The sequence below is a fragment of the Halomonas sp. ANAO-440 genome, assembly GCF_019915905.1.
GTDB lineage: Bacteria > Pseudomonadota > Gammaproteobacteria > Pseudomonadales > Halomonadaceae > Halomonas > Halomonas chromatireducens.
The window spans coordinates 112717-169819 of the sequence record NZ_JAHXBV010000002.1 but is presented as its reverse complement, the minus strand read 5'-3'; the positions used below and the strand labels follow the sequence as shown (position 1 = coordinate 169819).

Sequence of the window (57103 nt, the reverse complement as noted above, 5' to 3'; positions counted from 1 at the left end):
GGCGACTTCTTCACCATGGACCTGGAGAGCCGCGATCAGGTCTTCTATTCGACCGCCGAGCTTGCCGATGTGGGCACCGGCGAGGTCATCTACAAGCTGGTCGGCGCCAACCGCGCCAGCCGCGCATTGGCCTTCATGATCGAGACCTATCCCCCCGGCGCCGATACCGGCCGCGAGATGATCGCCCACCAGGGTGAAGAAGCGGGCGTCGTGCTGGAAGGCGAGATCGAGATCACCATTGGTGCGGAATCCCGTACCCTTGGCCCGGGTGAAGCCTATTACTTCGATACCAACGTGCCCCACCGCTTTCGCAACCCCGGCAAGGAATCCTGCCGCCTGGTGAGCTGCTGCACCCCCGCTCGAACCTTCTGATCCGCCTCACACTTCTTCTGCGCCGATTGCCCGCCACCGGCACCAGGCGGTCTGTCACTGTGCCTGCCTGATAATATCTATACATAAGATCGATAGTTGTACAATTATAGTATAGCTAATAGACTGCACTCCTACGCAGGGTGCTGATCAAGCACCGCTGGCCCGGGCGCCGCAGAGCGCCTCATAAAAAGAAGGAAAGACAATGAGCTCCCTGACGGCACGTTTCTCCCGGCTTGGCATTCGATCCCGACTGGTCAGCGGCTTTTCAGCCGTGCTGGTGCTGATCGTGGCCCTGACCCTCATCGGCATCAGCCAGGTAAACAGCATCGACCGCGGCCTCACCACCATCAACGACATCAATGGCGCCAAGCTGCGCCACGCCATCGACTGGCGAGGCAGCGTTCATGACCGCGCCATCCTGCTGCGCGACATGACCCTGGTTACCAGCGACGCAGACCTGGACGCCCTGCAGGCCGATTACCAGGTCCTGGCCGAAAACTACGAGCGCGCCACCGGGGGACTCAGCGATGTCATGAGCGCCGCGCCGGACAGCGTTACCGACAGGGAGCGCACATTGCTTGCCGCCATCGAAAGCCAGGCCGCCGCCACCCAGGCGCTTGCCGCCGACGTCATGGCGCAACGCCAGGACGGGAATCTGCCGGCGGCCCGCCAGCAGTTGCTCGCCGCAGCCGGCCCCGCCTTCTTCGCCTGGCTTGACGAGATCAACGGCTTCATCGACTACCAGGAAAGCAACAGCGCCGCTGACACCGCCGTGGCCCGTGACACGGCAGAAGGCTTCCAGATACTGATGCTGGGGCTCTGCCTGGCCGCGCTGCTAATCGGCGGCATCATCGCCTACCTGCTCTCCCGCCAGCTGCTCAGGGAGCTGGGCGCCGAGCCCCACGAAGTGAAGGCATTCGCCGAGGCAATCGGTCGCGGCGAGCTGACGACCGCCGGGCGACTGCGGAAGAACGACGACCACAGCATCATGGCCTCCCAGATGAACATGGCACGACAGCTTCAGGGCATCGTCGCCCAGGTACGTGCCGCAGCGGACGCCGTGGCGAGCAACAGCGAGCAGATCGCCGAAGGTAACAACGACCTTGCATCACGCACGCAGCAGCAGGCCAGCGCCCTGACCCAGACTGCCTCCGCCATGGAGGAGCTCAACGGTACCGTGTCCCAGAACTCCGCCAATGCCGAACAGGCGAGCAGCGAGGCCGAGGGCGCGTCCGTCACGGCCAGGCGCGGTGGCGCCGCCGTGCAGCAGGTCGCGGAAACCATGAACGACCTCGACCGCAGCTCCAGCGAGATCGCCAGCATCATCTCCACCATCGATAACATCGCCTTCCAGACCAACATCCTGGCCCTCAATGCCTCGGTAGAAGCCGCCCGGGCCGGCGAGCACGGTCGCGGCTTCGCCGTGGTCGCCGCCGAGGTGCGCAAGCTGGCCCAGAATAGTGCCAATGCGGCCCGCGAGATCAATGAGCTGATCACCAGCAACGTGGAACGTGTCAAGCACGGCAACGCCCGTGCCGCCGATGCCAGCCAGGCAACCGAAGAGATCATCGAAGCCATCGGCCGGGTCAGCCAGATCATGCAGGAGATCAGCCAGGCCAGCGCCGAACAGCGCACCGGCGTCCAGGAAGCCGGCAAGGCGGTCTATGAAATGGACCAGGTGACCCAGCAGAATGCCATCCTGGTAAACCAGAGCGCCTCGTCCGCCGCCAACCTGAGCCAGCATGCCCAGCAGCTGATCAACGCCATGTCGGCCTTCCACCTGCCCCAAGGCAGCGCGGCAGCAAACCGGGCGCCTTTCTCCCTGGGCGCTACCAACGCTGACTGGCGGACACTCAGTGACCCGCAGCCCTCACGGAGCCGCTCGACCAAGAGTATCGTTGGACAGCGACTGCAGCCCGAATGGGAAAATTTCTGAGAACGAGGGAGCACAGGCTCGTGCCCCCTCAAGACCCTAATGGAGAGACACCATGTTCGGATGGTTGAAACCTGACCCGAAGAAGAAACTGCAGAAAGCGTATGAGCACAAGCTGCAGCAGGCGATGGAGGCAGCCCGCAACGGCGACATGCGTGCCAATGCGACCCTGACCGAGGAAGCCGAAAGCCTGCTAGCCGAGCTCAAGCAGCATTCGTCATAGCAGCACGGCCCCCCTGCGGGAGAGCTATCGCAGCAGGGGATTCGGAGAGATAGGCTCCACATCACGCTTCCCCCGAGTCACCATGGTGGCCGGGGGACAGTTCGAGGCGGGCTCGCTCGACCAGCTCGGCGGGCAGCTCCTTCTTCACCGCCACCCCCAGCTCCTGGAACTCGGCGGTCTGCTTGATCAGGTTGGCACGGCCGTTGACCAGCTGGCCCATGGCCCTGTCGTAGCTGTCACGGGCCCCGTCCAACTTCCTCCCCACGTCCTCCATGCTCTCCAGGAACAGACGCAGCTTGTTGTAGAACTTCTCGGCACGGCTGGCCAGCTCGACGCTGTGCCGGCTCTGATCCTCGAAGCGCCACAGCTGGCGCACGATATTCAGACTGGTGAGCAGCGTGGTGGGCGTCGCCACCAGGACGTTGTTCTCGATGGCTCGCTGGAAGAGCGTTTCGTCGAACTTCAGCGCCTCCACATAGGCGGATTCCATCGGAATGAACATCACCACCACTTCCGGGGAGTTGAGCCCCGGCAGGTCGTAGTAGTGCTTGTCGGCCAGCTCGGTGATGCGATCGCCCACTGCCCGGGCATGTTCGGCCAGCGCCTGCCCCCTCGCCACTTCCCCGTCCGCGTTCACGTACCGCACATAAGCGGATAGCGACGTCTTGGCATCGATGACCAGATGCTTGCCCTGGGGCAGGTAGACGATGGCATCGGGCCGCCGCCGCCCCTCCTCGGTAGCGAAGCTGACCTCGCGCTGGTAGTCCTTGCCGGCGCGCAGGCCGGAGCCCTCCAGCACGTTCTCGAGCATCAGCTCACCCCAGTTGCCCTGCACCTTCTTCTGCCCCTGAAGCGCCCGGGTCAGGCGATCGGCCTGGTCGGTAATCTCGCGGTTGAGGCCCTGCAGATGCTTGAGTTCGGTGCGCAGGCTAGCGCGCTGCTCGGTGTCGAAGCGGTGGATGGATTCCACTTTCTCGCGAAAGCCCTTCATCTCACTCTGGATGGGTTGCAGCAAGCCGCTGATATGCTTCTGGGACAGCTCCGAGAAGGCCTTGCCCTTGCGTTCGAGTATCTCGTTGGCAAGGTTCTCGAACTCCTGCTTGAGCTGGTCGCGGCTGTCGCGCAGCAGCGTGAGCTGCTCGGCGAAGTGCTGCTGCTTCTGCTCCAGCGTGGTAGCCAGGCGCGCCTCGCTTATCTGCACCTCACCCAGCATGCGCTGCGATTCATCGAGGCGTCGCTCGCGCTCGGCAAGCCGCTCGCGCAGCTCGGCCAGGGCGGCGGCGTGCCGTTGCGCCTCGCCGCGCTGACGCCGGGCAGCGAGCAGGCCGGCCAGGCCGAAGGCGAGCAGGAATGCCAGCAGCGCCGAGAGCGCCATGGCATAGCCGACGGGAAGGGAGTCCAGCAGTGTCGTCAGATCGGTCAAGGGGGGTCTCCTGCGGGCGGTCGTCGCGCCAGTATACCCGCCGCAGCCGCCCGCTCCCTCCCCTCAGTCCCGGTGCAGCGCCATCCAGACGCTCTTGAGGCTGGAGTACTCCTCCAGGCTATGATGCGACTTGTCGCGCCCGTTGCCCGACTGCTTGACCCCGCCGAAGGGCATGGTCTGGTCGCCCCCGGCCCAGTTGTTGACGAACACCTGGCCCGACTGCAGTCGCCGGGTCACGCGCATGATGCGATCGATGTCCTGGCTCCATAGCCCCGCGGCAAGCCCGTAGGGCGTGTCGTTGGCCATGGCCACCGCCTCTTCTTCGCTGTCGAAGCCGAACACCGCCAGCACCGGGCCGAATATCTCCTCGCGGCCGATGGTCATCTGTGGCGTCACGCCATCGAAGACCGTGGGTGGAATGAAGTAGCCCGGGCCGTCGATGGCCTGGCCACCGGTACGCAGCCGCGCCCCCTCCTCCACACCCTGGCGGATATAGTCGAGGATGCGCCGGTGCTGGGTCTCGTCGACGATGGCACCCATGAAGCTCTCGGGGTCGAGCGGGTCGCCGGGCTGCATGGTCTCGGCTGCTTTCAATACACGCTCGACGAATTCCTCGCGGATCACGTTCTCCACCAGCAGCCGGGAGCCGGCGATGCACACCTCGCCCTGGTTGTGGAAGATGGCTGCGGCGGCGTGCTTAGCCACCTTGTCCAGCTCCTTGCAGTCGGCGAAGACGATATTGGGCGACTTGCCGCCGCACTCCAGGTAGACCCGCTTGAGGTTCGACTGGCCGGCATACTGCATCAGCTGCTTGCCCACCGCCGTGGAGCCGGTGAAGGCCAGGCAGTCAACTTCCATGGAGAGCGCCAGCGCCTTGCCCGCGGTATGGCCGAAGCCGGGCAGCACCTGGAACACCCCACGCGGTATCCCCGCTTCCTTGGCCAGTTGGGCCAGGCGCAGCGCCGAGAGCGGCGACTTCTCCGAAGGCTTCAGGATCACGCTATTGCCGGCGGCCAGCGCCGGGGCGATCTTCCAGGCGGTCATCATCAGCGGGAAGTTCCACGGCACGATGGCCGCCACCACGCCGATGGGCTCGCGCAGCACCAGCGCCAGGGCATCCTCGCCAGTGGGCGCCACCTCGCCGTAGAGCTTGTCGATGCACTCGGCCTGGTAGCGGATACAGGCGATGGCACCATTCATGTCGCCAAGCGAGCTCGAAACCGGCTTGCCCATGTCGAGGGTATCTATCAACGCCAGCTCATGCTTGTTGGCTTCCATCAGATCGGCCAGACGCAGCAGCACCTTCTTGCGCTTGCCCGGCGCCAGGCGGGACCACTCGCCGCCAGTGAAGGCCGCCCGGGCCGCGGTCACGGCCAGCTCGGCATCGACGGCGTCGCAGCTTGCCACCTGGGCCAGGATCTCGTTCGTCGCCGGGTTGCGCGACTCGAAGGTGTCTCCGCTCGCGGCGGCGACGAAGGCGTCGTCGATATAGGCTCGCGACTCGAAGGCGAGCCCGGCGGCCAGAGCCTGCCAGTCGGCTTGGGTACGGGGGGATTGCGAACGGCTCACGGTCGGGACTCCTCTATGAAGGGTTGTTGTTGGGCCTGTTCGTCCAGCGCCTGGCGAGCCACATCTGCCAGTGCGACGATCTCGGCGTTGATGATCACTAGTGACGGCCAGATCATCATCGTATCACCCACCGAGCACACCACCAGCAGGCCCCCGCCCCTGTCGATGATCGCGACAGGCGCTGGCGAAGCCTTCGAATAGCGCGTGGTATAGCGGATGTTCCGCTGGTCGCCATTCCGGATGCCACTGTACCGCGAGGGCAAAGGCCGGCGCTGCGGTGACCGAGACCGCTTCGACCAGGCCATCCGGTGCCCATGCCTCCGCGCGGAGTCCCTCCCCAAGACGGTCGATGCCCTGCTGATGCAGCGAGTTGACCTTCGAGCACGACTCGGGATACAGCGCTGCGAGATGGCCGCTGGAATGCAGCTCGATGCCATGTGCCGGAGCGTAGCGAGCGGCGTAGTCAGCATCAGGCTCGCGGTGATCGAGCAGGCCGGGTACATTCTGCACTGCCTGGTGCAGCGTGCCACCATACGCCACGTTGAGTTCCTGAAAGCCACGACAGATGCCCAGCAGCGGCAGGCCGCGACAAATGGCAGCAGGTATCCATGACAGCGCAGCGGCGTCGCGATGCAGATCATCCCGGGTATTTTCCGGCGCCCGCTCGGCACCGTAGCGGGAAGGTTCCACGTTGGAATAACTGCCGGTGAGCAAAAGTCCATCCAGGTGTGTGAGCAAGGCGCCATCGACGGCATCCTGCCATACCGGCAGTACTACTGGTGCCAAACCATAGTCGCGTAACGCACTCAGGTACTTGTCGGTCACCACGTGAGCGGAGTGCCCCTCCACGTCACGGCGACAGGCAATGACACCCACCAGGGGTCGGCTCTGCATCGGAAGCCTCCTTCGAATGCTCATAGGCAGGTTGGTCCACTACGGCCACCCTATCTTCGTTGAGTAATCTTGCCAAGGAGACCAGTTGAAAATCCAGATATTTCTCGGATAAAAGTAAAAATATATTTTATATACATGGAGTTATAAGGAAACAAACAAAGCGCCTCGCACGACTATATCGTAAATAATTTGACAACACTCTACAGTGACTGAAAGATTAGTCACAATGACAGCCAAACCGAACAATACAGGTGACTTAATGGCGTCGCTTACCGTCGCTCAAGCTCGTGCCTTCCTCAAGTGTCATCCTGATGTCGACAGCATCGATCTGCTGATCAGCGATCTCAACGGTGTGCTGCGAGGCAAGCGCATCCCCAGCGCCAACCTGGAAAAGGTGTGTCTCGTTGGCGTCAACCTGCCGGCTTCGGTCTTCGCCCTCGACATTAACGGCAACACCATCGAGGCCACCGGCCTGGGGCTGGCTATTGGCGACAGCGACCGCGTCTGCGTCCCTCTAGAAGGCTCGCTGATGCCGAGCCCCTGGCTGCGCAAGGGCCGACAGGCCCAACTGCTGATGACCATGATCGAAGCCGATGAAACGCCCTTCTTTGCCGATCCCCGACAGGTGCTGTCACGGGTCCTGACTCGCTTCGAGGAAGCCGGCCTGACTCCGGTGGTGGCCGTCGAGCTGGAGTTCTACCTGGTGGACCGGGCGCGCACGTCCGCTGGCGCGATACAGCCGCCCTGCTCGCCCTGCAGCGGTGAGCGCGCCACCCAGAGCCAGCTCTATTCCATCCAGGAACTCGACGAGTACGCCGACTTTCTCGAGGACATCCAGACCGCTGCCCGAACCCAGGACCTACCGCTGGATACTGCTCTCAAGGAGTGCGCACCGGGTCAGTTCGAGATCAACCTGATCCACTGTGACGATGCCCTGCGGGCCTGCGACAGCGCCGTGCTGCTCAAGCGCTTGATCAAGGGCGTGGCACTGACCCACGGGTTCGAGGCCACCTTCATGGCCAAGCCCTATGGGCTGGAAGCCGGAAACGGGACCCATGTGCATATCAGCCTGCTGGACGAGGCCGGTAACAATGTCTTCAGCGACGCCGAGGGCTCTGCACTGGGCACGTCGACGCTGCGCCACGCCACTGCCGGCCTGCTGGAGCTGATGCCGGCCTCGATGGCATTCTGCGCGCCCAACCTCAACTCCTTTCGTCGCTTTCAGCCGGGGCTCTACGTGCCCATGGCCCCCACCTGGGGATATGACAACCGATCGGTGGCGCTTCGGATTCCCTCCGGACCCAACGGCGCCCGTCGCATCGAGCACCGGGTTGCCGGTGCGGACGCCAACCCCTACCTGCTACTCGCCACCCTGCTGGCCGGCATCGAGCACGGGATCCAGCAGCGCCTGGAACCACCCGCACCGGTGACGGGAAATGCCTACGACCAGTTCCCCCCCAGCCTCACCAACAGCTGGCAACAGGCCCTCGACCTGCTGGAAACCAACGCCCCCCTGGGCGAGGCCCTCGGCCACGATTTCATCAAGGTATTCATTGCCAACCGTCGCGCCGAGCGTGCCCAGGCCATGCAGGCGGTGAGCCAGCTCGAGTACGAATGGTACCTGCGTAACGTCTAGCGAAAACAACGACGCCCCGGCATGGGGCCAGGGCGTTGTGGAACGGACGTGGTGCTGGCGGAATCAACCTTCGTTGGTGATCTGGCTCTCCCAGCGGGGCCGGCCATCCTCGATGAGGACACGGTCGCCCTGGGGCGGAGTGTCCACACGGCTGGTCTGTACCACGTCGCCATAGCGCCAGGTAACGTCATAGCCGAGGGTTTCCTGGTGCGAATCCATCACCGTATGGCACTGACGCTGCGTGGTGGTATAGGTCTGGGGCGCCTGATTGGCCTCGATGCGGCCCTGCACCTCGCGTCCCGCCAGGCCGCCGCCCACCACACCGGCAACGGTAGCCAGTGTCTTGCCGCTGCCGCCCCCGACCTGGTTGCCCAGCAGGCCACCGACGACGGCACCGGCAGCCGTACCGGCGATACGATTCGGATCGCGGCTGGGCTGCTGCGGCGCAGACTGGCTGACCACGACGTCCTCGCATACCTCGCGGGGCGTCTCGACGCTGCGCGTCACGCTCTCCGTGCCGAGTATATCGGCATACTGGGGTCCGCTCTCCTCCGGAGGCTGCTGGACCTGCCAGGCGCCGAACGCCAGACCACCCAGACCGAAAACAGCCAATGTCACGCCTACGACGGTTGATTTGTTCATCTGTCACCTCCTCTGTGGCGCACAGGCGCCTTGCCGACAAAATACAGGGGTCGGCTCCGGTCGATGTGCGGCGAATGCGATGAGGGACGGCGCATCCTGCGCCGCCAGGGGAATGAAACCCAGTATACGCTGTCGCGAAGTGTAAAGATGTGCTCACGCACCGCTTCCACAATTTCTGACCAGGCGTCAGCAAAAGGCGACAGCCATAGTGCCTAGTACCCCAACCGATCTCGCAGCGAGTAGTACCAGGCGCCAAGGGCGGAGAGGGGTACGCGCATCAGTCGCCCCCCGGGGAAAGGCAGGTGCGGCAGGCCGGCAAAGGCATCGAAGCGCTCGCTCTCCCCCCTCATGACTTCGGCAATCAAGCGTCCGGCCAGGTGCGAACAGGTCACCCCGTGGCCGGAGTAGCCCTGAGCATAGTAGACATTGCCGTTCAGCCGCCCGAACTGCGGCAGGCGACTCAGGGTCATCAGGAAATTGCCGCTCCAGGCATAATCGATATTGGCTTCGGCCAATGAGGGAAAGGTCTTCAGCAGTTTGGGGCGGATCACCGCCGCGATATCCGCCGGATCCTGGCCGCCGTAGTTGACGCCGCCACCGTAGAGCAGCCGGCCATCGGCGGTGAAGCGATAGTAGTCGAGCAGGTAATTACAGTCCTCCACCGCCATGTCGTTGGGCATCAACTCACGCCGCAACGTCTCCGGCAACGGCTCGGTGGTGATGATCTGAGTGCCACAGGGCATCGACCTGTTCTCCAGCTCCGGCAGCACCCCCTGCAGATAGGCGTTGCCGGCCATGACCACCCGCTGGGCCGTGACCGTGCCTTGAGGAGTGCGCAGCACGACCGGTTCGCCGTGCCTCACTTCCAGCACAGGGGTCTGCTCGTGGATCACCCCGCCCAGCGCTTCAAAGGCCGTCGCCTCGCCGAGCACCAGGTTGAGCGGGTGCAGGTGGCCACCGGAGTGATCCACCAGCGCTCCCACGTAGCGGTCGCTGTTCACCTCCCGCTTCAATGCCGGGCCTTCCAGCAGCTCCAGCTCATGGTGGCCGTAGCGCTCCCAGAGCGCCTTGTGCTCGACCAGCCCCTGCATCTGTTTGTCATTGCAGGCAGCGAACAGGTTGCCGTCCTTCAGGTCGCATTGAATCGCATATTGCGCTATGCGTTTGCGGATGATGCGGTTGCCCTCGAAGGCCATGTCGCCCAGCGCCCTGGCGGTCTCGCTGCCGTACTTTGCCTCGATCACGTCCATGTCACGGCTGTAGCTGTTGACGATCTGCCCGCCGTTGCGACCCGACGCGCCAAAGCCGACCCGGGCCGCCTCCAGCACCACCACCTGCACCCCCTGCTCGGCGAGGTGAAGCGCTGCGGAAATACCGGTAAACCCAGCCCCGACCACGCAGACGTCACACTCGATGTCGCCCGCAAGGGTGGGACGCGCCGGCGATGGATTGGCCGTCGCCGCATAGTAGGACGCCACATGTTCGCTGCAGGCACTGCTCGTCATCTCGATACCTCACATAAAAAAATTTATCGGCCTGCCGTCATATCCTGCAGCATCGCCTGTCGCCGCTTGGCCTCGCTGCGGCGCATGAAGTACCAGGCGAGAAAGGTGGCCAGCGATACAGCGAGTATGATCAAGGTGGCCAATGCATTGATCTTGGGCGACACCCCCATTCGCACCGAGGAGAACACCACCATGGGCAGGGTCGTGGCGCCGGGGCCGGAAACGAAGCTGGCGATCACCAGGTCGTCCAGCGACAGGGTGAAGGCCAGCAACCAGCCGGCTGCCAGCGCCGGCGAGATCACCGGCAGCGTGATGTGAAAGAAGGTTTTCACCGGCCCCGCGCCAAGATCCATGGCCGCCTCCTCGATGGAAAGGTCCACCTCGCGCAGCCTGGACGCCACCACCACCGCCACGTAGGCGCTGCAGAAGGTGGTGTGGGCGATCCAGATGGTGACCATGCCACGGTCTGCCGGCCAGCCGATCATCTGCGCCATGTGAACGAAGAGCAGCAACAGCGACAGCCCGGTGATCACCTCGGGCATGACCAGCGGCGCGGTCACCATGCTGGAGAGCACCGTCTTGCCCCGAAAGCGCGAGAAGCGCGTCATCACGAAGGCCGCCAGGGTACCCAGGCACACCGCCATGGAAGCCGAGAAGAAGGCGATGCGCAGGCTGGTCCATACGGCCGCCAGGATCTGCCGGTCGCGAAACAGTTCGATGTACCAGCGCCCGGAGAATCCGGCCCATACCGTCACCAGCCGCGACGAGTTGAAGGAGTAGATCACCAGGATGACCATCGGCAGGTAGAGGAACAGCAGGCCGACAATCAGCATCACCGTGGTGAAGGATGGCTTACGCATGGCTCACTCCTCCAGCTCTCGGGATTGATACCGGTGAAAGAGCGCGATGGGTATGATCAGGATCGCCAGCATCACCATGGCCAGCGCCGAGGCCACCGGCCAGTCGCGATTGTGGAAGAACTCCTCCCATAGCACCTTGCCGATCATCACGGTGTTGGGGCCGCCCAGCAGCTCGGGTATCACGTACTCCCCCACCGCCGGGATGAAGACCAGCATCGAGCCGGCGATGATACCGCCCTTGGAAAGCGGCAGGGTCACCTTGAAGAAGGTGTTCAATTTGCGCGAACCGAGATCCGATGCCGCTTCGAGCAGGGAGCCATCGAGACGGGTGAGGTTGGCGTATAGCGGCAGCACCATGAACGGAAGGTAGGCATAGACGATGCCCAGGATCACCGCGAAATTGGTGTTCAGCATGCGAATCGGTGAGTCGATCCAGCCTAGCCAGATCAACAGATTGTTGATCAAGCCGTTATTGCTGAGGATACCCATCCAGGCGTAGACCCGAATCAGGAAAGAGGTCCAGGAGGGCAGCATCACCAGCAGCAGCAGTATCAGCTGCCAGCGCATGGGGGCCCGCGCCATGGCATAGGCCATGGGGTAACCCAGCAGCAGGCAAAGCACCGTGGCCAGCAGGGCGATCTTCACCGATCCCCAATAGGCCGCGATATAGAGCGTATCCGTGGTGAGGAAAAGGTAGTTGCTGAAGGTGAGAACGATGTTCAGCGTCTCATGACCGTAGTCGAGTATCGCGCTGTACGGAGGCACCGAAATCGCCGCCTCCGAGAGGCTGATCTTCAACACGATGCCAAAGGGCAGCAGGAAGAACAGCGTCAACCATAGCAACGGCACGGCGATGACCCAGCCACGACGGGGCTTGAACAGCCGTCGCAGGCGAATCAGGTTGTCTGACATGGAAATCTCCCCATGGCATGGCCTTGTCGCAACAAGGCCCGTCAATAAGACGCCGACTCAGTCGTGGAGGATCACGGCACTCAGCTCATCCCAATGGATATAGACCGGCTCGTCCCACTTCGGCCGGTCGCCGCGGCGCTCGGTATTGGTCATGCTGGCCTTGACCAGGTGCCCCCCTTCGGTACGCACGAAGTACACCGAAAACCCACCCAGGTAGGCGATGTCCTCCACGGTACCGGCGGCCCAGTTGTAGTCGCCGGCGGGACGCTCACGGGTCAACCAGGTCTTCTCAGGGCGAATCGCCACCCAGACACCACGCTCGTCGGCCTGGGTGCTCACGCCATGGCCGATGCGGATCTGTCGACCCAGTTCCGGGCTGTCGATGATGCAATGATCGGCCTCGTCGGCAACGATTTCGCCGGCGAAGAGGTTCACCGTACCCACGAATTCCGCCACCATGCGGCTCGCCGGGCTCTCGTAGACGTCCATGGGGGTGCCCACCTGGGCGATCCAGCCGTCTGACATGATCGCCACCCGGTCGGCCATGGTCATGGCCTCTTCCTGGTCGTGGGTCACCATGATGCAGGTGACGCCAACGCGCTCCAGTATCTGGACCACTTCCAGCTGCATCTCGGTGCGCAGTTTCTTGTCCAGCGCTCCCATGGGCTCGTCGAGCAGCAACAGCTTGGGTCGCTTGGCCAGCGAGCGAGCCAGTGCCACACGCTGACGCTGGCCACCCGAGAGCTGATGCGGCTTGCGCCGGGCGAACGCCTCCATGTGTACCAGCTTGAGCATTTCCGCCACGCGCTGGGCGATGTCGTCCTTCTTGAGCCGATCCTGCTTCAGGCCGAAAGCGATATTCTGCTCCACGCTCATATGCGGGAACAGGGCATAGGATTGGAACATCATGTTGATCGGCCGCTCATAGGGCGGCATGGTCGAGATGTCTTCGCCATCCAGGATGATCGCGCCTTCACTGGGCTTCTCGAAGCCGGCCAGCATGCGCAGCAGGGTCGACTTGCCCGAGCCCGAGCCACCCAGCAGGGCGAATATCTCCCCCCGTCGAATGGAGAGGGAGACGTCGTCCACCGCCAGGGCGCCATCGAAGCGCTTGCTGACCCGGCGGATCTCCATCAGCGCCTCCCCATGCGCCGACCGCGGCTTGCCAGAGACGGAAGGAGCCGGTGGCGGCTGTTCGGCGGGTCGTGCTTCAGCAGTGCCGGAAGGCATCGAATCGGAAGACACAGGCTCGACACGTCGAGCCCGGCCCGTGGCGCGCGGCTGGGGTTGCGACATTGCAGCGTCTCCTGGCAGCCAATCGGAGGTAGCCGGCCCGGGCGGGCCGGCGTATCGGCATCAGATACCCGACTTCACTCTGTTCCAGGTACGGGTACGGACACGCTGAACGGCCAGGGGCTTCTCTTCCGCCACATAAAGGTTATCCATCACCTCCTGGTCGGGATAGATGGAGGTATCGTTGAGAATATCCGGATCGAGGAATTCGTTGGCGGCCACGTTGGGGTTGGCATAGACGACGTACTCGGTGATCGCCGCCGCCACCTCGGGCTCGAGGATGAAATTGATGAAGGCGTGGGCGTTGTCGGGGTTCGGTGCGTCGGCGGGAATCGCCATCATGTCGAACCACAGCGCCGCGCCCTCCTTGGGGATCGAGTAGGCGATGGTGAAGTCCCGGCCGGCTTCCTCGGCGCGATCGGCGGCCTGGAAGATGTCGCCGGAGTAGCCGGCCGCCACGCAGATATCGCCGTTGGCCAGGTCCGAGATATAGCGCGAGGAGTGGAAGTAGGTGATGTTGTCACGCACGGCGGCGATAAGATCGCCCGCCGCCTCGAGGTCCGCGGTCTCCTCGGAGAGCGGGGAGAGCCCCAGGTAGGCCATGGCCGGTGAGAGCATCTCGTCCCCCGAGTCGAGCATGGAAATGCCGCAGCCCCCCTCCTTCAGCGCGGTGGTGACCTCCGGATCGAAGATCAGCGCCCAGGAATCCACCGGGGCGTCCTCGCCGAGAATCTCGGTAACACGTTCAACGTTGTAGCCGATGCCGTTGGTACCCCACATATAGGGTATGGAGTGTCGGCTGCCCGGGTCGATGAACTCCAGGTCGTCCATCAGCTCGGGGTTGAGGTTGGCCATGTTGGGCAGCTTGTCATGATCCAGCTCCTGGTAGACCCCGGCACTGACCTGGCGCGTCAGATAATGATTGGACGGCACCACCACGTCATAGCCGGAGCGACCCGAGAGCATGGCGGCATCGAGCACCTCGTTGCTGTCGTAGACATCGTAGATCACCCGAATGCCGGTCTGCTCGGTGAACTTCTCGAGGGTATCGGGGGCGATATAGTCCGACCAGTTGTAGACCCGCACCTCGTTGGCCAGGGCAGCACCGCTCAGCAGCGCCAGGGAGGCCGCCGCCACGGCCAGGGAAAGCTTGCTTTGTCGGGACATCATGACACCTCTTTGCTGTTGTTATTCACATGGTTTCGTTGATAACCGGCATCCTTTCGCCGGGACCGTCCAGCACGCCACTGCGCTTCCCTTGCGAGCCTGGCAACAGGCTGAGGGCAACCAGCCGGCGCGGTGACGTGCTCTTCCCCTCTCTCTTGCTGGTGGCCCTTGCGGCTCGGCAGCTTCAGACGCTGAGCAGCAGGAACTCTCTTTCCCAGGAACTGATTACCTGCTTGAAATTCTCGTTCTCGACTCGCTTTACCGCCACATAGCCGGTCACGAAGCGGTGGCCCATGTAGCGCTCCAGTTCTGCACAGTGCTCCATCCGCTCCAGCGCCTGCTCCAGGGTGAAAGGCAAGCGCATGTTGCGACGCTCGAATGCCCGCCCCTGCACCGGCGCCGACGGGTTCAGCCCCTGCTCCATGCCGAGATAACCGCACAGCAGGCTGGCGGCAATGGCAAGGTAGGCATTGGCGTCGGCCCCGGGAAGCCGGTTCTCGATGCGCCGGTTCTGTGGCGTGGAGTCGGGGACGCGCAGCCCGCAGGTGCGGTTCTCTTCCCCCCACTCGACGTTGACCGGTGCCGAGGTGTCCGGCAGAAAGCGGCGAAAGGAGTTGACGTTGGGCGCCATCAGCGGCAACGCCTCGGGGATGAAGCGCTGAAGCCCGCCGATATGATGCAAGAAGAGCTGGCTCATGGAGCCGTCGTCGTTGGCAAAGATGCTACGACCCGTGGTGGCATCGAGCACGCTCTGGTGGATATGCATGGCGCTGCCCGGCTCATTGGTGATCGGCTTGGCCATGAAAGTGGCAGCCACGTCATGCTTGAGGGCCGCTTCTCGCAGCGTGCGCTTGAAGAGGAATATCTGGTCCGCCAGCATCAACGGATCGCCGTGGCGGAAGTTGATCTCCATCTGAGCGGTACCCTCTTCATGAATCAGGGTATCGATATCCAGGCCCTGGGCCTCGCACCAGTCGTACATATCCTCGAACAGCGGATCGAACTCGTTGGCCGCATCGATGGAAAAGGATTGCCGGCCGGTCTCCTGCCGCCCGCTGCGACCGATCGGCGGCTGAAGAGGAAGATCCGGGTCCTCGCATCGCTTGGTGAGATAGAACTCCATTTCCGGCGCCACCACCGGCTTCCAACCCCTCTCGGCATAGAGGGCAAGCACTCGTTTCAGCTGGTTGCGACAGGAGAGTTCGATGGGGTTGCCCATCTTGTCATAGCAGTCGTGTATCACCTGGGCCGTGGGCTCCAGCGCCCAGGGAACAGGATAGACGGCCGAGATGTCCGGCTTGCACACCATGTCGATATCGGCAGGATCAAGCAGTGAATAGTAGAGGTCATCCTCCACATAGTCGCCGGTCACGGTCTGAAGCAGAACGCTTTCGGGCAAACGCATGCCTTTCTCGGCCATGAACTTCGAAACGGGGGTGATCTTGCCTCGGGCAATCCCGGTGATATCGCTGACCAGGCACTCCACCTCGGTGATGCGCCGTTCCTTGAGCCAGCTCTCTAGATCTTTCATGAAAACCTCATTGTCGCCCCGTTTCGGGCTGATGGTTATAGACGATCGCGCAGTTTGTAGAAGGTAGTCGCCAGCACCAGCAGCGGCGTGCGGAGCCTGTTGCCACCAGGAAAGCGCCGGTGGGGCATGGCAGCGAAAAGATCGAACCGCTCGCTCTGATCGGCAATGGCATCGCTCATCAATTGGCCGGCGAGCCCCGCCAGGGCCATGCCGTGGCCGGAATAGCCCTGGGCGTAGTAGAGGTTATGGCCGATGCGGCCAAAATCCGGCGCCCGATTCAGGGTTATGGCCACGTCGCCCCCCCAACGATAGTCAATCGGTACACCCTCCAGTACGGGAAACAGGCGGGCAATCTTGGTGTCCATTCGCTGGCGCAAGCCACGCGGCTCACGGCCATCGTAGCTCACCTCGCCGCCATAGATCAGCCGCCGATCGGCAGAGAGCCGATAGTAATCGAGCACGAAGTTGGCATCGGCCAAGGCATCGTTGCGTGGCAGTACCGAAGCGACCTGCGCTTCGCTCAAGGGGGAGGTCGCCACCATGTAGTTGGCGGCGCGCATCATTCGCCCCTCCAGTTCCGGCACCAGCCCGCCCAGATACGCATTGCCGGCCACCACCACGAAGTCAGCGGTGACGCTGCCACCATCAGTTTCTATCTTAGCCTTCTGGCCACGTTGGATGCTCAGCACCCTACTGTTTTCGTGAATCGTTACCCCGGCACGCTGTGCAGCACGTGCCAGCCCCAGCGTGTAGTTCAACGGATGCAAATGCCCGCCCTCGCCCTCGTACAGAGCGCCGGGGTAGGCATCGGTCACCACCCGCTCAAGCAATGCCGGACCCTCGAGCCAGGCCATGTCGGTGTAGTCGTAATCCCGAGCCATGCGCTCCTGAAACGCCTGTAGCTCGCGCACGTGGCGCGGCTTGACAGCGGCGTGCAGAAAGCCCCAGGCCAGGTCGCAGGGAATGGCATGACGCTCAACCAGCCCGGCCGTGAGTCGAACCGCTTCACGGCTCATATCCCAGATGGCACGGGCCCTTTCACGGCCCAGCGCATGCTCCACAGTGGCAATGTCGGTCCCCAGGCCAGGCAGGATCTGGCCACCACTGCGCCCGGAGGCGCCAAAGCCGACCTCCCGAGCTTCCAGAAGATGCACCGAATAGCCCCGCTCAGCCAGGTGCAAGGCCGCCGAGCAGCCGGTTACCCCACCGCCGATCACACAGACATCGGCCCGCTGGTCGCCTTCCAGCGGCGGACAGGCCTCCAGGACTACCGCCACCGTATCGCGGTAATAGGATGCCGGGATGTCGAGCGTTGTGGCAGCAGCCATGAAACCTGTCCTTGCACTGATGTGGCCGGGAACAGCCGGCATGATGAGCGATGATTGGCTTATGGTTGAGCCGCCTTGGCGTCCAGACCATGCGTCTAGTCTGGCACCAAACCCGCAGACCCTGTCAAGTATTCAATAACGAACAACGTCAACACACAATCACCATCACTTGCTTGTACGGCATAATAATCGCCTTTTATAGAGCATATAGAGCATGAAGCGCCGTGACCTCAGGAGAAACCGGAGGAGGATGCCTGTCAAGAAATCACCATCAATCGGACACCCCGGCCCTAGCAGCCAGGCGTGGGTCCGGTGTGGCGAAGGCTCGCTAGCCATGACGAGCCACGGAGGCGAGAAAGACATCAAGAACGCGATGAGGACGGCGGTCCCGGCGGGTAATCGTGACCAGAGGTATGGAATAGGTGCAGGTCTCGGGAAAGAGTACACGCAAGCGCCCCGCCGCAATCCAGGGTGCAGCCAGGTGATCAGGCAGGTAGCCGATATAGCAACCGGTCAGGATGAGGAAGACCGCGCCCTCGCGATCGGAGGCCATGGCGGTACCATTAAGTCTGGCATGGGCCTGGCGGGCCGCTTCGGGCAGCGGATAAGCGGGAAGCACCGCCTCATGGCGTTCCAGCACCGCTTCATCCGTCGATTCTTCCGACAGGCCGAAGAGTGGATGACGGTCGGCGCAGTACAGCCGCAACGTTTCCTCATAAAGCGGGCGCGCATCGACGCTGGTCGGCAGGTTGACCTCGGGAACGACACCTACATGCAGGCGGGCATCCAGCACGCCTTGGGCGATACGATCCGGCGCTTCCATGTGGATGTTGATACGCACATTCGGCCCCTGTGCCTTGAGATCGGCCAGGGCATCGGTCACATGCATCCGGGGCATGCTGACCAGGTTGTCGGTCAGGCCGATGTTGAGCTCGCCCCGCAGGTTGCGATGCAGGCCGTTTACCTCAGTACGGAAGGTTTCCAGTGCCGACAGCAGCGTCAGGGTCGCCTCGAAGACCTGTCGCCCCTCCTCGGTCAACGCGAAGCCGCCGCGCCCCCGCTGGCACAGCTTCAGCCCCAGGCGTTTCTCGAGATCGCTCATGTGCTGGCTGATGGCCGGCCGGCTGATGCCGAGGGCGGTCTCTGCTGCGGAAAAGCCGCCACACTCCACCACGGACTTGAAGACACGAATCAGGCGGATATCGAAATCACTGACCTGCCCCAGCTTCAGCCCCGATCGGTCGACCATGTTCGAGTCCTCAGCGCGGGGCGCATACCGGACAGGCGGGGTCCCGCGGCACCTGGAAATGGCGCCACTGGCCGCTCATGCCGTCGAAAGTGGAGAGCCCGCGATGTGGCGTGCCCGCACCACTGAGCAGCTTGACCGCCTCCAGCGCCTGAAAGCAGCCGATCAGCCCCACCAGCGGCGCCACGACGCCATTCTCGGCGCAGCGCAGCGCCTCGTCGTCGCCCTCTTCAGGGGGATAGAGGCAGGCATAGCAGGGGCTTTCCGGGTCACGGGGGTCGAACACGGCCAGTTGGCCGGAGAAGCGGATCGCTGCACCGGATACCAGTGGCTTGCCCGCCTTGCGACTGGCGGCGTTGATGGCATAGCGGCTGGAAAAGCGGTCGGTACAGTCGAGCACCAGATCCACCGCGGCCACGGCATCATCCATGGCCGCCCCCACCAGATGCTGCGTCACCACCGAGATATTGCAGCCGGGATTGAGCGCCAACGCCGACTCGCGTGCCGACTCGGCCTTGTTGCGCTCGAGGTCGGTCATGCCATGAGCGATCTGGCGCTGCAGGTTGGAGAGTTCAACGCTGTCGGCATCGGCCAGGGTGAGATGCCCCACCCCGGCAGCGGCAAGATAGAGTGCCACCGGCGAACCCAGGCCACCGGCACCCACCACCAGCACCCGGGACGACAACAGCCGCTCCTGGCCATCGATATCGATCGACTCCAGCATGATCTGGCGGCTGTATCGCAGCAGTTGGCCATCATCCATTGCCATCACTTGCCTTCCAGCTCCTCGATGTCGGGCACATAGAGGGAGAACTCCTCCTTGACCTCTTCCATCACCACATAACTCTTGGACTCCTTGACCCCCGGCAGGGTCAACACCACATCGCCCAACAACTGGCGATAGGCTGCCATTTCCGGAATCCGGCACTTGAGGATATAGTCGAACTGCCCCGATACCAGATGGCACTCCTGGATCTGGGGCAACCTCGACACCGCCCGACGGAACTCGTCGAATACCGCTGGAGACTGGGTCTCAAGGCTGATCTCGACGAACACCAGCAGATTGGCCTTGAGGGCCCTGGGATCAAGCACGGCCTTGTAGCCGCGGATAACCCCGGACTTCTCCAGCCGTTTGACGCGCTCCAGGCACGGCGTGGTGGACAGCCCCACCTGGGCGGCAAGGTCAACATAGGAAATGCGGGCATTTTCCTGCAGGCAGCGCAGGATGTTGAGGTCGATACGGTCGAGCGAGCGGGTTTTGGCTTTCATTATCGTATTTGGCAAACCGGATCAGGATGAATGGAGATTGTCGTCATGCCGGTGGATCCACCCACGAATCAACGGTTATGAAGTGCGCTGGGGGTGTAGAGGCATGGAATCATGACCACAATCGGAAAGATTTCCTGAACAGGTGTACCACAGCACGCCCCCCCCCTCCAGTAGCGCGCCCTCAACGCTAGCCAGCCAAGCGACCCAAGGTCACTCGCTGCTGGCCCGACAAGTCATGACGGCTGGCAACTTCCCGATATCCAGCCGCCTGCAGTAGCTGGCGCACTCGCTCAGCCTGGTCATGGCCGTGCTCCATGGCCAGCCAGCCTCCCGGAAGCAGGTAGCGCGGCGCCAATTCGATCAAGCGCCGGAGATCGGCCAGCCCATCCTCTCCTGCCACCAGTGCGCTGACAGGCTCGAAGCGGACGTCGCCGAGCATAAGGTGAGGATCACTGTCGGCGATGTAGGGCGGGTTGGCGACGATCAGGTCGAAGCCATCGGCGGGCAGGGCCGAGAACCAGTCACTGACCAGGAAGCTTGCGTTTGCGATACCCAGCCTTTCAGCATTGGCCACTGCAAGCCCCACCGCTTCCTCTATCCGGTCAATGCCGGTTATCTGCCAGCCGGGCCGCTCACTGGCAAAGGCCAGCGCAATGGCACCGGTGCCGGTACCCATGTCCAGCAACCGCCCCCGGGCTGAGGGAGCCAGTTCCAGCGCGGCCTCCACCAGGGTCTCGGTATCGGGGCGGGGGATAAGAGTATGCGGCGAGGTGGAAAGGGCCAACCCCCAGAACTCGCGCTCACCGATCAAGTAGGCGACGGGATGCCCCTCGGCCCGAACCGCTACCAAAGCTTCGAATCGTGCGCGTTCATACACCGGCGCGGCCCTGTCACCCCAGGTGTAGAGCCAGGTACGGTCGACACCCAGCACGTGGCCCAGCAGCACCTCGGCATCCAGCCGCGGGCTCGCCGAGCCTGCCTGGGCAAGCCGCTCCGTTGCACGGCCCAGCAAGCTGTCGATATCCATCAGGCTTCCTGCTGCAGCGCCGCAAGCTGCTCGGCCTGATGTTCATGAATCAACGGCTCGATGACTTCGTCGAGTTCGCCAGCCATGACTTCGCCAAGCTTGTAGAGGGTGAGGTTGATACGGTGATCGGTCAGCCGCCCCTGGGGAAAGTTGTAGGTGCGGATCCGTTCGCTGCGATCCCCTGAACCCACCAGCGAACGGCGCGTATCGGCCTGTTCGCGGCGTTGGCTGTCCTGGGCGCTCTGCTTGAGCCTGGCAGCCAGCAATGACATCGCCTTGGCGCGGTTCTTGTGCTGGCTGCGCTCCTCCTGGCACTCGACCACCACGCCGGTGGGCAGGTGGGTCAGCCGAATGGCCGAATCGGTGGTATTGACGTGCTGCCCCCCGGCTCCGCTGGAGCGAAAGGTGTCCACACGAAGGTCGGCCGGGTTGATATCCACATCACCCACCGTGTCGGCCTCGGGCATCACCGCCACCGTACAGGCCGAGGTGTGGATACGACCCTGGGACTCCGTGGCCGGCACGCGCTGCACGCGATGGGCCCCGGACTCGAACTTGAGGCGGGCATAGACCCCCTCGCCCTTGACCCGCGAGATGACCTCCTTGTAGCCACCCTGCTCGCCGTGGCTGGCACTGACCACTTCGACTTTCCAGCCGCGCTTCTCGGCATAGCGTGAGTACATGCGGAACAGGTCCCCGGCGAACAGCGCCGCCTCGTCGCCCCCCGTACCGGCACGGACCTCGAGGAAAACATTGCGACTGTCGTCCGGGTCCCGGGGTACCAGCAGTTGCTTGAGCCGAACCTCCAGCGCTGCTAGCCGCTCACGCCCCTCCACCAGCTCCATCTCGGCGAGCTCACGCATCTCGGCGTCACTGTCACTGGCGAGGTGAACGGCATCTTCGAGCTCGCCTTCGACGTGGCGATAGTCACGCCAGGCATCGACGAGAGCTTCGAGTTCGGCGTATTCCCGGGAGTAGTCGCGAAACCGAGGCTGGTCGGTAATCACCTCGGGCTCCGCCAGCAGGGCGGCGAGCTCCTCGAAGCGCTCGACGAAGGCGTCGAGTCGCTGGCGCAGGGTCGCTTTCATGGCGTTTCCTGTCAGGGTTTTATTGAAGAGGAATCAAGCAGCAGTGCTTCGGCCGCGGCCAGCAGGTCGCGGCGCTCACTGCCCGACGCTTCGCGCAGTGAAACCGTTGGCCGATGCAGCATACGGTTAGTGAGCTGATGGGCGAGAATGCGAACCACCTCTTCTGGATCTTCTCCACGAGCCAACCGTGCCATTGCCTGCTGCTCCGAATGCCGGCGCAGCTCGTCGGCCTGGTCTCGATAGCGCCGGATCAACTCCCCACCACTGCGGATACGCCGCTCATGAAGCCATACACTGACGCCATGTTCGATCAACGACTCGGCCTGGTCGGCCGCAGCCTGCCGGTGGCGCCGATTTTCCTGGATCACCTCGTTGAGGTCATCCACGGTATAGAGAAAGACGTCATCCAGGTCACCGACTTCTGGCTCGATATCCCGCGGCACGGCGATATCGACCATGAAAATCGGTCGATGGCGACGCTTCTTGAGCGCCCGTTCGGCCATGCCCTTGCCGAGAATCGGTAACGGAGCCGCAGTGGACGAGATCACGATATCCGAACGCACCAGCGCATCAGGAATTTCGCTCAATGAGATCGCCTCGGCATTGAACTCCCGGGCCAGCACCTCGGCCCGCTCACGAGTACGATTGGCCACGATCATGTTGCGCACACCCGCCTCACGCAGATGACGTGCCACCAGCTCGATGGTTTCGCCCGCACCGATCAAGAGCGCACGGGAGCGGCCGAAGTCGTCGAATATCCGGCTGGCCAGGCTGACCGCCGCGTAGGCTACCGAGACCGGGTTCTGGCCAATACCGGTCCGCGTGCGCACCTGCTTGGCCACCGAAAAGGTATGCTGGAACAGCAGTTCCAGCTCGCCGCCCAGCCCGCTGGCCAGACGCGCCGACTGGTAGGCTTCCTTGAGCTGGCCGAGAATCTGCGGTTCGCCCAGCACCATCGAATCCAGTCCCACGGCCACCCGCATCAAATGGCGAGCGGCGTCGTTGTCATGGTAGTGATAGGCACAGGAAGTCAGGTCATCAACCGGAAGCCCGTGAAAATGACTCAGCCAATCGAGAATCAGCCGCTCTCCGCTGGACTCGGTGACGCAATAGAGCTCGGTTCGGTTACAGGTCGACAGCACGGCAGCTTCGCGTACCTGCGGGACACCGCGCAGCTCACCGAGCGCCGACTCCAGTTGAGTCGGCGTAAAGGCTACCCGCTCGCGTACCGCGACGGTGGCTGTCTTGTGGTTGATGCCAAGGGCAAGAAGCGTCATGCGTTAAGCGTCTTCGCGTAATGTCGTCAGGCGGTACGGAACAAGAAAACCCACCTCTGGTGGCGCTGGATTCTACCACAGCCTTCCATGCTCGGCGCCATGTACGCAAAGGTGACAATTGACGCATGACAAGGGTGGGGTGTTTCCTTCGCCTGTACCGACAATGGCGTCGATCCCTTTGCCCACCGGCCCCGAGTCGGTATGCTGGCAGCTGGCATCCTGGACGAGATACGCATGCCCCCGACTTTGACACGCAACATTCGCCAGGGACTGGCGAGCCTTGGCCTTGCCACACTGCTGACCGGCTGCCAAGGCATGCCGTTGACCCACTTGATGCCGGGCCATGAGGACCCGCTCGACTCGGCGCCCCCCATTGAGCGGGGCCTGGATGCCGAGGGTCTCTCGACTCTGCTGGTGGCAGAACTCTCCGGCCAGCGCGGCGACTATCGGCGCGCCACCCAGGGCTATATGGCAATGGCCGAGCGTTACCAGGTGGCGGAACTGGCCGAGCGTGCCACCCTGGCGGCACGCTTCAGCAATGACCCTCTGTTATTGGAGGAAGCGGTAGAGCAGTGGCACCTGCTCTCACCGATGGCAGAGGCTCCGCTTCGCCTCCTGGCGGGCCTGGCCCTGCAGCGTGGCGACTGGGTGGGCGCACTCGAAAAGCGACTGTTGCTGGTCGAGCAGGGCGCCCATGGGGAGCTCACCCTGTTCATGGAGCTGGCGCTGGATGCCGGGGTCCCTCCCCTCCCCCTGCGAGAGCGATTGAGCGAGCACCTCAGCCGACCCGGTGCCAGCGACCACCCGCATCATCACGATGCGATGCTTGCCATGGCCATACTCGAGGCTGCCACAGGGCAGTCACACCTCGCTCAAACCCGACTGGATGATCTGGCACGAGACCATTCGGAACTGCCGGCCCTGTGGATGACCCGTGCTCGCCTCGCGCTGGATGACGGCAATACCAGCCAGGCTCGGGACGCCGCTCGCCGTGGCCTGGAAGTCTCGCCAGACGATCCCCGGTTCCTGCTGCTGCTGGCCCAGACCGAGCTGCAGCTTGGCAATGTGGCCGCCGCCGAGGCGCACACCGACACGCTGCTCGACGAGCATGAAGGCAACCAGGAACTCCGGACGAGCCTGGCCGCCCTGTTCCTCGAGGACGGTCACTTGGAGGCCGCCCGCCGCCTGCTGCTACCTCTAGTAAGTAGTGACCAGCCGCCGCCCACTGCCTACTATCTCCTCGGAGCCATTGCCGAGCAGGAGGGCGAGGTCGATAACGCGCTTCTCTATTATCGCCAGGTCGCGACGGGGGGCGACTTTATCAGGGCCAGGCTGCGTGCCGCCCGCATGCTGATCGAAGATGACCGCCTGCTGGATGCCCGCGCCTTCCTGCGCATCGAACGATTGCGCCATGAGGACCACTTCAACGAGCTGGTCATGCTTGAAGTCGAGCTGCTGGACGAAGCCGGCATGACGGGAGAAGCCGATGCTCTGCTCGACCGTGAGCTTGCCCGCACCCCCAACGACGAGCAGCTGCTGTACCTTCGTGCCATGCGGGCCTGGTCCGATGGAGATATCGAGGCCATGGAACGCGACCTGACTCGCATCATCGAGCGCAACCCCGACAGCGCCACGGCCCTCAATGCACTGGGATATACCTTGGCAGACCTGAATATCGAGGGCCGACTGGAGGAAGCCCGGGAGCTGATCGAACGGGCTCATGAGATCGAGCCGGGAAGTGGCGCAATCATGGATAGTCTGGGGTGGGTCTACTTCCGTCTAGGCGACCCGGAGCGGGCCCTACCCTGGCTGGAGCGCGCCTATGCAGCCATGCCCGACCAGGAGATTGCCGCCCATCTCGCCGAGGTGCTGTGGACGCTCGAGCGCCACGACGACGCCCGCTCCCTCGTCGAAGAGGCACTGCAGCGCTTCGACGAGCATCCTGTCATCGACGAACTCCTCGAGCGCATTCCCGAATTGAGACCCTGACCGTAACCCCCCCTGATTTCATTCACCAGACATGCACCCGCTGACGAGATACTGCCATGACGCTCCACGCCAACGCACTGCGACTACTGCTCTCGAGCCTGGCCTTGATGGTGCTGGCCGGCTGTGCCGCCCCGATGCCCGCTCCCGATTCCGATCGTGCAGCAGGCCAGTGGGAAGCCCAGCAGGAACGCCTCGAGGACCTGGACACCTGGATGCTGGCCGGCAAGGCCGGGCTGCGCACCCCCCAGGAGAACACCAGCGCCAACCTCGACTGGAGCCAGCACCCCCACTACTATCGCATCCTGATCAGCGGCCCCTTCGGCAGCGGCCGCAACACGCTGGAGGGTCGCGAAGGCCGCTTCTCGCTGACTACCTCCGAGGGACGTTTCGAAGCCGAGACCCCCGAGGCGCTACTGCAACAGCAGTTGGGCTGGACCCTGCCGGTCAGTTCGCTCTCCGACTGGATTCGCGGCCTGCCAGCGGAGCACAGCCAATACCACATCGACCACGATGAGCTCGGCTTCCCCCGCCGCCTCGAGCAGGATGGCTGGGAAATCGACTACCGCGATTGGACCCTGGTCGAATCGCTGTGGCTGCCTCGCCGCATGATCATGGAGTACGGCGAGCTGCGCGTGACCCTGGTGGTCACCGATTGGCGCCCCGTCCTCGACGACTGATCCATGACGGCGACGCTGAACCTGCCGGCACCGGCCAAGCTAAACCGGATGCTTCACATTGTCGGTCGACGAGCCGATGGCTACCATGAGCTGCAGACGCTGTTCCAGTTTCTCGACTACGGCGACACGCTGCAGTTGACCCGGCGCGACGATGGCGACATCACCCTGTCACCGGCCATGGACGGCATACGTAGCGAAGAGAACCTCATCGTACGGGCGGCCAGGCTGCTGCAGGCCGAGACCGGCTGCCGCCTTGGCGCCGACATCCACCTGACCAAGCGCCTGCCCATGGGGGGTGGCCTGGGCGGCGGCAGCTCCGACGCCGCCACGACGCTGCTGGGGCTCGACCGGCTATGGGGTCTGGGTCTCGGTGAGGAGCGACTGGCCGCCATGGGCCTGGCCCTGGGGGCCGATGTACCGGTCTTCGTCCGCGGCCGCTCCGCCTGGGCTGAAGGCGTCGGCGAACGGCTGACCCCGGTGACCCTGGATACCCCCTGTTTCGTGGTAGTTCATCCCGGGGTCGCTGTCGCCACCGCCGCGGTGTTCGGCGCCGCGCAATTGACACGTGATACCCCCCCGATTACCATGGCGCGCGCACTGCAGGGGGGAGCGCCCAGTTGGCACAATGACTGCGAGCCGACGGTCCGGTCACTCTGTCCGCCAGTGGCGGAAGCCCTTGACTGGCTGGGCAGGCGCGCACCGACCATGCTGACGGGCACCGGTGCCTGCGTCTTCGCCCGGGTAGAGACCGACGCGGAGGCAAAGCGCATCGTGGCCGACCTGCCCAGCCGCTTCATGGCATTCACGGCGCGCGGCCTCAACCTCTCCCCGCTACATGCTGCTCTGGGCCGCTGATCGTGCCAGGGTCACGAACTGTCGGCCGTTGCGGACGAGGTGCCGAACCGATGAGTCCCGAGAGCCCCCCAACACTGCATAGGTGGATGCGCGTGTCAAAATTGATGGTTTTTGCCGGGAATGCCAATCCCGAACTCGCCCAGAAGATCGCCGAGAGTCTGGACACCCGCATGGGTAACGCTACGGTCGGGCAGTTCAGCGACGGCGAAATCGCGGTCGAGATCAACGAAAACGTTCGCGGCAAGGACGTCTTCATCCTGCAGTCCACCTGCGCGCCGACCAACGACAACCTGCTCGAGCTGATTCTCATGGTGGATGCCCTGCGCCGGGCTTCCGCCACGCGAATCACCGCCGTGGTGCCCTACTTCGGCTACGCCCGCCAGGATCGCCGTGTCCGCTCCGCCCGCGTGCCGATCTCGGCCAAGGTGGTCGCCGACATGATGGTCAAGGCCGGCGTCGACCGGGTGATGACCATGGACCTGCATGCCGACCAGATCCAGGGTTTCTTCGACGTGCCGGTGGACAACGTCTACGGCTCGCCGATCCTGCTCGACGACATCGAGCGCCAGAACTACGATGACCTGGTGGTTGTCTCACCCGACGTAGGCGGCGTGGTCCGTGCCCGCGCCATCGCCAAGCAGCTCAATGCCGATCTCGCCATCATCGACAAGCGCCGCCCCCAGGCCAACCAGGCCCAGGTGATGCACATCATCGGCGAGATCGAGAACCGTACCTGCGTGGTGGTCGACGACATGATCGATACCGCCGGCACCCTGTGCAAGGCCGGCGACGCACTCAAGGCCCATGGCGCTCGCCGTGTGGTGGCCTATGCCACCCACCCGATCCTCTCCGGCCCTGCAGTGGACAACATCACCGGGTCGGTGCTCGACGAAGTGGTCGTCACCGATACCATTCCGCTGTCCGACGTGGCTCGCCGCAGTGGCAAGATCCGCCAGCTCAGCGTAGCCGGTCTGATCGCCGAGGCGATTCGTCGTGTCAGCAATGAAGAATCCGTCAGCGCCATGTTCCACTGAGTCTCAGCGACTTTCAGCAAGAACAGGGCGTCGGAAAAGTGCCCCACGGGGCTTTCGGAAACACGGTGGTCAGGTCGCGGGCCGCCGTGATTTCCTTATCTCAAGCAAGAGGCAACATCATGTCCGATTTCACTCTCAATGCCAGCGTTCGCAACGACCTGGGGAAAGGTGCGAGCCGCCGCCTGCGTCGTGAGAACCTTCAGGTGCCGGCCATCATCTATGGTGGCGAGCAGGCGCCGCAGCCGATCTCCGTCGAGAAGGCCGCCTTCTACAAGGCCATCGAAGACGAAACCTTCTTCTCCTCGGTACTCAACCTGGTCGTCGACGGCAAGAAGCAGCAGGTCGTCGTGCGCGATCTCCAGCGTCACCCGTACAAGCCGCTGGTCACCCACGCCGACTTCCTGCGCGTGGATGCCACCCACGAGATCACCATTCGCGTGCCGCTGCATGTCGTGGGCGAAGAGAAGTCCAAGGGCATCAAGGACGAGGGCGGCGAGCTGCACATCCTCTCCAACGAGATCGAGATCAGCTGCCTGCCCAAGGACCTGCCCGACTTCCTGGAAGTCGACATCGCCGAGGTCACGCTGGGCACTACCCTGCACCTCTCCGACCTCAAGGTCCCGGCCGGTGTGACGCTGGTCGAGCTCTCCCACGGCGCCGACCACGACAACGCCGTGCTGACCATCAGCAAGCCCAAGGTGCGCGGTGAAGATGCCGAAGGCGAGGAAGGTGAAGGCGAGGAAGGCGAAGGCGCGGCCGAATAACCGGCCCTGTCGGGGCCGCCCTGCGGCGGCCCCTTCCCGACCCGACCAAGCGCTACGGCGCTTGTTTTTTTTGGAGACCCCGCATGCCCCAGGTGAAAGCGATCATCGGGCTGGGCAATCCCGGTGACGACTATGCAGAGACCCGTCACAATGCCGGCGCCTGGCTGGTGGAAATCCTGGCACGCCAGGCCGGTACCGAGCTGCGCCCGGAGAAGAAGTTCCTGGGCCTCTATGCCAAGGTAATGCTCGATGGGCACGACCTGCATCTGCTCGAGCCTACGACCTTCATGAACCGCAGCGGTGCCGCCGTGGCGGCCCTGTGTCAGTTCTACAAGATCGCCCCCGACGAACTGCTGGTGGCCCATGACGAGCTGGACATTCCACCCGGCGCAGCCCGCTACAAGCAGGGCGGCGGTCACGGCGGACACAACGGCCTGCGCGATATCATCAGCGCCCTGGGTAACGACAAGAATTTCCATCGCCTGCGTATCGGCATCGGCCATCCCGGCGACTCACGTCAGGTCACCAATTACGTTCTGGGCCGTCCCGGCAAGGCCGAGCTCGGTGCCATCGGCGGCGCCATCGGCGAATGCCTGGCCACCCTGCCGCTGGCCATCAGCGGGGAGTGGGCCCGCGCCATGAGCCGGCTGCACAGCTTCAAGGGCTGACCCCGACGCCATTTTCGCCATCACTTTCAGGACATCATCATGGGTTTCAACTGCGGTATCGTCGGCCTGCCCAACGTCGGCAAGTCCACCCTCTTCAACGCCCTGACCAAGTCCGGCATCGATGCCGAGAACTTTCCCTTCTGCACCATCGAGCCCAATGTGGGCATCGTGCCGATGCCGGACCCACGCCTCGATGCGCTGGCCGCCATCGTCAAGCCACAGAAGGTGTTGCCCACTACCATGGAATTCGTGGATATCGCCGGCCTGGTGGCGGGTGCATCCAAGGGCGAGGGCCTGGGAAACAAGTTCCTGGCCAATATCCGCGAGACCCAGGCCATCGCCCATGTGGTACGTTGCTTCGACAACGACAACGTCATCCACGTGGCCAACCAGGTCGACCCACGGGCCGATATCGAGATCATCAACATGGAGCTGGCCCTGGCCGACCTCGATACCGTCGAGCGGGCCATCCAGCGTCTGGTACGTGTCGCCAAGGGCGGTGACAAGGAGGCCATCGCCACCAAGGCCATCCTGGAGCGCATCCAGCCCCACCTGGCGGAAGGCCAGCCGCTGCGCAGCTTCGGCCTCGACGATGACGAGCAGCGCCAGCTCAAGAGCTTTGGCTTCCTGACGCTCAAGCCGACCATGTACATCGCCAACGTCAACGAAGACGGCTTCGAGGCCAATCCCTACCTCGACGTGGTGCGTGAGATCGCCGCCGAGGAAGACGCCGTGGTGGTGCCGGTGTGCAACCAGCTGGAGGCGGAGATCGCCGAGCTGGACGACGATGAACGCGCCATGTTCCTCGACGAGATGGGCATGGAGGAGCCGGGGCTCGACCGGGTGATCCGCGCCGGCTACGGCCTGCTCGGCCTGCAGACCTATTTCACCGCCGGGGTGAAGGAAGTCCGCGCCTGGACGGTCAAGGTAGGCGCCACTGCCCCGGAAGCCGCCGGGGTGATCCATACCGACTTCCAGAAGGGTTTCATCCGCGCCGAGGTCATCGCCTATGACGACTTCGTCACCCTCGGCGGCGAGCAGGGCGCCAAGGATGCCGGCAAATGGCGCCTGGAAGGCAAGGAGTATGTGGTCAAGGATGGCGACGTGATTCACTTCCGCTTCAATGTGTAACCACAAACCTTGACCTGCCGGAGGCGAATCCGTAAACTTCGCCTCCGTTGAATGGCTACGTAGCTCAGCTGGTTAGAGCACATCACTCATAATGATGGGGTCCCCTGTTCGAATCAGGGCGTAGCCACCAGATACCGAAAACCCGGCGCCATTGGCGCCGGGTTTTTGTATGGCAAGTATCCTCGCCATTTGAGATCCGGGAGCAGGACCGGCGCCTCCCGTACGTCGCTCAGGCCAGCTCTGCGCGATTGCAGAAGGCAACGAGCGCCCGCGTCAGGTATTCCACGTCCTGGGCGCCGGCGGTCTCGCGAATCGAGTGCATGGCCCACTGGGGGACGCCCACGTCCAGCGTCGGCACACCCAGTTCGGTGGCGGTAATCGGCCCGATGGTGCTGCCACAGCCCATGTCGGCGCGGGTAGCAAATACCTGGACCGGAACCCCGGCCTCGCGGCACAGGTCGCGGAACAGCGCCGAGGTGGCACTGTTCGTGGCATAGCGCTGGTTGGCATTGACCTTGATCACCGGACCGCCGTTCAGGGCCGGCCCATGGGCTGCATCGTGCTTCTCGGTGAAGTTGGGGTGCAGGGCATGGGCGTTGTCGCAGGAGATCATGCGCGAGGCCTGGATCAGCCGGATGAAGCTCTCGTCTTTCCCCTCCCCCGCCCCGCCCACATCGCCGAGCTGGGCATTGACGCGGCGCAGGACATCACCCAGGAAGGGGCCCTGGGCGCCGCAGGCGCTGGCACTGCCAACCTCCTCGTGGTCGTTGGAGACCAGCACGACACCCTGGGCTCCATCCGACTCGAGCAACGCCTCCAGGCCGATGAAGCAGGAGAGCAGGTTGTCCAGCCGGGCACTGGCGATCAGTTCGCCCCTCACCCCCACCCGCGCCGGAGGCTGGGTATCGAAGAGCGCCAGCTCGAAATCAAGAATCTCCGCGTCCCCGATGTCATGCTGGGCATCGAGCCACTCCAGCAGCAGCCGCGTGAGATCGGCCTTCTCGCCCCCCTGGAGGAAGACCGGCGCCATCTGGGTCTGGGCGTTCAGCGCTCGTCCGTTATTGGCTTCTCGATCCAGATGGATCGCCAGGCTGGGGATCGTCGCCACAGGACGGTCGACATGCAGCAGCAACCCTTCCAGCCGGCCATCGGCCCGGCGCAGGTGTACGCGCCCCGCCAGGCCAAGGTCACGGTCGAACCAGGGGGCCAGCAACGCCCCGCCGTAGAGCTCGACACCCAGCTGCAGCCAGCCAGCCATCGATGTCTGGGCAGCGTTGGGCTTTAGCCTCAGACCAGGGCTGTCGGTATGGGCACCGATCATGCGCAGGGCGTCGAGCCCCTCCCGGGGTAGCTGTATGGCAACGATGGAGGAGTCGTTGCGGGTAACATAGAATCGCTCCCCGGCCGCCAGCTGCCAGGGGTGTGACTCGTCCAGTCGACGGAAGCCAGCGGCCTCTAGCCGCTCGGCCATGACCGATACGGCGTGCCAAGGGGTCGGCGAGCGCTGCAGAAAGTCGAGCAGACGCTCAATGCGGGCTTCCTGTGACATGAGAATCCTCTTCAGGGGGTCTGTGGTTGACGAGACAACTGCTACAATACCGTGTCGTCCTTTGCAACTCGCAAGCCTTGCGCGTGTCTAGGGAAGGAAGTTTACACGAAACCAGGAGTGCTTCATTGATGAGCCTGCTAGCCGTTATTCGGCACTCAGCCATACTGCTGGCCCTTGTATTGCTTACCAGCAATGTGGCGCTGGCGAAGATTCAGCCCAGCGAAGCCCAGCGTCAAGCAGCGGTAGAGGTGGCCGACTCGCTGCGCTATGGGCACTATGCTGATGCCACCCTTGACGATGAGTGGTCGCGAGTGGCCTTCGAGCGCTATCTCGATGTACTCGATGGACAGCGTGCCTTCCTGCTCGGCAGTGACGTCGAGGATTTTCGTCACCTCGAGGAGCGCATCGACGACATGCTCTTCGAGGGGGAGCTGGCCCCCGCCTATGAGCTCTATCAACGCTATCACGATCGCGCCGAGTCGCGCTTCGAGTGGCTGCTGGACAAGATCGACGAGGGCCTCGGCTACACGTATGAGACCGATATGCGACTCGAGCTCGACCGCAGCGAGGCCCCTTGGGCCGAGAATCAGGAGGAACTGGATGAGCTGTGGCGCAAGCGGCTCAAGAACGCTGCCCTGACCCTCGATATCACCGGCCAGGACGAAGAACAGGTCGAGACCAACCTGCGCCAGCGCTATGAAGGGCAGCTCTCCCGGCTTCGCCAGACCAACGGTGAAGACGTCTTTGGCCTGTTCATGGCCGCAGTGACCAGCAGCATAGATCCCCACACCGAGTACCTATCCCCCCGCCAGGGTGAATCCTTCGACATCCAGATGCGCCTGTCGCTGGAGGGCATCGGCGCCATGCTGCAGTCCGACGGCGAATACGTGAAGGTCTCGAGCCTGGTTCCCGGAGGCCCGGCGGACCGCGCCGGGGTGCTGGAGCCGGCCGACCGCATCATTGGCGTCGGCCAGGAGGATGGCGAAGAGATCGTCAACGTGGTCGGCATGCGCCTGGACGAGGTCGTCGATCTCATCCGTGGACCCAAGGGCAGCGTGGTGCGCCTGGAGGTGGTGCCGGCGGAAGCGATGGACATGACCCGCTCCCACGAAGTCGAGATCACCCGCGATACGGTCGATCTCGAGGATCAGGCGGCCCAGGGAGAAATCATCGAAGTCGAGCGTGACGACGGCATGAAGCGTATCGGCGTGATCAAGATCCCCACCTTCTATGTCGACTTCGATGCCTGGCAGGCCGGCGAGGAGGAATTCCGCAGCACCACCCGTGACGTCGCCCGTGAAGTCGAGCGACTCAAGGAGGAAGGTATCGATGGCATCATGCTCGATCTGCGCAACAACGGCGGTGGCGCCCTGCAGGAAGCCAACTCGCTGATCGGCCTGTTCATCGACCGCGGCCCCACCGTTCAGGTGCGCGATGCGCGTGGGCGTATCAGCCTCTATGGCGACACCGAGGCCGGCACGCTCTACGACGGCCCGTTGGCGGTACTGGTGAACCGGCTGTCGGCATCGGCATCGGAAATCTTTGCCGGGGCCATTCAGGACTATGGCCGCGGCCTGGTGCTGGGGAATGCCACCTTCGGCAAGGGTACTGTGCAGACTCTGAGTGACCTCAGCCATGGCCAGATCAAGCTCACCCGAGCCAAGTTCTACCGCATCTCCGGCGAGAGCACCCAGCATCGCGGCGTCGAGCCGGACATACTGTTCCCCAACCTGGTGGATCCCGAGCGGATCGGCGAAAGCAGTCTGGACAACGCGCTGGAGTGGGATACCGTTCAAGAAGTGCAATATCGCCACTACGGCGAACCCTGGGAGTATCTGGAGACCTTGCGCTCACGCCACCGGGAGCGTGCCGACACCCATCCCAACTTCGTATTCCTGGAGCAGCGCGCCGACATGGCTCGGCGCCTGCGCGAGGAGCACACCAGCGTGAGCCTCGATCGTGAACAGCGCCAGCGTGAAGTCGAGGCGCGGGACGCCGAGCAACTGTCGCTGGAAAACCAGCGCCGTGACGCCCTGGGCCTCGACCTCCTCGAAGAGCTTATCGATGCCCGCGACGAAGACGACGAGGAAGAGCCCGTAGAGCGTGTTCAGGTGACCGAGGCCGCCGCTATTCTCGCCGACTATGCCGAGCTCACTCAGCGCCGCATGGCCTCACGCTTCTGATGCCCTCCCCCCTCCGGCAATGCCGGGGGGGCCTACCCTTGAAGCACCTGGCAGACTCAAGCTGACATTTGTGCTGCCGTTCAGTCGCCCGCAGCCTGGTCGGAGCTCCACGCCCGGGCCATCATGCTGGCCATGCGGCGACAGGGCGAGAGATGTCTCGCTGCCAATGCCTCAACGTAGAGGGGTGAACGCCGAACGCCTCGGGCAAGGTGATGCCGAGCTGATCGGCAAGCAGGCCCACTATCGCCATGTGATGAATGGTGTGGCTGGTCAGGAAAGCGAGTTCGCGCGCCAGGCTGGTATCCAGCACCTGCACGCCACTGCCTAGGGGATAATTCAGGCTCAAGCAGCCAGTTGGACAGTGCCCAACCAGGGCGATCAGCTCAGCCTTGATGTCAGTCAGGCGATCAACGGCCTGTTGCGGCCACTGCTCCAGACGCTCATCCCGAGGACGATCTTCGTAGTCGATCACAGCATCGTCCAGGCTGCTCAGCAAGGCATTATAGTGATCGATGATGTGTCGTATGTGCTTGCCCAGCGTATGGCGACCATCGTGACCAAAGTTGTGCCGGTACTGCTCCGGCGTGAGGGCATCAAGAAATTCCTCCAACTGTGACAATGCCAGGAGGTTCTCTTCAATGAGACCCGCCTGGGGAGGATATGCCTGATTTATTATAGATGACATGGCGGTTTACCTGTTGATCGCAAGTGAGAAAGCCGGGGCCGGCGCCAGGTTTGCCGGCCCGACCACCCACTCAGGGATTTAACGTTCCATTAGCCCTCGGCTTCTGCTTCGGCCTCAGCTTCACCTTCCGCTTCTCCCTCAGCTTCGCCTTCTGCCTCCCCCTCGGCTTCCGCTTCGCCTTCGGCATGGGCTTCTGCCAGCATCAGAGGCGCTTCCACGCCACTGGTGTAGGTAGGCTCCGTTGATGATTCGCTGGCCACGGCCTGAAAGGCGGCACCACTGGCTACCAGCACCAGTGCCGGGGCTGCATAACCCAGCTGCTTGCTGAGCCTTCCCAGCAGGCTTCGGCGCTTCTCGTCTTGCAATGTCATGATGATGACCTCCGTAGTGTCATGAAGAGACATGCGATGGCATGTCATCGTGCAGAGAAGTCAGCCCTTACGGCTGGCTTCTTATCGGCGCCACCCTCTGCCGATGGCGCCTCGACTGCTCCGTCACTCCGCGCTTGTTCCGCTCTTTCGGCGCTTCCGCAGGCTGCTCCCTTATTGGTGTGCCGTGATGACTCTGTCGGCGCTTGCCTCCAGTCCTTACAGCGTTCTGCGTCGAAAGATGAACTTCACCAGGCTTGATTTATGTACCGATTGGTTCTAAATTCAAGGCATGACACGTGGACGCCCCATCGCATTCAGCCCCGACGAGGCCGCGAGCGCCGCCATGCAGGTCTTCTGGGCCAGAGGCTACGACAGTGCTTCGACCCGCGACCTGCTGGAGGCGATGAAAATATCGCGCAGCAGCCTGTACCAGGCCTTCGGCAACAAGGAACAGCTGTTTCTCGAGGCGCTGCGCCGCTATCGCGGCAATCTGATCGATCGACTCAACTACCGGCTGGAAGCGTCGCCCTCGGCCTTGGGTTTTCTTCGGGAGCTGTTCGTGGAGACAGCCCAGGAGTCCGGCAGCGAGCGAGCTGCCCTGGGATGCCTGATCTTCAATTCCGCCAGTGAGCTTGGCCAACGTGGCGACATCGCGGCCATCGAGGCCAGGCGCAGCGTCCAAGCCATCACTGCCCTGTTCCACGAGGCCGTCGTTCGGTCACAGGCCGAAGGCGATATCGCCTCAGATCGTGACGCACTGGCGCTCGCAACCTATCTCACGCTGGGCATGGCCGGCCTGCGCACCTTGCTCAAGTCCGGCGCCGCACCCGCACAGACTGAAGCCGCGGCCGAGTTGCTGCTCGGCACATTGCGCTGAACGATCGAGGTGATTTTTTACGACATATATGGACCGATCAGTACATATATAAACCGACACCCCACGGTGTCCCCTTACGCTATTGAAAGGAATACAGGAGAGTCATCATGACTGCCGACTATCGACTCCAACTCCCCCCGCAGACACTCGAAAATGCCGATGCCAAGGCACGGCCACTGCTCGAGAAGGCCAACGCCAAGCTGGGGTTCGTGCCCAACATGTACAAGGGCATGGCCAAGGCGCCCGGCGTACTTGACACCTACCTGCACGGCTATGAACTTTTCCGAGAGGATTCCGGATTCACCCCCCCGGAGCAGGAAGTGGTATTCCTGACCATCAGTCAACTCAACGGCTGCAGCTACTGCATGTCCGCCCACAGCATGCTGGCAGAGAAAATGTCTCAGGTGCCCGCCGACGTGCTCGAGGCAATCCGTGAGGATCGGGAGATTCCCGACTCTCGCCTGGCTGCGCTTAGCGAATTCACCGGCGTCATGTTCGACACCCGCGGCATGCCGAACCGTGAAGACGTCACGGCATTCCTTGATGCCGGCTTCGAGGAGCAGCATGTGCTGCAAATCGTGCTGGCGCTGGCCGTGAAGACGCTGTCCAACTATTCCAACCACCTCAATCACCCGGAGCTCGACGAGGCTTTCGCTGGCCACGCCTGGAAGAAGTGAGTCTCCGCCCCGACATGCACTGTCGGGGCGATACTCACCGAAATCGCGATAGTGCATGGATCATGCGCTGTGGAAACACTGAACAAATCGACGAGCGAGATGAAGCACAAGGCGCACGGAGCGCAGAACCGAGCAAAGCGACAAACATCCGCAGGATGGCTCCGAAGGAGCGAGAAGCCGAAGGCTTCGAGTCAACCGGAGCATATGGGGTATATGTGAGGATTCCGACCGGGCTGGCGCACCAGCACCGCGCAACGCAGCGATTCGCTCGCGCAGGCATTTGTGCAGTGCTTCCCTGTCGCTTATTGCCGAGCATGCTGTACTAGACGGCATTCGGTCTTATTGAACCTTTGCCGCTCCCTGGCCGAGAGCATAGGCTCACGATAAACCCGACAGACGAGGTCAAGCTCATGTTACGTGCTCTCGTACTCGCCCTCAGTGCGCTGTGGTTATCGGCGCAGGTCCAGGCCTCGGAGATTTCCCCTCTGGTCGAGGCCGAGTGGCTCGACCAGCACCTGAATGACGAGAACCTGGTCGTCCTCGATGTACGCTCCTCCATCGATGGTGGCGGCGACCGCCAAAGCTTCGAGGCCGCCCGCATCCCCGGCAGCCGCTACAGCAGCTACACCGACGATGGCTGGCGCGAAGAGCGTGACGACGTAGCGGGCCTGCTGCCGGAGATCGAACCTCTGCAGGAATTGATCGGAAGCCTCGGTATCGACAACGATACGACGGTCGTGATCGTCCCCGCCGGGACCGGCCCCACGGATTTCGGCAGCGCGGCACGCGTCTACTGGACCTTCAAGATCCTGGGCCATGACGAAGTCGCCATTCTCGATGGAGGCTTCGCCGGATGGCAGCAACAGGGCTTCGATGTAGCCAGCGGCCCCGTTCCCGCCACTGAAGCCAAACAGTTTCATGCCACCCTGCGCGAGGAGCTGATCGCCACGACCGAGCAGGTTGAGCAGGCACGTCAATCCCAGACCCAACTGGTCGATGCCCGTCCATCGGACTACTTCACCGGCGAAACGATATCACCGGCCGTGAGAACTGCCGGGACTATACCCGGCGCCAGGAGCCTGCCCCATCACAGCAACTTCGGCGACCGTGCGGGCGCCTATTACCTGGACCGGGAAGGTCTCTCCTCACGCATCAACACTGCCGAGCTGGATCGCAATGCTCGCACCATCACCTTCTGCAATACCGGACACTGGGCGGCAACGGACTGGTTTGTGCTCAGCGAGGTCGCCGGATTCGACAACGTCGCAATGTATGACGGCTCCATGGCCGCATGGACGATAAGTGACTCGCGCCCCGTGCAACTCGCCCGGCGGGGGCTGGAACGTCTTCAGGAGGCTCTCGATTGAAAGCGGTGGGTCAAGGCCAGGCGCCTTTGGTGCCGGCCCGATGCGTCGCTCCTGGCAAGGAGACACAGCTCATTCGCGCTCCATCGAGAGAAGGAACGGGGCGGTTCAAACGTAGAGATGGGGTGAAGCAGGCCGGAGATGAGGCCTTATGGCTCCCGGAGCAGGACTCGAACCTGCGACCCAGTGATTAACAGTCACTTGCTCTACCAACTGAGCTATCCGGGATCGGTCTTGACGACAACAAGGCAGGATATGCTGACGACATACAAGAGCTGATGGCCTTCAACAAGCTGATGGCTCTCGCCAAAGCGCTGATGGCTCTCAATAACAGCTGATGGCTTTCAACAGCAGCTGATGGCTCCTCGAGCAGGACTCGAACCTGCGACCCAGTGATTAACAGTCACTTGCTCTACCAACTGAGCTATCGAGGAATGGCGCTTCAATCAGATACTAGTGCGATCAGCACGCGTTCATTGGCTCCCCGAGCAGGACTCGAACCTGCGACCCAATGATTAACAGTCATTTGCTCTACCAACTGAGCTATCGGGGAATGGCCCTGAACACGGTGCGTAGTATACGGATCGCTTCGATCAGGTCAAGGGCGGATTCCCCGCCCCGGCCGCTTCTTTGCACAACGAAAGGCGCCCGCACGAGCTTTTCGTGCGGGCGCCTTCAGGTATTCTGGTGGCTACGCCCTGATTCGAACAGGGGACCCCATCATTATGAGTGATGTGCTCTAACCAGCTGAGCTACGTAGCCTTTCGGTGCCGAGCCAATACCATTGCCCGGTCAACGGGGCGAAATTATGCCCGAAGCATGTCACGGTGGCAAGCTGGGGTTGTCGCTTATCTTTTATTGATTGAACGTTCAATAAAAAAATGGCATGCTGCAAGACATACTTAGCTACAAGCCATGCTTAATAGTGCCGCCAGCGACCGACGACACCGTCGTCACCGGTGGCAGTCGTCACCATGATACAAGGAGTGCCTGATGCCCAAGGTTGGAATGGAGCCCATTCGGCGTCAGCAGCTGATCCAGGCTACCATGGCGGCCATCGACGAGGTCGGCCTTGCCGATGCGACAGTCATCCGCATCGCCGGGCATGCCGGTGTCTCCGCCGGGATCATCAGCCATTACTTCGGCGGCAAGGACGGGCTGCTGGAAGCCACCATGCGACAGATCCTCACCGATCTTGGCGATGCCGTCGCCGCTCGCCGTCGCGCCCTGGGGGATGCGTCGCCCCGCGCGCACATCGGGGCGATCATCGACGGCAACTTCGACCGCAGCCAGGTCTCCGGCCCGGTGGCCAAGACCTGGCTGGCATTCTGGGCCAGCAGCATGCACAAGCCCCAGTTGCAGCGCCTGCAGCAGGTCAACGATCGACGCCTCTACTCCAACCTCTGCAGCCAGTTCCGCCGCCTGATGCCCCGAGCCAAGGCTCGCCAGGCCGCGCATGGCCTGGCAGCGACAATCGACGGCCTCTGGCTGCGCGGCGCCCTGACGCCGGAAGGGCTGGATGCCGACGGTGCACGACGCCTGGCCCATGACTACCTCAATCAGCTGTTGGCCAACTACGAATCCACACCCGTTTCCTGACAGGAGCAACCATGGCAAGCCTCGACACCGAAACACTCTATATCGACGGCCGCCGGGTGGAAGCCACTTCCGGCGAGACCTTCGACGTCCACAACCCCTATGACGGCAGCCTCCTCGCCAGGGTGCAGCAGGCTTCACAAGCCGATGTGGACAGCGCCGTCGCCGCGGCTCGCAGGGGCCAGCGCGTCTGGGCGGCCATGACCGGCATGGAGCGCGGACGCATCCTGAACCGTGCGGTCGCCTTGCTACGCGAGCGTAATGACGAGATCGCCGAGCTGGAGACACGCAATACCGGCAAGCCGATCAGCGAAACCGCCGCCGTGGATATCGTGACCGGTGCCGATGTCATCGAATATTATGCCGGCCTGGCCCCCGCCATCGAGGGCAGCCAGCTTCCCCTTCGCGAGTCGTCCTTCGTCTATACCCGTCGCGAGCCGCTGGGTGTGATCGGCGCCATCGCGGCCTGGAACTATCCCATCCAGATCGCCTGCTGGAAGGCCGCCCCGGCGCTGGCCGCGGGCAACGCCGTGGTGCTCAAGCCCAGCGAAGTCACGCCACTGACTGTCATGAAGCTGGCCGAGATATTCACCGAGGCCGGGCTGCCGGATGGCGTCTTCAATATTGTCCAGGGCGACGGACGCGTGGGACAGATGCTGACCGGGCACCCCGGCATCGACAAGGTGTCCTTTACCGGCGAAGTGGGCACCGGCAAGAAGGTGATGGCTGCCGCCGGGGGCTCCTCGCTCAAGGATGTGACCATGGAGCTCGGCGGCAAGTCGCCGCTGATCGTCTTTGCCGACGCCGACCTGGACCGCGCCGCCGATGCGGCGATGATGGCCAACTTCTATTCCAGTGGCCAGATCTGCACCAATGGCACTCGCGTCTTCGTCCATGGCTCCGTGAAGGAGGCCTTCGAGGAGAAGATCACCGAGCGCGTGGCCCGTATCAGAGCCGGCGACCCGCTCGACCCCGAGACCAATTTCGGCCCCCTGGTGAGCTATGGCCATCAGGAGAAGGTGCTCTCCTACATCGAGCTGGGCAAGCAGGAGGGTGCCCGGCTACTGATCGGCGGTGAGCCGATGGCAGAGGGCGCCTTCGCCAAGGGCGCATGGGCCGCGCCCACCGTTTTCACCGATTGCAGTGACGAGATGCGCATCGTGCGAGAGGAGATCTTCGGCCCGGTGATGGCGATACTCGCCTTCGATGACGACGAGGAGCTCATCCGGCGCGCCAACGACACCCACTACGGGCTGGCCGCGGGCGTTTTCACCGAGAGCCTCGCCCGGGCGCACCGCACCATCCACCGCCTCGAGGCCGGCATCTGCTGGATCAACACCTGGGGCGAGTCGCCAGCCGAGATGCCGGTGGGCGGCTACAAGCAGTCCGGTGTGGGCCGCGAGAATGGCATCGAGACCCTGGCCCACTACACCCAGACCAAATCGGTGCAGGTGGAGATGGGGCCCTTCGAGTCGGTGTTCTAGGAGGCAGTGAAGACACCCGTTTTCCAGCTAACTGGATCGCTCGGGGCTGACCCGTCGACAAGCCTTCGAGGAGGCGCTGTGAACCCCTCCCTGGGCGCTACCTACGCCATCCCTGGCGTAGGACCTCCTCTTCGGCTTGTCCCCGGCGCCCCTCGCTACAGCCAGCCGCGCCTGCCCTGGGCCGACACTTCTTGCGCATGCGAGCAGGCCCGCTTCCGTGGCGTTATCAGTGAGAAATGTTATGTCCCAGATTCGCGAATTCGACTACATCATCATCGGCGCCGGCTCGGCCGGCAACGTGCTTGCCGCCCGGCTTACGGAAGACCCCGAGGTCAGCGTGCTGCTGCTGGAAGCCGGCGGCCCCGACTATCGTCTCGACTTCCGCACCCAGATGCCGGCGGCACTGGCCTACCCCCTGCAGGGCAAGCGCTACAACTGGGCCTTCGAGACCGACCCCGAGCCGCATATGAACAACCGCCGCATGGAGTGCGGCCGTGGCAAGGGGCTAGGCGGCTCGTCGCTGATCAATGGCATGTGCTACATCCGCGGTAATGCGCTGGACTACGACCACTGGGCCAGCCTCCCCGGCCTGACCGACTGGTCCTATGCCGACTGCCTGCCCTATTTCCGCAAGGCCGAATGCCGCGATATCGGACCCGACGACTACCATGGTGGCGACGGCCCTATCTCTGTCACGACCCCGAAGCCCGGCAACAATCCGCTGTATCGGACCTTTATCGATGCCGCCGTGCAGGCCGGCTATCCCGAGACACCCGACGTGAACGGCTACCAGCAGGAGGGTTTCGGCCCCATGGACCGTTTCGTCACCCCCAAGGGGCGCCGCGCCTCCACCGCTCGCGGCTATCTCGACCAGGCCAAGCAGCGGGAGAACCTCACCATCGAGACCCACGCCACCACGGACGTGATCGAGTTCGAGGGCAAGCGCGCCGTGGGCGTGCGCTATCTGCGCCGCGGCCAGCCCCACCAGGTCCGCGCCCACCGCGAGGTGCTGCTGTGTGCCGGCGCCATCGCCTCGCCGCAGATCCTGCAACGCTCCGGCGTCGGCAACCCCGATCACCTGCGTGAGCTCGACATCCCGGTGGTCCACGCCCTGCCCGGCGTCGGCGAGAACCTCCAGGACCACCTGGAGATGTATATCCAGTACGAGTGCACGCAGCCGATCTCCCTTTATCCCGCGCTGAAATGGTACAACCAGCCCAAGATCGGCGCCGAGTGGCTGTTCAAGGGCACCGGCGTCGGCGCCAGCAACCAGTTCGAGGCAGCGGGTTTCATTCGCAGCAACGACAACGAAGCGTGGCCCAACCTGCAGTATCACTTCCTGCCCATCGCCATCAGCTACAACGGCAAGAGCGCGGTACAGGCCCACGGCTTCCAGGCCCACGTCGGGTCCATGCGCTCGGAGAGCCGGGGCAGGATTCGGCTGACGTCCCGGGACCCCGAGGCCGCGCCCAGCATTCTGTTCAACTACATGTCGCAGGAAAAGGACTGGCAGGAGTTTCGCGACGCCATCCGTCTGACCCGGGAGATCATTGCCCAGCGCGCCATGGATGCCTACCGCGGAAGGGAAGTGTCACCGGGTCCGGATGTCGAATCCGATGAAGCGCTCGACGCCTTCGTGCGCGAACACGCCGAAACCGCCTATCACCCCTGCGGCAGCTGTCGCATGGGGAACGATGAGATGGCGGTGGTCGATGGCAGCGGTTGCGTGCACGGCCTCGAGGGGCTGCGCGTCGTGGACGCCTCGCTGTTTCCGGTGATCCCCACCGGCAACCTCAATGCGCCGACGATCATGCTGGCCGAAAAGCTGGCCGACAGGATACGCGGGCGTGAACCGCTGCCCCCTTCGGACGCCCCCTACTTCGTCGCACAAGGCATCCCGGCGCGCAAGGCGCCTGAACGCCGACTCTACTGAAACGCAAGCCTGTCCCACCCTTGGCGCCCCGCCCTGCGGGGCGCTCTTGCATGTGTGTATCCGACACGCCCCAGCAAGACTGGGCCCTCCAGGAAATGGCCGCCAATTGACATAGCTGCTACAAGTAGGGGCTGGTCACTCTCTGCATCATCGGCTAGGCTGATAGATTCAAACATTTGTTCGAAACGCCATTCTCAACGGAGACGAGGCATGCTCACCCTGATACTGCTCCTGCTGACGATCGTCGGAATCCTGGTGGTCATGCGCCGCGAAGCCGGCGCCGTGCCCGCCTTGACGGTCCTGGCCGTGCTCGGCCTGGCCGGCCTGCTCCTCGGGTCGCCGGTGCTTGGCGTGCTGCTCCTGATCGGCGCTGTCATCGTGGCCGCCGCCGGCCTCCCGGCACTGCGCATCCAGTGGTTGTCGCCGCGGCTGTTCGCGATGTTCAAGCGGGTCGCTCCCCGGGTTTCCGACACCGAACGCACCGCCCTGGAAGCCGGTACCGTTGCCTGGGATGGGGAGCTGTTCTCGGGACGGCCACAGTGGACCAGCCTGATGCGCTATCGCGATGACGGCTTGAGCGACGAAGAGCAGGCCTTTCTCGACAACCAGTGCTCGGTTGCCGCCGGCATGTGCAATACCTGGGAAATCGCCAAGGAGCGCGCCGACCTCCCGGAGGAGCTGTGGCAGTACCTCAAGAAAGAGGGCTTCTTCGGCATGATCATTCCCAAGGAGTATGGCGGCCTGGGCTTCTCCGCCAAGGCGCAGTCCATGGTGCTGCAGAAGCTGACCGTCAGCGAAATGCTGATGATCACCGTGGGCGTACCCAACTCCCTGGGACCGGGCGAGCTGCTGCTGAAGTACGGCACCCAGCAGCAGAAGGACCACTACCTGCCACGGCTGGCCGATGGCCGCGAGATCCCCTGCTTCGGCCTGACAGGCCCTCGCGCCGGGAGCGACGCCACTTCACTGCCGGACACCGGCATCGTGTGCAAGGAGGTCGTCGACGGCAAGGAGGTGCTGGGCCTGCGACTCAACTTCGAGAAGCGCTGGATCACCCTGGCACCCATCGCCACCGTGGTCGGGCTGGCCTTTCGCCTGTTCGACCCGGACCACCTGTTGGGTGAAGAGGAAGACCGCGGCATCACACTGGCGCTCGTACCCCGCGATACGGCCGGCATGGAGATCGGTCGCCGTCATCATCCCATCGGCAGTCCTTTCCTGAACGGCCCCATCAAGGGCACGGATGTCTTCGTGCCGCTGGATACCATCATCGGCGGCACCGAGATGATCGGCCAGGGCTGGCGCATGCTGGTGGAGTGCCTCTCCATCGGCCGCTGCATCACCCTCCCCTCCGGCGCCAGCGGCACCATTCGCTACGCCATCGGCTGGACCGGGGGCTTCGCCCGGGTACGCCGCCAGTTCAATGTCCCCGTGGCCGAAATGGAGGGCGTACAGGAACCCCTGGCCCGCATGGCTGCCCTGGGCTATATCGCCCAGGCTGCCGTCTACCAGACCGCCAACACCATCGATCGCGGCGAGAAGCCATCGGTACCCTCGGCGATCCTCAAGAGCCAGCTCACCGAGTTCCAGCGGGACGCTCTCTCCCACGCCATGGACATCCACGGCGGCAAGGCCGTGACCCTGGGGCCACGCAACTACATCGGCATCGGCTACAGCAGCAACCCCGTCTCCATCACGGTGGAGGGCGCCAATATCATGACCCGCAACCTGATGATCTTCGGGCAGGGCGCCATACGCTGCCACCCCTTCGTCCTGGAGGAACTGGCCGCCATGAATGCCGACGACCTCAAGGCCTTCGACCGTGCCTTCTTCGGCCATGCCGGGCTGATCTTCGGCAACGTGGCGCGGGCGTTCACTCTGGCCTTTGGTATCGGCAAGGGCAGTGTCCCCTTCGATGCCGCCGCCGCGCCCTATGCCAAGGACATCAACCGGATTTCCGCCGGCTTCGGGCTCTGTGCCGATGCCGCCATGGCCAGCCTGGGCTCCTCATTGAAGCAGCGCGAGCTGCTGTCGGCGCGGCTGGGCGACGTGCTCTCCAACCTCTACCTGGCCTCCATGGTGCTCAAGAGCTGGAAGGAAGGCGACAAGGTCGAGGGTGAGGCCGCGCTGTTGCATTACAGCTGCACCTTCCTGCTGGAGCGTGCCGAACAGGCACTGGACGAACTGTTCGACAATATGCCGAATCGCATTCTTGCGGGCACACTGCGTGCGGTGGTGATGCCGCTGGGGCGTCGCTGGAAGCGCCCCCACGATACCCTGACCCGAGAGATCGCCCAGGCGGTATCCCGTGACAGCGCGCTCCGCACCAAGCTGCTGCGGAACACCTGGGACGCCCAGGATGGCGTCAAGGACAATCCTCTCGCCCACTACAACGCCCTGCTGCACGAGTACGACCGCGCCGAAGCGCTCTATCGCACGCTCAACAAGGCCTTCGCCAAGGGCGAGCTGCCGATGTATGCACTCCATCCGGAACAGCGTGTGGAAGCGGGCCTCGAGGCAGGGATCATTTCCGAAGAGGATGCGGTCTTCATGCGCGCCTTCGAGGCGGAAGTGCTGGAAATGCTCACCGTCGATGACTTCGAATACGACGAATTCGCCACCGACAAGGAAAATATCCTGCGCCACAACGCTGCCTGATCGCTTACGGCGCTCTAAAAAAACGCCCCGGCACACTCACCGTGCCGGGGCGCTTTCATTTTGCGCTAGGGTGGCCAGACCAATAGAATCATGGGAATTGCCACCACCAGCACTACAAGTGACAACGGCAGGCCGAACTTCCAGTAATCGCCGAAACGATATCCACCGGGACCCATCACCAGAGTATTGGACTGATGCCCGATGGGCGTCAGAAAGGCGCAGGAGGCGCTGACTGCCACTACCATCAGAAAGGGGTCGGGAGAAGCCTCAAAGCCACCGGCCAGACTTGCCGCTATCGGTGCCATAAGAACGGCGGCAGCGGCATTGTTGATCACGTTGGAGAGCAGCATCGCGAGCAGGAACAGCACCACCAACGTCACCACGATGGGCCAGTCAACGCCGAGAACCAGCAGGTTCTCGGCAATCAGTGCCGCCCCTCCGCTGGTTTCCAGCGCCTGCCCCACCGGGATCATTGCCGCAAGCAGCACGATCACCGGGCCGTCCAGGGCCTGATAGCCTTCACGCAGCGGCAGCACCCCAACCAGCAGCGCAAGCAGCGCTGCCGATGCCAACGCCACCGCAGCCGGCAGCAGGTCGAACATCATGGCAAGGATCGCCGCCGCAAAGATCAGGACCGATACAGCCAACAAGCGCGGTTGGCCAAGGGTCAGATTGCGGCTCGCCAAAGGCAAACAACCCAGCGTAGCCAGGCTCTCGGTCAGGTTGCTCTCACCACCCTGCAACAACAGGACATCGCCGGCACGAAAGCGAATATCGCGCAACCGCTGCCTGAGCCGACTGCCGTCACGAGCCACAGCAACAAGATGCAAGCCATACTGGTTATGCAGACGCAGCTGGGTGACAGTTCGATTGACCATCATCGAGTCATTGCGCACCACCGCTTCGACCAGTTCAAGCCCCTCGGTATCGATCCCCCTCTTCTCTTTCTTCTTCGTCCTTTCCTTCTCTGGCTTGTTGCTCTCTTTGCTATGCGGCTCCACGCTCGACGCAGGCTGCTTGGAAGTTCTGGGTTGCTCTTTCGATACGTCGTCCTCTTCCCCCTCTTGGCTTTCGTCTTCAGCTTCCTCGTCTACTGCTTCCGCGTCCTTGGGGTCTATACCCAGCCGCAATCCGGCCTTGTCTTCGAGCAGCTTCATCTCCTCCGGCCCCGCTTCGACCAGCAGTATGTCACCCTCTTTCAGGACACTCAGAAACGCGTGACCGGCACGCCGCTTGTCGTCCCGCACCACCGCCAGCACCGGGATGGTTTCCTCCAGCTCTTGCTGCAGCTCACGCAGGGTCCAGCCCACTGCCTTGGACTCTTCCTCCACCCTTACTTCGACCAGATAGTGGGCGGTATCAAACATGTCTTCAGTGGATGCCTTGCCAGCACGCTGCGGCGCTAGCCGCCACCCAACCAGAACAATGAACAGCAAGCCTGCCAGGGCAACCGCCGCCCCGACCGGAAAGAAGGAAAACATACCGAAGTTGTCCCCGGTGATGGAGCCGCGATAACTGGAAATGATGATATTGGGTGGCGTACCGATCAGAGTCGTCAAGCCGCCGAGCAGTGATCCGAAGGCCAGCGGCATCAACAGCAGTGAGGGGGAGGTGTCGTGCTCCCGCGCCAGGCGCATGGCCACGGGCAGCAGCAGAGCCAGTGCGCCGACATTGTTCATGAAGCCCGAGAGCACGACGACAGTGCCACTCAACGCCACCAGCTGCAGGAATAGACGATCGCCTACCTTGAGCACCTGCTCGGCGATCACGTCCACCACCCCGGAGCGCTCGAAGCCGCGGCTCAGCACCAGCACGGCTGCCACGGTAATCACCGCCGGATGGCCAAAACCGAGGAATGCTTCCTCGCCGGGCACCAGGCCCAGCATGACCGACCCCAGCAGGGCCGTCAGCGCCACCAGGTCGTAACGGAAGCGCCCCCATACGAAGGCGGCAAGGGTCAGGCCGAGAACGATGAAGACCAGCGTATGGTCGGCCATCCGGTCACCTCCCTGTGATTGCAATGCGTTCCAGCACAACAGCAGTCAGGGAAAAAATCCAGCCTTTTCCGCAGGATCCCGCCCTACGCTGAGGCACAAAAAAACCCGGACTGAGCCGGGTTCTCTGCCTGAAGGTGGTTACTTCGCCATTTTCTCCAGCATGGCATTTACCGCATCGAGGTGTTCCGGTTCGTTGTGGCACATCCCCTGGAAGACGGCACAGACGTCGAGGAAGTCCTTGAGCTCCATGCGACTGCCCATCTTCATCAGACGCTTGGTCAAGCGAGTCGCCCTGGGAGGCTGGGTGGCCATTCGGGTGGCAAGCTCTCCGACACGCGCCATCAGGGCCTCCGGTTCGGTGACTTCCAGCACGATGCCGTACGTCTTCGCTTCATCGGCATCGATCACGCGGCCGGAGAGAGTCAGCTCGAAGGCGCGCTGATAGCCGATCAGTCGCTGCATGAACCAGGCACCGCCGTCTCCGGGAATGATGCCCAGGTTGAGGAAGGTCTCGCCGAACTTCGCCCTTTTCGAGGCGATGCGGATATCCGCCATATTGGCCAGGTCGAAGCCGGCACCGATGGCCGGGCCGTTGACCGCGGCGATGATCGGCACCTCCACCGCCTGAAGCGCCAACGGGATACGCTGGATGCCACGCCGGTAGCGAGCGGCGACCTCGGCCACGTCGCCGGCGAAGTCGCCGCCGCGGTTGGCCATGTCCTTGACGTTGCCACCGGCCGAGAAGGCACTGCCCTCGCCGGTGATCACCAGTACCGAGACATCGTCACAGTGGTTGACCCACTCGGCGGTGGCGACGATGTCATCCACCAGGGCGGTGCCGGTCAGGGCGTTACGCACGTCATGGCGGTCCAGGGTCAGGGTCGCCACCCGCCCTTCCAGGCTCAGGCGCGCGTCGGTCAGAGTCGGTTGAGACGCGGAGTGGCTCATGCGTGGGCTTCCTTGTCAGTGCTCTCTATGGTGCGATCCACGATAACCCGAGCATCCACCACCGCATAGCCATCGGCGTGGGCAATCACCGGATTGAGATCCAGCTCGGAAAGCTGGGGATAGGCTTCGACGATCCGCGATACCGTCAACAGCAGGTCGACCAGAGCCCCCTTATCCACGGCCGACTCGCCACGCACCCCGGAAAGGATCTTCTTCGCCTTGATCTGTTCGACCATGCTGAAGGCATCTTGGCGCGTCAGCGGTATCGAGCGGAAGGCCACGTCCTCGAGTATCTCGACGAAGATGCCACCCAGGCCGAACATCAGCACCGGGCCGAAGATGGGGTCCCGGATCACGCCGACGATCACCTCCACCCCCTTCCTGGCCATGGGTGTCACCAGCAACCCTTCGATTTCGGCATCGGGATCGTAGGCCCGACAGGCGTCCAGAATCTCCGCACGGGCCTGGCACAGCGCCTGCTCGCCAACCAGGTTGAGCTTGACGCCACCGGCGTCGGACTTGTGCAGGATGTCCCTTGAAACCACCTTCATGGCCAGCGGCGTATCACCGGCGGTCCCACGGAACCGGGCGGCGGCCTCGACCAGCTCCTCTTCACTACGAACCACCAGTTCAAGGGGCACATCGATGCCATGATCGCGCAGGAGCTGCTTGGCCTCGTACTCGAAGAGATCGCGCCCCTCGGCCTGGGCTTGCGCGAACAGGGCGGAAAGCGCCGGCTTCGGTTCCACGGCGGTTTCCGGTGGCTTGCCATGGCTCTGCGCCAGGTACTGGCCGCGCTCGCCCAGGGCCGCCAGCACCCTGACCGACTGCTCGATGGAGGCGTAGATGGGCAGGCCAGCCTCATGCAAACGGCGCAGGGCAGGCGGCTTGATCGGCGTATAGAGGCTGTAGATCACAAGCGGCTTGGTGGTGGCCTTGGAAAGATCCACCATGGCCTCGGCGCCGCGCATCTCATCGCCCAGCAGCGACTCTGCGAAGCGGATGCTGTAGCCACCGAACATGCCGACCAGGAACACGCTGTCGACATTATCGTCCTCGGCGACGATCTCCATGCAGGTGGCCAGCAGGGAGGGGTGGGCGTCGGTGGAGCCGGCCACGTCCACCGGATTGACCGTGGAAGCCTGGGGAATCAGGATATCGCGCAGGCGCTGACGGGTGGCATTGGAGAGTTCGGCGAGTTCGAGTCCCGCCTCGGCCAGGCGATCCGAGGCGATGGTCGCCTGGCCGCCACCGTCCGAGATCACCGCCACGCGCTTGCCCCGCGCCTTCTGCAACAACCCCAGCCCCTCGGCAACCGGCAGGATCTCGTCGGAATACTGCACGACGCTGACTCCGGCCTGGCGCAGCAGGTCCACGGTCATGGCGTAGCTGCCGGCCAGGGCGCCTGTGTGGGAGCTGGCGGCTTTCTGGCCCTGCTCGGTGGAGCCGGACTTGTAGACCACCACCGGCTTCATGGCGGTGACATCCCGGGCGACTTCCAGGAACTTGCGACCGTCGCGAAAGCCTTCCACATAGAGGGCGGCGACCCGTGTGTTCTCATCCTCGCCCAGGTAGCGAAGGTAGTCGTTGAAGCCAATGTCGCTCTGGTTGCCCGGGCCCACATAGGTGCTGAAGCCTACCTGTCCGTTGTGCTGTGCCTCCAGCGCCAGCGACAGCAGCATGTTGCCGGACTGGGAGATGATGCCCACATCGCCCGCCTTGACGTTGTCGAGCGCCAGCAGGTTGATCCTGTGGTGCAGATTGAACACGCCCGACGTATTGGGACCGATGATACGCACGCCGTGTGCCTCGGCCCTGGCCATCATCTCGCGCTCGAGGGCGATCCCCTCGTCGCCGGTCTCGGCGAAGCCGCTTGCCAGGATGATCGCCCCCTTGATGCCACGCCGTCCGCACTCTGCAATGAGGGCAGGAACGGTGGCAGCCGGGGTACAGATCAGGGCGAGCTGGGGGTTGCCCGGGATAGCCGTCACAGAGGGCCAGGCCTTGATTCCCAGGATCATGTCGGCCTTGGGGTTGACCGGGTAGATTTCGCCTTTGTAGCCGTCCTTGATCAGGCCGACCATGGCCTTGTAGCCGCGCTTGGTGGGATCGCTCGAAGCCCCGATCACGGCAATGCCGGTCGGCGCCAGGATGTCGTGGAGCGGGCTGCGGGTCGGCAGATGTCCTTCGATGGGATTCATGTTTCGCTTACCTTGGCCTGTCACTGGCCCTTGAAGTTCGGGGTACGTTTCTCGGCGAAGGCGTCGACGCCCTCCTGCCAGTCTTCGGTGGTCGAGCAGGTGAAGACGGCGTCCAGCTCCTGCTGCAACTGCCCTTCCAGGTCGGTGTGTCCGCCCTGGTTCACCAGGCGCTTGAGCATGGCGATAGAGACAGGCGCCTGCTTCGCCAGATCTCCTGCCAGGCGGTGGGCCTCGTTCAACAGCGAATCCTGGGGCCAGCTCGAAGTGGCAAGGCCGATCCGCTTCGCCTCCTCGCCATCGATACGCCTGCCGGTGAACAGCAGCTGGCGCGCCATGTTCAGCCCCACCAGCTGGGGCAGGAGCTTGGAAACACCGCCGCCGACGCATGTACCGATACTGGTCTCCGGGAAGCCGATCTGTGCCTCATCGGCCATGACGATGAAGTCACAGGAAACCGCCATCTCGGCACCGGCGCCCAGGGCGTAGCCGTTGACGGCCGCAATCACCGGCTTGCGCAGGCGCAGGATCGCTTCGCAGACGTCGTTGCCGAGCTGCAGGTACTGACGACGCTGGAACAGCGTGCGCTTGGCACCTCCATGCTCCTTCATGTCGGCGCCAACACAGAAGGCGCGACCCTCACCGGTCAGGATCACGGCACGAATGTCATTATCCGCTTCGGCGCTGGCCAGCGCCGCCAGCAGATCGGTATAGAGGGTCTCCACGACGGCATTCAGCCGATGGGGGCGATTGAAACGTATCTCCAAGACGCCACCCGTATGGATGATATTCAGGGTTTCGGGACTGGGGCTGGAACTGGCTTGAGTCATGGGCGAACCGGGTACTCTCGTGATCGAACGATGGCTGTGGATGGCTGCATAACACCCGATAGTGCAACCTCCGCTGGAAACAAACGTACCATTATGAAAACCATATTGGCACAGATGTATTGTGGGCATCCTAGCCAAGCCACGGATCCTCGTCAATACGCACGTATTGAAAAATAACAGAACAGGGAACAAATGTTTCATTCATTGACGAAGTCCATGCGTTACAATGCCGAGCGACGGCTACCGGCCGCCCGCATCATGCCACTGGGGGTACCGCTCCCCTGCAGGAGACCGACGTGCTGGAACAGGAACCGCAGAACGCCGACGCACAGAATAACGAGACCAGTCCCCCATCGGATCTGGATACCGTGAACCAGCAGCTGGCCGCCGCCTATCCGGAGCTCAGCCCGCAGCTGAAGCTTGCCGCCGGCTATGTGCTGGAACATCCGGTGGAAATCGCCTTCCAGTCGATCCGCAAATCGGCCGCGGCGGCTCGGGTAACCGCCTCGACTCTGGTGCGCCTGGCCAAGCGACTGGGATTCGACAGCTATGAGCAGTTTCGCGAGGTATTCCAGTCGGCGGTGCAGGCGAGTCCGGTGGAACTTTCCGGGCGGGCCAGCAATCTGCGCAACCTGGCCAGCCAGACCGATGACCAGGTCTTTCTCGACGTGGGCGACGCGGCCTTCGACAATATCGGCCGGCTCTTCACCGCCGATACCCAGGCCCGGGTCCGCGATGCGGCCAGGATGCTGCTCGGCGCCGAAAAGATCGCCGTGGTGGGATTTCGAGACACCTTCGCCTGTGCCTACCACTTCGCCTACGTGGGCCGTATCGCCATGCCCAACATCCAGCTCATACGGGGTCAGGAAGGCGGACTATTGACCGAGCTGGCCCCCTTCGGCGAAAAGGACCTGGTGGTGGCCTTCGGCTTCGAGCCCTATTGCGGCGAAACGGTGCGCGCCCTCGATATCGCCCGGGCCAATGGCGTCCGGCCCATCGTGGTGACCGACACGCTGCGCTCCCCCCTGGTGCCCGGCGCCGCCATCACCTTCACCGTGGCCAATGCCACACCACACTTCTTTCCCTCGATCCTTTCCGCCATCACCCTGATCGAAGTGCTGCTCGCCGAGTGCGTGGCCTTCGGCCCCGACCGCCTGGTCGATAACGTGGCGAGCTTCGAATCGCGAATGCGTGAGATGGGTGCCTATGTCAGCAATGAGTAGCGCACACAAGACGCCGCCGGCCCTGGAATAGGAACCGGCGGCGCAAGGCGAATCAGAAAGGGTTGTGGGCGATACCGATCAGGGAATCAGGATAGTGGAACCGGTGGTCCTGCGGCTTGCCAGGTCCTCCTGGGCCTTGCCCACCTCGGCCAGGGAATATTTCTGGCCGATATCGATCGTGACCTTGCCGCTCTTGAGCATGTCGAACAGCTCATTGGCCATCATCTCCAGGCGCTCCCGGGTGTCGGCATAGCCATTCAGGCTGGGACGGGTCACGAACAGCGAGCCCTTCTGGTTGAGGATGCCGATGTTGACGCCCTCGACCGCTCCCGAGGCGTTGCCGAAGCTGACCATCAGTGAACGGGGCTTTAGACAGTCGAGCGAGATCTCCCAGGTGTCCTTGCCCACAGAGTCGTAGACCACATCCACCATCTCGCCATTGGTCAGCTCACGCACCCGCTCGACAACGTCTTCCTTGGTATAGTCGATGGTCGCCCAGGCACCGTTCTTCTCGGCGAGAGCGGCCTTCTCCGGCGAACTCACGGTGCCGATCAATTTTACGCCCAGCGCCTTCGCCCACTGGCAGGCAATGGAGCCCACACCCCCGGCCGCTGCGTGCCACAGAATCGTCTCGCCACCCTTGAGAGGGCAGGTCTGGCGCAGCAGGTACTGAACCGTCAGCCCCTTGAGCATGCAGGCGGCCGCGGTTTCCACATCGACGCCCTCAGGCAGTACCACCACCTTGGCGGCGGGCAATACATGATAGTCGGCATAGGAGCCCAGCGGACCCTGGGCGTAGGCGACACGGTCTCCCACCTCAAGGTGCGTCACACCATCACCCACGGCGTCGACCACGCCGGCGCCTTCGGTCCCCATGCCGGACGGCAGCGACGGCGCCGGGTACAGTCCGGTACGGAAGTAGATATCGATGAAGTTGAGGCCAATGGCGTGGTTCTGGATGCGAACTTCGCCGGGTCCCGGTTCGGCAGGGGTTACCTCGAGTAGTTCAAGAACCTCCGGCCCACCGGTGCGGGAAAACTGGATACGCTTGGCCATGGCGCTATATTCCTTTCTTCGTTTGATGGGTGTTTAGTCAGGGTAGAGTCCTATCCAAACGCCGAATACGGCAACGGTCAAGGGTCGTGGCTACCGGTGGCCGCACTCGAGCCATTCTCAGGCAGGAAATGCCGCCAAGGCAGCGACGAAGAGGCCCTTCTCCTGTTCGAAGAAGCGGGGATCGTGCTTGAATCGCCGCAGGATCGCCGCCTCATCAAAATCCAACGCCGGTTCCACGTCGCTGATGGCCTGTGCCGGGTGCCCCTGGGCCAGGCCGATTCGGCGCCCACCGGGAGCAGCAAACCAGCGCGAAATGCCACAGCGCCGGTAAAAGGCTTCGGTGTCCGGGTCAGTTGCCTCCACGCGCAGCGGCGCCTTGAGCGCAAGCTCACGAATCAGCCGTCGCTCACTTTCACGATCACCGCTGGGCGATGCGCTCAGCCCCAGCACCATGCCGGTCCCCGACTCGTCGAGCACCAGCAGCGCCAATGCACCGGGACGCTCCTGATCGTCAACCAGCCCCCAGAGGCGAGCGGCTTCATGAGCGAAGAGTACCTGCCGCACCCCCGAAAAAGTGACCAGGGGCGTCAGCCCTGCCTCTCGGCCGTAGATGTCGGCACAGAGCCTGGCCAGCCAGGCATTGCGCTGCTCGTCACGCTCGGGGGTCATCACCTTCATGCCATGCCTCGCTGCATCGTTCAAAGCCCGAAAGCCTAGCACAATCAGGCTCGTCTCCGCCCGTGCCATGGACCTTGAGAGTCGCTATTCTGTCACCTGTAGCCAATAGATTAGTCAGGCCGCTCACGGAGTCACTGAATGCCGCAACATCCCGACATCACCCTGCCCCGTCTTATCGCCCACCGGGGGCTTTCCGCCCACGCACCCGAGAACACTCTGGCTGCCGTACGTGCCGCCTTCGACACCGGCTGCCACTGGGTGGAGCTGGACGTACAACTGCTGGGCGACGGCACCCCGGTGATCTGGCATGACCCGACCCTCAAGCGCTGCTCGGATGGCCATGGTCAGCTATCCCGACTCAGCCTGGACGAGGCACGTGGGCTCGACGTTGGCTCCTGGTTCAGTGATGCCTTTCGCGGTGAGCGCATGGCCACCCTTGCCGAGATGCTGGAGCTGCTGGCGAGCCTGGACATGGGGGTCAATCTGGAGCTCAAGGTCGGGCGCAACCGCAGTGGCACCGAGCTGGCCGATAGCGTGGTTCCCCACCTGCTCAAGGCACTCCCCCCTGAACGCATCATCCTCTCCTCCTTCGACATGGCCTCGCTGCAATACGCCAGGTCGCTGGCCGATGCATCACGCCTGCCGATCGGCATCCTGACCGAAGGTATTCCCCAGAAGTGGCAGTCTCGCTGCGAGGCGCTCGATGCCTTCAGCGTTCATACCGACTGGACACGGCTCACTGCCCGGCGCGCCCGGGAGATCAAGGCGGCCGGCTACCGGCTACTTTGCTATACCCCCAACGACCCAGCTGCCTTCGCCCGCCATTGGGACTGGGGCGTCGACAGCGCCATCAGCGATGATCCGCCCTGTTTCGCCAGCATTGCACCGCCCCCGGCCCTGGCTTGACCAACCGAACCCAGGACTGCAGGACCCATGGATCATGGGCCGGCGACATCGGCCATTGAGGCCTACGATATGAGGTGCATCCCACGCTGATAAAGCGAGTTGGCTAACAGGAGAAGAGGCAATGGAACTGCTGGATCGCATCACGGACTACCTGATCGACAATGAACTCACGCTCGCCACCGCCGAGTCCTGCACTGCGGGCCTGATTATCTCGGAGCTCGCTCGGGTTCCCGGCAGCGGCCAGAGCATCGACTGCGGCCTCGGGGTCTATTCCCCCCAGTCGAAGAACCGCTATCTCGGCGTCAGCTTCGACACCATCGAGAGCCACGGCTTGACCAGTGAGGCCGTGGCCAGCGAGATGGCCGCCGGTGCCCTGAACAACAACGATGCCGACGTGGCTCTGGCCAACACCGGCATCGCCGGCCCCAACCCTGGCGACGACGATACACCCATCGGTACCGTCTGCTTTGCCTGGGCGTTCCGTCTGAACGGCGACCACCATCATTATTGCGAAACCCGACGCTTCGACGGCACGCGAAACGAGGTGCGCCTTGCCGCGGCCCACTACGCCCTGGAACGCCTTCCCCACTACCATCGGCTGTGCCTGGAGAGTGCAGCCAAAGGCTCGGAAGAGGCGCGCTCACGGCAAGCCCGCCAGCGGGCCATCGGTGTCCAGTTACATGCCCGCAGCGAGATCGATCCCCAGCATGAAATCGAGCGGCGCCGCGATTTCCTTTGCCGGAAGATGCAGGAGAGCGGCCAGACGACACTGGTACTGGGGATCAGCGGCGGCGTCGATTCCACCGTAGCTGGCCGCCTGGCCCAGCTTGCCGTGGAGAAGCGCCGCGAGCAGGGCGGGCAGGCCAGGTTCATCGCCATGCGCCTGCCTTACGGCGTACAGCAGGATGCCGACGATGCCGACAAGGCGCTGGACTTCATCCAGCCTGACGACGTGTTCGATGTGAACATTCAGGGAGCCAGCGATACGCTGCTGGAATCGCTGGTAAGCGGCGGCCTGACGATCGAAGACGCCGGCCAGCGCGATTTCGTGCTGGGTAACATCAAGGCGCGCCAGCGCATGGTCGCCCAGTACGCCGTGGCCGGCGCTCGGGGGGGCCTGGTCATCGGCACCGACCAGGCCGCAGAGGCACTGATGGGCTTCTTCACCAAGTACGGGGATGGCGCTTGCGACGTAGCGCCCTTGACCGGGCTGAACAAGCGCCAAGTGCGCCAGCTGGGGATGCAACTGGGTGCGCCAAAAGCACTGGTGACCAAGGCACCCACCGCCGATCTCGAATCGCTCGCGCCCCAGAAGCTCGACGAAGAGGCGCTTGGCGTCAGCTACGAGGAGATCGATGCCTTCCTCGAGAACCGGGAGGTCTCCTCACAAGCCTTCGAGACCATCGTGACCACCTATAGACGCACCGCGCACAAGCGCGATCTCCCGATCGTCCCGGACTGAACAGGCTACAACGCAAGCGGGCCGACACCTTGGGTGACGGCCCGCTTGCCGTGACTAGCGTGGGGTCATTGCGTCGCCGGCCGGGAGTGCGCAGCGTCTTCCTCGTCCCGCTCCA

At 63.3% G+C, this 57103-nt stretch carries 50 protein-coding genes and 5 tRNA genes (2 of these 55 running past the window's edge); 23 read left to right on the top strand and 32 right to left on the bottom strand.

Going from position 1 to position 57103, the window contains the following annotated elements; all coding sequences use genetic code 11:
- From KZO25_RS01785 to KZO25_RS01775, 3 genes are all read left to right on the top strand, one after another.
- Positions 1-372: the 3' portion of a cupin domain-containing protein gene (locus KZO25_RS01785; RefSeq protein WP_223135641.1), read on the top strand. It extends 180 nt beyond the left edge of the window; 372 of the gene's 552 nt are visible here — the last part of the coding sequence; its start codon lies beyond the left edge, outside the window; it ends in the stop codon at positions 370-372.
- Between the two features lie 202 nt (positions 373-574).
- On the top strand, positions 575-2308 hold the full coding sequence (locus KZO25_RS01780) for a methyl-accepting chemotaxis protein (RefSeq protein ID WP_066449794.1): 1734 nt from the start codon (positions 575-577) through the stop codon (positions 2306-2308).
- 52 nt (positions 2309-2360) lie between these two features.
- Positions 2361-2528, top strand: a complete 168-nt coding sequence (locus KZO25_RS01775; RefSeq protein WP_144439663.1) for a DUF6435 family protein — start codon at positions 2361-2363, stop codon at positions 2526-2528.
- A 61-nt stretch (positions 2529-2589) separates the two neighbouring features.
- On the opposite strand, the gene KZO25_RS01770 is transcribed toward KZO25_RS01775, so the two are convergent.
- The 4 genes from KZO25_RS01770 to KZO25_RS01760 all read right to left on the bottom strand — a co-directional run bounded on the left by KZO25_RS01770 (position 2590) and on the right by KZO25_RS01760 (position 6414).
- Positions 2590-3951 (bottom strand): DNA recombination protein RmuC, encoded by a 1362-nt coding sequence (locus tag KZO25_RS01770; RefSeq protein ID WP_223135640.1) that lies wholly within the window; start codon positions 3949-3951, stop codon positions 2590-2592.
- A 63-nt stretch (positions 3952-4014) separates the two neighbouring features.
- Entirely contained in the window at positions 4015-5520 is a 1506-nt protein-coding gene (locus KZO25_RS01765; protein ID WP_223135639.1) for an aldehyde dehydrogenase, read from the bottom strand.
- Complete coding sequence (locus tag KZO25_RS19895) at positions 5517-5639, bottom strand: hypothetical protein (RefSeq protein WP_256379978.1); 123 nt, start codon at positions 5637-5639, stop codon at positions 5517-5519. The genes KZO25_RS01765 and KZO25_RS19895 overlap by 4 nt, the downstream gene beginning before the upstream one ends.
- A gap of 4 nt (positions 5640-5643) precedes the next feature.
- Positions 5644-6414, bottom strand: coding sequence for a gamma-glutamyl-gamma-aminobutyrate hydrolase family protein (locus KZO25_RS01760; protein ID WP_223135638.1), 771 nt, complete (start codon positions 6412-6414; stop codon positions 5644-5646).
- Positions 6415-6673: 259 nt separating this feature from the next.
- Here KZO25_RS01760 and KZO25_RS01755 point away from each other — a divergent pair, with 259 nt between their 5' ends.
- Positions 6674-8050 (top strand): glutamine synthetase family protein, encoded by a 1377-nt coding sequence (locus KZO25_RS01755; RefSeq protein ID WP_223135637.1) that lies wholly within the window; start codon positions 6674-6676, stop codon positions 8048-8050.
- Positions 8051-8113: 63 nt separating this feature from the next.
- Here the strand turns inward: KZO25_RS01755 and KZO25_RS01750 are convergent, their stop codons facing one another.
- The 14 genes from KZO25_RS01750 to hemA all read right to left on the bottom strand — a co-directional run bounded on the left by KZO25_RS01750 (position 8114) and on the right by hemA (position 23195).
- On the bottom strand, positions 8114-8692 hold the full coding sequence (locus KZO25_RS01750; protein WP_066449806.1) for a glycine zipper 2TM domain-containing protein: 579 nt from the start codon (positions 8690-8692) through the stop codon (positions 8114-8116).
- 212 nt (positions 8693-8904) lie between these two features.
- Positions 8905-10197: an NAD(P)/FAD-dependent oxidoreductase gene (locus tag KZO25_RS01745; RefSeq protein ID WP_223135636.1), complete on the bottom strand. Its 1293-nt coding sequence runs from the start codon at positions 10195-10197 to the stop codon at positions 8905-8907.
- Positions 10198-10220: 23 nt separating this feature from the next.
- Complete coding sequence (locus KZO25_RS01740; protein WP_066449813.1) at positions 10221-11057, bottom strand: ABC transporter permease subunit; 837 nt, start codon at positions 11055-11057, stop codon at positions 10221-10223.
- A gap of 3 nt (positions 11058-11060) precedes the next feature.
- On the bottom strand, positions 11061-11969 hold the full coding sequence (locus tag KZO25_RS01735; RefSeq protein ID WP_223135635.1) for an ABC transporter permease subunit: 909 nt from the start codon (positions 11967-11969) through the stop codon (positions 11061-11063).
- A gap of 57 nt (positions 11970-12026) precedes the next feature.
- On the bottom strand, positions 12027-13103 hold the full coding sequence (gene potA, locus KZO25_RS01730; RefSeq protein WP_262488813.1) for a polyamine ABC transporter ATP-binding protein: 1077 nt from the start codon (positions 13101-13103) through the stop codon (positions 12027-12029).
- A 222-nt stretch (positions 13104-13325) separates the two neighbouring features.
- The gene (locus KZO25_RS01725; RefSeq protein ID WP_316935411.1) at positions 13326-14429 is read right to left on the bottom strand and encodes a polyamine ABC transporter substrate-binding protein; all 1104 of its coding nucleotides are present in this window, start codon (positions 14427-14429) and stop codon (positions 13326-13328) included.
- Between the two features lie 184 nt (positions 14430-14613).
- Positions 14614-15960 carry a glutamine synthetase family protein gene (locus KZO25_RS01720; RefSeq protein ID WP_223135633.1) on the bottom strand — a complete coding sequence of 449 codons (1347 nt, stop codon included), beginning with the start codon at positions 15958-15960 and terminating at the stop codon, positions 14614-14616.
- A 35-nt stretch (positions 15961-15995) separates the two neighbouring features.
- Positions 15996-17288: an NAD(P)/FAD-dependent oxidoreductase gene (locus tag KZO25_RS01715; RefSeq protein WP_223135632.1), complete on the bottom strand. Its 1293-nt coding sequence runs from the start codon at positions 17286-17288 to the stop codon at positions 15996-15998.
- Positions 17289-17616: 328 nt separating this feature from the next.
- On the bottom strand, positions 17617-18537 hold the full coding sequence (locus KZO25_RS01710; protein WP_223135631.1) for a LysR family transcriptional regulator: 921 nt from the start codon (positions 18535-18537) through the stop codon (positions 17617-17619).
- A 10-nt stretch (positions 18538-18547) separates the two neighbouring features.
- Entirely contained in the window at positions 18548-19297 is a 750-nt protein-coding gene (locus KZO25_RS01705) for a HesA/MoeB/ThiF family protein (RefSeq protein WP_223135817.1), read from the bottom strand.
- A gap of 5 nt (positions 19298-19302) precedes the next feature.
- On the bottom strand, positions 19303-19803 hold the full coding sequence (locus tag KZO25_RS01700) for an Lrp/AsnC ligand binding domain-containing protein (RefSeq protein ID WP_223135630.1): 501 nt from the start codon (positions 19801-19803) through the stop codon (positions 19303-19305).
- Positions 19804-19990: 187 nt separating this feature from the next.
- On the bottom strand, positions 19991-20830 hold the full coding sequence (gene prmC, locus KZO25_RS01695) for a peptide chain release factor N(5)-glutamine methyltransferase (protein ID WP_223135629.1): 840 nt from the start codon (positions 20828-20830) through the stop codon (positions 19991-19993).
- Complete coding sequence (gene prfA / locus KZO25_RS01690; RefSeq protein WP_066446167.1) at positions 20830-21918, bottom strand: peptide chain release factor 1; 1089 nt, start codon at positions 21916-21918, stop codon at positions 20830-20832. The genes prmC and prfA overlap by 1 nt, the downstream gene beginning before the upstream one ends.
- A gap of 11 nt (positions 21919-21929) precedes the next feature.
- Entirely contained in the window at positions 21930-23195 is a 1266-nt protein-coding gene (gene hemA, locus KZO25_RS01685; RefSeq protein WP_066446164.1) for a glutamyl-tRNA reductase, read from the bottom strand.
- Positions 23196-23429: 234 nt separating this feature from the next.
- On the opposite strand from hemA, the gene KZO25_RS01680 reads away from it, so the two are divergent.
- The 8 genes from KZO25_RS01680 (at position 23430) to KZO25_RS01645 (ending at position 30443) form a co-directional block, all read left to right on the top strand.
- Complete coding sequence (locus KZO25_RS01680; RefSeq protein ID WP_223135628.1) at positions 23430-25184, top strand: tetratricopeptide repeat protein; 1755 nt, start codon at positions 23430-23432, stop codon at positions 25182-25184.
- A gap of 56 nt (positions 25185-25240) precedes the next feature.
- On the top strand, positions 25241-25861 hold the full coding sequence (gene lolB / locus KZO25_RS01675) for a lipoprotein insertase outer membrane protein LolB (protein WP_066446159.1): 621 nt from the start codon (positions 25241-25243) through the stop codon (positions 25859-25861).
- Positions 25862-25864: 3 nt separating this feature from the next.
- Positions 25865-26716, top strand: a complete 852-nt coding sequence (ispE, locus tag KZO25_RS01670; RefSeq protein ID WP_066446156.1) for a 4-(cytidine 5'-diphospho)-2-C-methyl-D-erythritol kinase — start codon at positions 25865-25867, stop codon at positions 26714-26716.
- A 92-nt stretch (positions 26717-26808) separates the two neighbouring features.
- On the top strand, positions 26809-27750 hold the full coding sequence (locus tag KZO25_RS01665) for a ribose-phosphate pyrophosphokinase (protein WP_223135627.1): 942 nt from the start codon (positions 26809-26811) through the stop codon (positions 27748-27750).
- Positions 27751-27869: 119 nt separating this feature from the next.
- A complete protein-coding gene (locus tag KZO25_RS01660; protein WP_066446377.1) occupies positions 27870-28514 on the top strand; it encodes a 50S ribosomal protein L25/general stress protein Ctc in 645 nt (214 codons plus the stop codon).
- An 83-nt stretch (positions 28515-28597) separates the two neighbouring features.
- Positions 28598-29182: an aminoacyl-tRNA hydrolase gene (gene pth / locus KZO25_RS01655; protein ID WP_223135626.1), complete on the top strand. Its 585-nt coding sequence runs from the start codon at positions 28598-28600 to the stop codon at positions 29180-29182.
- Between the two features lie 39 nt (positions 29183-29221).
- Positions 29222-30313: a redox-regulated ATPase YchF gene (ychF, locus tag KZO25_RS01650; RefSeq protein ID WP_066446373.1), complete on the top strand. Its 1092-nt coding sequence runs from the start codon at positions 29222-29224 to the stop codon at positions 30311-30313.
- 53 nt (positions 30314-30366) lie between these two features.
- Positions 30367-30443 (top strand) — tRNA-Met (locus tag KZO25_RS01645).
- Between the two features lie 99 nt (positions 30444-30542).
- Here KZO25_RS01645 and KZO25_RS01640 read toward each other — a convergent pair.
- Positions 30543-31862 (bottom strand): M18 family aminopeptidase, encoded by a 1320-nt coding sequence (locus KZO25_RS01640; RefSeq protein ID WP_223135625.1) that lies wholly within the window; start codon positions 31860-31862, stop codon positions 30543-30545.
- Positions 31863-31990: 128 nt separating this feature from the next.
- Here KZO25_RS01640 and KZO25_RS01635 point away from each other — a divergent pair, with 128 nt between their 5' ends.
- On the top strand, positions 31991-34045 hold the full coding sequence (locus KZO25_RS01635; protein WP_223135624.1) for a carboxy terminal-processing peptidase: 2055 nt from the start codon (positions 31991-31993) through the stop codon (positions 34043-34045).
- Positions 34046-34166: 121 nt separating this feature from the next.
- Here KZO25_RS01635 and KZO25_RS01630 read toward each other — a convergent pair whose 3' ends face one another.
- Both KZO25_RS01630 and KZO25_RS01625 read right to left on the bottom strand, forming a co-directional pair.
- The gene (locus tag KZO25_RS01630; protein WP_223135623.1) at positions 34167-34730 is read right to left on the bottom strand and encodes a DinB family protein; all 564 of its coding nucleotides are present in this window, start codon (positions 34728-34730) and stop codon (positions 34167-34169) included.
- Positions 34731-34819: 89 nt separating this feature from the next.
- On the bottom strand, positions 34820-35101 hold the full coding sequence (locus tag KZO25_RS01625) for a hypothetical protein (protein ID WP_158509928.1): 282 nt from the start codon (positions 35099-35101) through the stop codon (positions 34820-34822).
- 289 nt (positions 35102-35390) lie between these two features.
- Here KZO25_RS01625 and KZO25_RS01620 point away from each other — a divergent pair, with 289 nt between their 5' ends.
- The 3 genes from KZO25_RS01620 (at position 35391) to KZO25_RS01610 (ending at position 38022) form a co-directional block, all read left to right on the top strand.
- On the top strand, positions 35391-35978 hold the full coding sequence (locus KZO25_RS01620) for a TetR/AcrR family transcriptional regulator (RefSeq protein ID WP_223135622.1): 588 nt from the start codon (positions 35391-35393) through the stop codon (positions 35976-35978).
- Between the two features lie 107 nt (positions 35979-36085).
- Positions 36086-36655: a carboxymuconolactone decarboxylase family protein gene (locus tag KZO25_RS01615; protein ID WP_223135621.1), complete on the top strand. Its 570-nt coding sequence runs from the start codon at positions 36086-36088 to the stop codon at positions 36653-36655.
- A 410-nt stretch (positions 36656-37065) separates the two neighbouring features.
- Positions 37066-38022, top strand: a complete 957-nt coding sequence (locus KZO25_RS01610) for a sulfurtransferase (protein WP_223135620.1) — start codon at positions 37066-37068, stop codon at positions 38020-38022.
- Between the two features lie 149 nt (positions 38023-38171).
- On the opposite strand, the gene KZO25_RS01605 is transcribed toward KZO25_RS01610, so the two are convergent.
- From KZO25_RS01605 to KZO25_RS01590, 4 genes are all read right to left on the bottom strand, one after another.
- Positions 38172-38247 (bottom strand) — tRNA-Asn (locus KZO25_RS01605).
- A gap of 130 nt (positions 38248-38377) precedes the next feature.
- Positions 38378-38453: transfer RNA gene (locus tag KZO25_RS01600), tRNA-Asn, on the bottom strand.
- 43 nt (positions 38454-38496) lie between these two features.
- Positions 38497-38572 (bottom strand) — tRNA-Asn (locus KZO25_RS01595).
- A gap of 132 nt (positions 38573-38704) precedes the next feature.
- Positions 38705-38781: transfer RNA gene (locus KZO25_RS01590), tRNA-Met, on the bottom strand.
- A 231-nt stretch (positions 38782-39012) separates the two neighbouring features.
- Between KZO25_RS01590 and betI the strand changes: the two genes are divergently transcribed.
- The 4 genes from betI (at position 39013) to KZO25_RS01570 (ending at position 45690) form a co-directional block, all read left to right on the top strand.
- The gene (gene betI, locus KZO25_RS01585; protein ID WP_201025362.1) at positions 39013-39618 is read left to right on the top strand and encodes a transcriptional regulator BetI; all 606 of its coding nucleotides are present in this window, start codon (positions 39013-39015) and stop codon (positions 39616-39618) included.
- An 11-nt stretch (positions 39619-39629) separates the two neighbouring features.
- Entirely contained in the window at positions 39630-41099 is a 1470-nt protein-coding gene (gene betB, locus KZO25_RS01580; RefSeq protein ID WP_223135619.1) for a betaine-aldehyde dehydrogenase, read from the top strand.
- A gap of 241 nt (positions 41100-41340) precedes the next feature.
- Entirely contained in the window at positions 41341-43032 is a 1692-nt protein-coding gene (gene betA, locus KZO25_RS01575) for a choline dehydrogenase (RefSeq protein WP_223135618.1), read from the top strand.
- 210 nt (positions 43033-43242) lie between these two features.
- Positions 43243-45690 (top strand): acyl-CoA dehydrogenase, encoded by a 2448-nt coding sequence (locus tag KZO25_RS01570; RefSeq protein WP_066451133.1) that lies wholly within the window; start codon positions 43243-43245, stop codon positions 45688-45690.
- A gap of 65 nt (positions 45691-45755) precedes the next feature.
- Here KZO25_RS01570 and KZO25_RS01565 read toward each other — a convergent pair whose 3' ends face one another.
- The 4 genes from KZO25_RS01565 to KZO25_RS01550 all read right to left on the bottom strand — a co-directional run bounded on the left by KZO25_RS01565 (position 45756) and on the right by KZO25_RS01550 (position 51663).
- On the bottom strand, positions 45756-47687 hold the full coding sequence (locus KZO25_RS01565) for an SLC13 family permease (RefSeq protein ID WP_223135617.1): 1932 nt from the start codon (positions 47685-47687) through the stop codon (positions 45756-45758).
- A gap of 138 nt (positions 47688-47825) precedes the next feature.
- Positions 47826-48635 (bottom strand): enoyl-CoA hydratase-related protein, encoded by an 810-nt coding sequence (locus tag KZO25_RS01560; protein ID WP_223135616.1) that lies wholly within the window; start codon positions 48633-48635, stop codon positions 47826-47828.
- Positions 48632-50836, bottom strand: a complete 2205-nt coding sequence (locus KZO25_RS01555) for an acetate--CoA ligase family protein (protein WP_223135615.1) — start codon at positions 50834-50836, stop codon at positions 48632-48634. The genes KZO25_RS01560 and KZO25_RS01555 overlap by 4 nt, the downstream gene beginning before the upstream one ends.
- A 20-nt stretch (positions 50837-50856) precedes the next feature.
- Positions 50857-51663: an enoyl-CoA hydratase/isomerase family protein gene (locus KZO25_RS01550; RefSeq protein WP_223135614.1), complete on the bottom strand. Its 807-nt coding sequence runs from the start codon at positions 51661-51663 to the stop codon at positions 50857-50859.
- 296 nt (positions 51664-51959) lie between these two features.
- On the opposite strand from KZO25_RS01550, the gene KZO25_RS01545 reads away from it, so the two are divergent.
- Positions 51960-52886: a MurR/RpiR family transcriptional regulator gene (locus KZO25_RS01545; RefSeq protein WP_066451143.1), complete on the top strand. Its 927-nt coding sequence runs from the start codon at positions 51960-51962 to the stop codon at positions 52884-52886.
- A gap of 78 nt (positions 52887-52964) precedes the next feature.
- On the opposite strand, the gene KZO25_RS01540 is transcribed toward KZO25_RS01545, so the two are convergent.
- Both KZO25_RS01540 and KZO25_RS01535 read right to left on the bottom strand, forming a co-directional pair.
- Positions 52965-53942 (bottom strand): NADPH:quinone reductase, encoded by a 978-nt coding sequence (locus KZO25_RS01540; RefSeq protein WP_066451145.1) that lies wholly within the window; start codon positions 53940-53942, stop codon positions 52965-52967.
- 117 nt (positions 53943-54059) lie between these two features.
- Positions 54060-54620: a hypothetical protein gene (locus tag KZO25_RS01535; RefSeq protein WP_066451147.1), complete on the bottom strand. Its 561-nt coding sequence runs from the start codon at positions 54618-54620 to the stop codon at positions 54060-54062.
- Positions 54621-54758: 138 nt separating this feature from the next.
- On the opposite strand from KZO25_RS01535, the gene KZO25_RS01530 reads away from it, so the two are divergent.
- The gene (locus tag KZO25_RS01530) at positions 54759-55526 is read left to right on the top strand and encodes a glycerophosphoryl diester phosphodiesterase (protein WP_223135613.1); all 768 of its coding nucleotides are present in this window, start codon (positions 54759-54761) and stop codon (positions 55524-55526) included.
- A gap of 121 nt (positions 55527-55647) precedes the next feature.
- The gene (nadE, locus tag KZO25_RS20200; RefSeq protein WP_410505367.1) at positions 55648-56988 is read left to right on the top strand and encodes an ammonia-dependent NAD(+) synthetase; all 1341 of its coding nucleotides are present in this window, start codon (positions 55648-55650) and stop codon (positions 56986-56988) included.
- Positions 56989-57053: 65 nt separating this feature from the next.
- Here nadE and KZO25_RS01515 read toward each other — a convergent pair whose 3' ends face one another.
- Positions 57054-57103 carry the final stretch of a xanthine/uracil/vitamin C permease gene (locus KZO25_RS01515; RefSeq protein ID WP_066451151.1) on the bottom strand. Its footprint extends 1372 nt past the window's final position, so the window shows 50 of its 1422 coding nt (coding positions 1373-1422); the start codon falls outside the window, past its right edge; it ends in the stop codon at positions 57054-57056.

Bases quoted from the DNA above. Each gene is read 5' to 3' on its own strand.
- KZO25_RS01780 (WP_066449794.1), top strand. From the start codon at position 575: ATGAGCTCCCTGACGGCACGTTTCTCCCGGCTTGGCATTCGATCCCGA.
- KZO25_RS01775 (WP_144439663.1), top strand. From the start codon at position 2,361: ATGTTCGGATGGTTGAAACCTGACCCGAAGAAGAAACTGCAGAAAGCG.
- KZO25_RS19895 (WP_256379978.1), bottom strand. From the start codon at position 5,639: ATGATGATCTGGCCGTCACTAGTGATCATCAACGCCGAGATCGTCGCA.
- KZO25_RS01760 (WP_223135638.1), bottom strand. From the start codon at position 6,414: ATGCAGAGCCGACCCCTGGTGGGTGTCATTGCCTGTCGCCGTGACGTG.
- KZO25_RS01755 (WP_223135637.1), top strand. From the start codon at position 6,674: ATGGCGTCGCTTACCGTCGCTCAAGCTCGTGCCTTCCTCAAGTGTCAT.
- KZO25_RS01750 (WP_066449806.1), bottom strand. From the start codon at position 8,692: ATGAACAAATCAACCGTCGTAGGCGTGACATTGGCTGTTTTCGGTCTG.
- KZO25_RS01745 (WP_223135636.1), bottom strand. From the start codon at position 10,197: ATGACGAGCAGTGCCTGCAGCGAACATGTGGCGTCCTACTATGCGGCG.
- KZO25_RS01740 (WP_066449813.1), bottom strand. From the start codon at position 11,057: ATGCGTAAGCCATCCTTCACCACGGTGATGCTGATTGTCGGCCTGCTG.
- KZO25_RS01735 (WP_223135635.1), bottom strand. From the start codon at position 11,969: ATGTCAGACAACCTGATTCGCCTGCGACGGCTGTTCAAGCCCCGTCGT.
- potA (WP_262488813.1), bottom strand. From the start codon at position 13,103: ATGGAGATCCGCCGGGTCAGCAAGCGCTTCGATGGCGCCCTGGCGGTG.
- KZO25_RS01725 (WP_316935411.1), bottom strand. From the start codon at position 14,429: ATGTCCCGACAAAGCAAGCTTTCCCTGGCCGTGGCGGCGGCCTCCCTG.
- KZO25_RS01720 (WP_223135633.1), bottom strand. From the start codon at position 15,960: ATGAAAGATCTAGAGAGCTGGCTCAAGGAACGGCGCATCACCGAGGTG.
- KZO25_RS01715 (WP_223135632.1), bottom strand. From the start codon at position 17,288: ATGGCTGCTGCCACAACGCTCGACATCCCGGCATCCTATTACCGCGAT.
- KZO25_RS01710 (WP_223135631.1), bottom strand. From the start codon at position 18,537: ATGGTCGACCGATCGGGGCTGAAGCTGGGGCAGGTCAGTGATTTCGAT.
- KZO25_RS01705 (WP_223135817.1), bottom strand. From the start codon at position 19,297: ATGGATGATGGCCAACTGCTGCGATACAGCCGCCAGATCATGCTGGAG.
- KZO25_RS01700 (WP_223135630.1), bottom strand. From the start codon at position 19,803: ATGAAAGCCAAAACCCGCTCGCTCGACCGTATCGACCTCAACATCCTG.
- prmC (WP_223135629.1), bottom strand. From the start codon at position 20,830: ATGGATATCGACAGCTTGCTGGGCCGTGCAACGGAGCGGCTTGCCCAG.
- prfA (WP_066446167.1), bottom strand. From the start codon at position 21,918: ATGAAAGCGACCCTGCGCCAGCGACTCGACGCCTTCGTCGAGCGCTTC.
- hemA (WP_066446164.1), bottom strand. From the start codon at position 23,195: ATGACGCTTCTTGCCCTTGGCATCAACCACAAGACAGCCACCGTCGCG.
- KZO25_RS01680 (WP_223135628.1), top strand. From the start codon at position 23,430: ATGCCCCCGACTTTGACACGCAACATTCGCCAGGGACTGGCGAGCCTT.
- lolB (WP_066446159.1), top strand. From the start codon at position 25,241: ATGACGCTCCACGCCAACGCACTGCGACTACTGCTCTCGAGCCTGGCC.
- ispE (WP_066446156.1), top strand. From the start codon at position 25,865: ATGACGGCGACGCTGAACCTGCCGGCACCGGCCAAGCTAAACCGGATG.
- KZO25_RS01660 (WP_066446377.1), top strand. From the start codon at position 27,870: ATGTCCGATTTCACTCTCAATGCCAGCGTTCGCAACGACCTGGGGAAA.
- pth (WP_223135626.1), top strand. From the start codon at position 28,598: ATGCCCCAGGTGAAAGCGATCATCGGGCTGGGCAATCCCGGTGACGAC.
- ychF (WP_066446373.1), top strand. From the start codon at position 29,222: ATGGGTTTCAACTGCGGTATCGTCGGCCTGCCCAACGTCGGCAAGTCC.
- KZO25_RS01640 (WP_223135625.1), bottom strand. From the start codon at position 31,862: ATGTCACAGGAAGCCCGCATTGAGCGTCTGCTCGACTTTCTGCAGCGC.
- KZO25_RS01635 (WP_223135624.1), top strand. From the start codon at position 31,991: ATGAGCCTGCTAGCCGTTATTCGGCACTCAGCCATACTGCTGGCCCTT.
- KZO25_RS01630 (WP_223135623.1), bottom strand. From the start codon at position 34,730: ATGTCATCTATAATAAATCAGGCATATCCTCCCCAGGCGGGTCTCATT.
- KZO25_RS01625 (WP_158509928.1), bottom strand. From the start codon at position 35,101: ATGACATTGCAAGACGAGAAGCGCCGAAGCCTGCTGGGAAGGCTCAGC.
- KZO25_RS01620 (WP_223135622.1), top strand. From the start codon at position 35,391: ATGACACGTGGACGCCCCATCGCATTCAGCCCCGACGAGGCCGCGAGC.
- KZO25_RS01615 (WP_223135621.1), top strand. From the start codon at position 36,086: ATGACTGCCGACTATCGACTCCAACTCCCCCCGCAGACACTCGAAAAT.
- KZO25_RS01610 (WP_223135620.1), top strand. From the start codon at position 37,066: ATGTTACGTGCTCTCGTACTCGCCCTCAGTGCGCTGTGGTTATCGGCG.
- betI (WP_201025362.1), top strand. From the start codon at position 39,013: ATGCCCAAGGTTGGAATGGAGCCCATTCGGCGTCAGCAGCTGATCCAG.
- betB (WP_223135619.1), top strand. From the start codon at position 39,630: ATGGCAAGCCTCGACACCGAAACACTCTATATCGACGGCCGCCGGGTG.
- betA (WP_223135618.1), top strand. From the start codon at position 41,341: ATGTCCCAGATTCGCGAATTCGACTACATCATCATCGGCGCCGGCTCG.
- KZO25_RS01570 (WP_066451133.1), top strand. From the start codon at position 43,243: ATGCTCACCCTGATACTGCTCCTGCTGACGATCGTCGGAATCCTGGTG.
- KZO25_RS01565 (WP_223135617.1), bottom strand. From the start codon at position 47,687: ATGGCCGACCATACGCTGGTCTTCATCGTTCTCGGCCTGACCCTTGCC.
- KZO25_RS01560 (WP_223135616.1), bottom strand. From the start codon at position 48,635: ATGAGCCACTCCGCGTCTCAACCGACTCTGACCGACGCGCGCCTGAGC.
- KZO25_RS01555 (WP_223135615.1), bottom strand. From the start codon at position 50,836: ATGAATCCCATCGAAGGACATCTGCCGACCCGCAGCCCGCTCCACGAC.
- KZO25_RS01550 (WP_223135614.1), bottom strand. From the start codon at position 51,663: ATGACTCAAGCCAGTTCCAGCCCCAGTCCCGAAACCCTGAATATCATC.
- KZO25_RS01540 (WP_066451145.1), bottom strand. From the start codon at position 53,942: ATGGCCAAGCGTATCCAGTTTTCCCGCACCGGTGGGCCGGAGGTTCTT.
- KZO25_RS01535 (WP_066451147.1), bottom strand. From the start codon at position 54,620: ATGAAGGTGATGACCCCCGAGCGTGACGAGCAGCGCAATGCCTGGCTG.
- KZO25_RS01530 (WP_223135613.1), top strand. From the start codon at position 54,759: ATGCCGCAACATCCCGACATCACCCTGCCCCGTCTTATCGCCCACCGG.
- nadE (WP_410505367.1), top strand. From the start codon at position 55,648: ATGGAACTGCTGGATCGCATCACGGACTACCTGATCGACAATGAACTC.